Genomic DNA, 57671 nt, shown 5'->3' on the forward strand with positions numbered 1-57671 from the left:
TGATGACTCAGCGGACTCAGCGTGAGCAGCACGGTATCGCTGGTTTGCTTCCAGTCAGACACCAGTGCACGGCCATTCGCGAGCAGCGTATTGTCGCTGTGCATCACGCCTTTCGGGGTGCCGGTCGTACCGCTCGTGAATGCCAGATAGACGACCTGATCGGGATTCTGGCTGGGCGGCGGAAGCGGAATCTGCGGCACGCGTCCGGGAATCGGTAACGGGTGCGATCCGGGCGGCGTGCCCGGATCGGTCGCATTCAACGAAGGCAACGCATAGACCCGCTTCATGTGATTCAGTGCGCTGGCGCCCGAGAACACATCGGCCCGGTCGGCATCCGCGCCCCAGCCGGGCTGGGCAAACAACGCCCGGCATTCGATGCGACCGAGCATCGCCAGAATCTCGGCAACGGTGTAGTTCTGATGCAACGAAGGGTTGCAGACGTATCCGTTGCGCGAGCACGCGAGCAGAATGACCGCCATTTCGACGCGGTTCGGAAGCCACACGGACACCCGATCACCGCTGCGCAGCCCTCTGTCGTGGAGATCGGCGGCGACGGCGTCAGCCCATGCGACGAGCGCGCTCCAGGTCAGGCGTCTCGTGCTGTCGCGCACAGCGAAGGCGGCGCCCCGCTCGGTGGCGTGACGGCTCGCGAGCGAGTACAGCGTGTCGGTTTGCCAGATCCCGGTCAGATAGTGTTTCCGGGCCGTTGCCGGATCATGCAAGGTAAGGAGATGCGACATGGTCGGGAACTCCAGGAGTCGTGCGCTTTAGTGGCCGAATTGCGTTGCGTCCGGCGCCCGGCGATTGGCGAATGCGTCGGCCAGCTCCGCGTGTTCGTCGGAGTCGAGGTATCCGCGCAGCAGCAGGTCGTGCGCCATGCGCGACAGACCCGACACGCCACCGTGGCGCGCATTGAATGCGGCCTTGATTGACGCGAGCGCGAACGCGCCGCGGTCGGCAATTTCGAGTGCCAACTTGCGCGTCGCCTCCTGGAGTTCTGCGTCGGGAACCACGTGATTGATGAGCCCCCATTCGAGCGCTTCTCGTGCGGTCAACTTGGGATTGCGATACCACATTTCTTTTGCCCGCTTTTTCCCGACGAGATCCTCGAGATACCAGGTGCCGTAACCGCCATCGAAGCTGCCGACCATGGGGCCGACTTGCCGAAACACCGCGCTTTCCTTTGCGATGGTGATATCGCACACGACCTGCAGCACGTTGCCCCCGCCTACGGCGAAGCCGTTGACCGACGCGATTACCGGTTTCTGCAGTCGGTCGATGCTCTCGTACATTTCCAGCGTCGGCAGAACACCTGCATACAGCAGCGAGTCTTCCATGCCTTCCTTGCGGCCTCCGGTACAGAAGAATTTGTCGCCGGCACCGGTAATCACGATGACGCGAGTGCGCGTCTCCCGACGGATTTCGTTGATGCAATCGCGGATCTCGTGGCACATGCGCGGCGTGAACATGTTGCCGTCTTGCGGGCGATTGAGCGTGATGGTGCCGATCGGGCCGTCTTCCTGATAAATGATTTCTTCGAATTGCATGAACTGTCCTTTCAGATGGATGCGCTGTGCGCGAAGTTGAAGAATTCCGGACGATTGCGATCGACCGGAACAACACAACCGGAACCTGGTGGTCGGCCCGTCGGCAGCCGGCGCACCATTGCGAATGTCGTCACAGTGCTTGTTCTGCAAGCTTCGTGCCAAATTGAGGAGTGGCGGTCGATCATGCTGCAGCCGCAGGACGCGGCATCCGGACACGACGGGAACGCCGGCGTATGTGCGCGGCGACGACAGTGATTGACCGCACCCAGATGATTTCCGTGCAGACACCGCGTGCCACGATCTGTCGCAAAGTGCCGATTCCGGGTGTGCTGACGTACCGGGACGAGTTGGCGTCGTGGCGGTATCGAGCGGCGACCGCGGACAAAAAAAGAGCCCGCCTGGAGGGCGGGCGAAAATCGCGGCAACAGCGTCGGCGCGCAAGCGCCGACATCGGAGCCGCGCGTCGGCCGGATGGCCGCATCGGGAGCGACTTGCAGCGACTTATTGGTCCGATGCGGCCCGGCTGAAGTCGGCGCGCCGGCCGTCCAGGGCGGCGCCGAGTCCTTCGTGAAACTCAGGATTCGTCATGGCGAGGATCTGCCCGAATCCTTCGAACGCGAGCATGTCCTGAAGGTTTGTTTCGAAACTGCGCGCCATCAAAGTCTTGGCCAGCCCCATGACTTCGGCGGGACCGTCTGCGAGGCGCGTGGCTTCCGCCAGCCCGACTTCATCGACCTGCTCGTCGGGCACCACCTGGGCAACCAGTCCGAGTTCGAGCGCGTCTTGGGCCGACAGTGTGGCGCCGCTGTACAGCAGCCGCTTCGCAGCCGCCATGCCGACGAGCCGCGGCAGGTGGTACATCGTGGCAATGTCGGGCACCACGCCGATGCGGAAAAATCCGGGGATGAACTTCGCCCCCTGGCCGGCGATCAGCAGGTCGCCTGTCAGAGCCAGCCCGAATCCTCCTCCCACGGCCTGGCCTCGCACGCCGATGACGACCGGTTTGTCGAGTGTGATCAGCGGGGTAAGCCATGTGCTCAGGCCACGAAAGCGCCGATGGACGGTCCATGGGGCGGACGCGTTCTTCAGCATGTTCAGGTTCCCGCCGGAGCAGAACGTCGGACCTTCGCCGGTGAGATAGACCGTGCGCACTGCGCGACTGTTTTGTGCGAGTTCGATTGCGTCGCCGAGCTGTTCGCGCAGTTCGGTCGTCAGTGCATTGCGGTCGCCTGGGCTACTGAGTCTGATGACGAGTACCGAACCTTCGACTGAGGTGTTCACCAGCTGTTGGGTCATGCGATGTCTCCTGGGTGCGGCTTCAACGAGTGATTGCACATACATGCAATCACCATGCCAATCAACGTTATTCGACTTGGTCGGCGCGCGGTACCGAGCTCGTGCGTTTTTGCAGAACATGGATGTGCCCGTGCGGGAGACACGCGACGCACGCGCGAGCGTCGGCGTATCGAGCACAGAACGTCGGCATGGAGCTTGCGTTATCGAGCGGGTACGAGTTGAAGCGACTCAAACGCGCGAGAGAAAACGGCGCGATTCAATGGAGATACCTCGATGTTCACGAACGATACGCTGGAAGGCCGTGTGGCCCTGATCACCGGTGGAGGCACCGGTATCGGCCTCGAAATCGCCATGACGTATGCCCGTCTGGGCGCATCGGTGATGCTCGTAGGCCGCAACGAGGAGCGCGTTCAGGCGGCGGCCCAGGCGATCAACGAAAGCGGAGGCTGTGCTGCTGCACGGCGGGCCGACGTACGCGATTACGATGACGTGAAAACGGCGGTCGACGCCGCCGTCGAACGCTTCGGCAGCCTCGACGTACTCGTGAACAATGCTGCCGGAAACTTCATATGTCCGACAGCGGAACTCTCGCCTCGCGGTTGGCGGACGGTGATCGACATCGACCTGAACGGCACGTTTCATGGCTGCCATGCAGCATATCCATATTTGAAGAGGTCGGTGCACGGTGGCTCGATCATCAGCATCATCACGATGCTTGGTGTGACCGGGTGGCCGGGTGCCGCGCACGCGTCGGCGGCGAAGGGCGGTATCCTGTCCTTGTCGCGGACATTGGCCGTGGAGTGGGGCGGCGACAACATCCGGGTCAACACGATTTCCCCCGGACCGATCGGTGATACCGAAGGCGTGCGCCGCATGTACGAGGAGGCCGGACGTGGCGAACTGGAGGCGAAGAAGACCGCGCTCGGCCGATTCGGCAGGAAGGTGGATATCGCGAATGCGGCCGTCTTTCTGGCGTCCGATCTCGGATGCTACGTCACTGGCGAAAACCTGATCGTCGATGGCGGTCGATGGCTCAAGTACGTCGCAGCGTAATCGTGCAAGCCGGGCGGGCGTACCGCCCTCCCGATCCGTTCGCAGTATCCGCCATTCAACCCATTGTCAGTACAATGCGCCCCGTCGCGCGACGCGTTTCGATCAGCCGGAGGGCTTCGGAGAAGCCGCTCAATGGAATGGTCTGCATGATGTTGGCACGCAACGTCCGTTTGGCCCACATGGACGCCATGATCGTGTGCGCCTGCGCGACCTTCCACGGTTGGCGATCGCGGTAATCGGTCCATTGCAGCCCGCTTACCGTCGCGTTCTTCACCAGCAGGTAGCCGGCCTTGACATCGGGAATGCGTCCGGCGGCGAAGCCGACCGTGACAATGCGGCCATCCCAGGCGAGCGCGCGGAGCGACGCGTCGAAGATGTCGCCACCGAGCATGTCGATCACGATGTCCGCGCCGCAGCCTCGTGTCGCCGTATGAACCTGGTCGCGCAGGCTGTTGCGCAGATCAGGCGCACCCAGGTCGACGATACTGCATGACACGTCGTTCAGCATCGAGCTTGCACGCTCCGGCGAGTTCACGCCTGCGAGGACCGTCGCGCCCATCGCGCTCGCAATCTGCACGGCCGCATGGCCGACTGCGCCAGTGGCGCCGTTGACGAGTACCGTGTCGCCGGGCCAGCGGCCGCGTTCCATCAGCGCAAACCATGCCGTTTGCGCCGGAAGTCCGAGAACCGCTGCCTCGACGAATGTCATGTCGTCGGGGAGCGGCAGGCATCGATCTTCGTGCGCGAGCGCTTGCGTCGCGAAGGCGCCCCATTCCACATGGATCAGCACGCGATCTCCGGGTTTGACGCGCGTGACGCCCGGTCCGACGATGCGCACGATGCCCGCAGCTTCCTTCCCCGGGGTGAACGGCAATGGCGGGCGCGTTTGATATTGGCCGGAAACCACGAGCAGGTCCGGATAATTAACCGCAGCGCTTTTGACGTCGATAACGACCTCGTGATTTCCCGGTTCGAGGTCGGGAAGGTCCTCGACCGTGTGAGTTTCAGCCAGGCCGAGCGTCTTGATCTGAATCGCGCGCATTCCTTTTCCTCCGTCTGTTCGATGCGACCGCACACGACACCCGAAGTACCGGGTGAGTCCGTAGGGCGGCGCGTATTGCTCGCAATGCGCGTGCCATCTTGTTCGTAGGCCGAATCGACGCACCGGCTCCCGTGGCATGCCGTTGCATCGTGCTCGACATTCGACTCGTGTCCGTATCACGGACACTTTGCAGCGGGCCGTCCATCCGATGTACACCTCCGAGAATGAACGTGTGACCGATCGCGATCGACAGTGCGTGGTCCGGACGGGCTACAACGGGTGCGAGACGACTCAGGTTCCTCGATGGCACGCATGTTGCTGAGACGAGGTGCGGAAACGCACACGTGGTGGGCGGATGAGGATGCGAGTCGACGCGCACCGACGGAGAGACCCGTGAAGGAGAAGACGAGTGGATAAGGCGACGTCAGAGGAGATCGAGGCGGTACGCGACCTCGTGCAGCGGTTCATGCAGAACGAGGTCGTGCCGGTGATGGACGGGTTCGAGAAGCGCGCGGAGTTTCCGCGAGACCTCGTGCGGAAGGCCGGTGAGGCCGGGCTGTACGGGGCTGTGTTTCCCGAGTCGGTGGGCGGCAGCAACATGGGTTACCTCGCGGCGGCGGTGATCCAGGAGGAGATGTGCCGGATCGACGTGCGCTTCGCCTCGTGCAACAACCAGCAGGGATCGACTTGTCCGAGCTGCATCTACTTCGGCGGGACGCCGCAGCAGATCCGGAAGTACGTGCCGAACCTGCTCGCCGGAAAGACGATCGGGATGATGTCGTTGACGGAATCTGGCGGCGGGTCCGACGCGGCGGGGAACATGCGGACGTTCGCGCGGCGGGATGGGGACGTGTACCGGATTACTGGGCAGAAGATGTTCGCGTCGATCGCGAACGAGACGGATGTTGGGGTGTTGTTCGCGAAGACCGATCGCGAGGCGGGAACGAAGGGCGTGACGGCGTTCATCGTGCAGCCGAAGAAATATCCGGGATGGACGGCTCAACCGATCGACATGATGGGATTGTCGAGCGCGTTCCGGACGAACGTGGTGTATCTGGACGATTTCGTGGTGCCGGTCGAGGACCGTCTCGGCGACGAAGGCGACGGCTTCAAGATCATCATGCGCACGCTGCAGCCCGGGCGTGTCGGGGTGGCGGCAAAGGCGTTGGGTGTCGCCCGGGCATGCTACGAGGATGCGCTCCGCTACGCGAGCGAGCGGACCTTGCGTGGCCAGCCGATCGGTCGATTCCAGATGATCCAGTCGGATCTCGCCGAGATGGCGGTGGCGATCGAGGCGAGCCGGGCGCTGGTGTACAAGGCGGCGCAGATGATGGATGAGAGTCTGCCGTCGAACCGGATTGCAGCGATCGCGAAATACCACGCATCGCAGACGGCGAAGCTGTGTGCGGATAAGGCAGTTCAGATCTTTGGCGGGTATGGGCTGGCGAAGGAATACCGGGTGTCGTGGTACCGCGCCTACGCAGACATGTTCTTCACGGGGGAGGGATCGGCGAACGTGCAGAAGATCCTGATCGCCGAGGACGCGCTGGGATACAAGCTGGCGGATCGCCATCACGGAAAGACGGGACTGCGCGACATCCGCAAGGACGACGTGCTGAAGAATTCAGAGCAGGCGGATAAGTAAGGATGACGAGATGTCGGAAGAATTGAAATTCGAAGTCGACCATGGCATTGCGACGGTCACGCTCAATCGTCCGGACAAGCTGAACGCATTTACCGAGGTGATGCAGGAGACGTGGCTCGAGGCGCTCGAGGAATGCCGCGCGAATCCGGAGATTCGGGTCGTCGTGATGACTGGCACCGGCCGCGCATTCACGACGGGCGGTGACGTCGAGACATTTTCTGCGTCCGCGGCGCAGACACCGGCGAACATCAAGGCGCGAGTATCCGAGGGTGTGCAGCGTCTGCCACGCAAGATCACGGAGCTCGACAAGCCGGTGATCGCGGCGTTGAACGGGCTGGCGACGGGCGGCGGACTGGATATCGCTCTCGCATGCGACATCCGCTTCGCCGCGCAGAGCGCGCGCTTTGCCGAGACCTACGTGCGCATGGGACTGATTCCGGGGGTCGGCGGAGCGTATCTGCTGCCCCGCATCGTCGGGATGTCGAAGGCGTTGGAGATGTTCTGGACGGCGGATTGGGTGGATGCATGCGATGCCGAGCGTATCGGTCTGGTGAACAAGGTATTTCCCGATGCGGAATTGATGGACGGAACCTACGCGTTTGCGCGCCGCATTGCAGACGGCCCGCCGCTCGCCGTGCAGTTGATCAAGCGCGTGATGCGTTTCGGTCTGGACAAAGATCTTCAGACGGCCCACGAACTGGTGGCTGCAAATCTGCCGATCGTACGCGCCAGTGAGGATCATCAGGAAGCGGTGAGCGCGTTCAAGGAGAAGCGCACACCGAAATTCAACGGGCGTTGACAGCGCTGCCGACTCGAGAAGAAACGGATTATGGACAGACAGGCATTCGAAAAATTCATTGAACCGCGCAGCGTCGCGATTATCGGCGCATCGCCGCAACAAGGGAGTCCGCGCAATGCGCTGGTGCGTGTGCTGCTGAAGCACGGATTCGACGGCGCCGTATATCCGGTGAGCCAGAATCACGCGGAGGTGGAAGGGCTGAAGGCGTACCCGTCGGTGGCGGCGTTGCCTGAAGTGCCGGACGTCGCGCTGGTGATCACGCCGGCCCACACGGTGCCGGGCGTGATTGCGGAGTGCGGCGAGAAGGGTATACGCAGCGCGATCGTCTTCAGTTCCGGATTCGAAGAGACGGAAGCAGGGAAGGAGCATGCGCGGCGCTTGGCCGATGCGGCGCGAGCGCACCGGGTAGCGGTGATTGGCGCCAACTGTCAGGGCGTGTGGTCGGTCCGTCGACGCGTCATGATGACGTTCGGGTCAGCGGCAATGAGTCTTCAGACGCTCAAGCACGCGCCGATCGCGGTCGTCAGCCAGAGCGGTGCGCTCGCGGGGGCAATCGGCAATTTCCTGCAGAGCAACGGAATCGGGTGTTCGTATATCGTCAGCGTCGGCAATGAGACTTGCGCCGATGCGCTCGACGTGCTCGAACACATCGTCGAGCAGGACGACGTGCGCGTGGTGGCGCTCTACATCGAAGGACTGGACGAAGCCAGCCGGATCGTCAGGATCGCCGAGCGCGCGCGCGAACGCGGCGTGCAAATCGTCGCTTTGAAGGCTGGCCGGTCGGAGATCGGCCAGCAGGCGACGGCGTCACATACCGGGAAGATTGCTTCGGCGCACGCGGTATATGCGGACGTGCTGGAGCAGGCGGGGGTGATCACGGTCGACAGCTTGATCGATGCGATGTCGGCGGTGGAGGTGCTGGCGTACCTGCCGCAACCTCGCGTGAGTGGCGACCCGCGGGGCGGGCTGGCTGTGTTGAGTTCGTCGGGTGGGGCAGGCGCGCTGCTGGCGGATCACAGCAGCGAATATGCGATCCCGATGGCCGAATTCGGTCAGCGGACGGCGGAAGAGCTGGAGCGGGTTCTGCCGGCGTTTGCACGCACAGCCAATCCGGTGGATTTGACGGGGCAGATTCAGAGCGTGCCGACGCTGTTCCGCGACACGTGCTTCGCGATCGAGGCGGAGCCGAGGGCAGAGGCGCTGATTGTGCAGTTTGCCAGCAGCGGTCGCCGGTATCTCGAGCCGAACGCCGAGGTGTTCAAGAGAGTGGGGCAGTCCATGCCGGTGCTGGTGAGCTTTATCGGGGAGCTGCCGGATCACGAGACGCGCCGGTCGTTCCGGGAGGCTGGCGTGCTGCTGGTCGCTGATCCTTCGCATGCGATGAAAGCGCTGTCGCTGCTGTACAAGCGTCAGCGGATGTTGTCGTTGCCGAAATCCGAGGCTCGGGCGCCGTTGGCGAGCCGGGCAGCGCCGCAGGACTGGGCGGAGACGATGCGGTTCTGTGCGGAGAGCGGGATGACGCCGGCGAAGTGGGTGGTGCTCGGCCCGGAGGACCGCGCATCGGAAGCATGTGTCGGAATGGCGTACCCGCTGGTCGTGAAAGTGCTGCCGTCGGAGTGCGAGCACAAGACCGAACTTGGCCTGGTGAAGTTGCGCGTTCAGACGGCCGAGGATGTCGATGCCTGTGCACGCGAGTTTCGCGAGCGGGTGGGCAGACCGGATATGGGCGTGCTGGTGCAGGAAATGATCAGCGACGGCGTCGAGATTGTGGTGTCGTGCATGAGGCAGACGGACTTCGGGCCGATCATCTCGATCGGAACCGGGGGCGTCGCGGTGGAACTGTACCGTGACATGTCGCACCTTGCACTGCCGGTGACCGCGGATCAGGTACGTGGCGCGCTTCGGAAGCTGAAGCTGTGGACCCTTCTGGAGGGTTTCCGCGGAAAACCTGCGGCGGATGTGGACGCGCTGGTGGAGGCCGCGGTGCGGTTTGGGGATATGTTCCTCGCGAGCCCGGCGGTTCGGGAGTTCGAGATCAATCCGGTGATCGTGAAGTCTCGGGGGCGGGGGCTCGGTGCGGTCGATGCGCTGGTTACCGTGCAGTGAAAGAACGCCGGACGCGCTGCGGATTCCGCGTCCGGTTGTTTCGGTTCGTGACGTTTGGGTTAGAGAATGAAAATCCTGGTGCCAGTGAAAAGAGTGGTCGATTACAACGTGAAGGTCCGCGTGAAGTCGGACGGCACGGGCGTCGACATTGCGAACGTGAAGATGTCGATGAACCCGTTCGACGAGATTGCGGTGGAAGAGGCGGTGCGTCTGAAGGAAGCGGGCGTAGCGACGGAAGTGGTGGCGGTGTCGGTCGGCGTTGCGCAGGCGCAGGAAACGCTGCGCACGGCGCTTGCAATCGGCGCGGATCGCGCGATCCTGGTCGAGGCCGGCGACGGCGTCGAGCCGCTCGCGGTCGCGAAGATCCTGAAGGCGCTGGTCGACAAGGAGCAGCCGCAGTTGGTGATCCTCGGCAAGCAGGCGATCGACGACGATTCGAATCAGACCGGCCAGATGCTGGCTGCGCTCGCGGGTCTGCCGCAAGCGACGTTCGCGTCGAAGGTCACGGTGGCGGACGGCCGCGCGACGGTCGCGCGTGAAGTGGACGGCGGTGCGGAAGCGCTGTCGCTGACGCTGCCGGCGGTCGTGACGACCGACCTGCGTCTGAACGAGCCGCGCTACGTGACGCTGCCGAACATCATGAAGGCGAAGAAGAAGCCGTTCGAGACGGTGAAGCCGGAAGACCTGGGTGTCGACGTCGCGCCGCGGCTGAAGACGCTGAAGGCGGCGGAGCCGCCGAAGCGCGCGGCGGGCGTGAAGGTGCCGGACGTGAAGACGCTGGTCGAGAAGCTGAAGACCGAAGCCAAGGTGCTGTAAGGGGAGCGGAAAGACATGACGATTCTGGTAATTGCCGAACACGACAACGCGTCGATCAAGGCGGCGACGCTGAACACGGTGGCGGCGGCGGCATTGATCGCCACTTTCAGCAATGACGACATTCACGTGCTGGTTGCGGGCCACAACGCGCAGGGCGCGGCGGACGCGGCGGCGAAGATCGCCGGTGTGTCGAAGGTGCTGCTGGCCGACGCGCTGCAACTGGCGGACGGTCTCGCGGAAAACGTCGAGGCGACCGCGCTGAACATCGCGAAGGACTACTCTCACATCCTGGCGCCGGCGACCGCGTACGGCAAGAACATCGCGCCGCGCATCGCAGCGAAGCTGGACGTCGCGCAGATCAGCGACATCACGGCGGTCGATAGCGCGGACACGTTCGAGCGCCCGATCTACGCGGGCAACGCGATCGCGACGGTGCAATCGACGGATCCGATCAAGGTGATCACGGTGCGTTCGACGGGCTTCGATCCGGTGGCGGCGGCAGGCGGCAACGCGTCGATCGACAAGATCGAAGCGGCAGCGGACGCAGGCATCTCGCAATTCGTGAGCCGTGAAGTGACGAAGCTGGACCGTCCGGAACTGACGAGCGCGAAGATCATCGTATCGGGCGGCCGTGGCCTGGGCAACGGCGAGAACTACACGAAAGTGCTGGAGCCGCTGGCGGACAAGCTCGGCGCGGCGCTGGGCGCGTCGCGGGCGGCGGTCGACGCGGGCTTCGTGCCGAACGACTATCAGGTCGGCCAGACCGGCAAGATCGTCGCGCCGCAGCTGTACATCGCGGTCGGCATCTCGGGCGCGATCCAGCACCTGGCCGGCATGAAGGATTCGAAGGTGATCGTCGCGATCAACAAGGATCCCGAAGCGCCGATCTTCAGCGTGGCCGATTACGGCCTCGTCGGCGATCTGTTCACGGTCGTGCCGGAAATCGTCGGCGAGCTGGGCTAAAGCGCGCCATATCGTGGCAACGGTGGGGTGACGCAACGGGCGGGGGAGCTGCGATGACTTTACCGAAACGTTCTCTGCGGGCGGCAATCGGGAAATGGTTGGGTACCGACACTTCCGCGCATTTTCGTCTCGCCCGCGTCGGACGATCGGAGGAGGGCAGGTGGCGTTGCGTGCGCATCGATGTCGATTCCCCGTCTGGACTGCTGTCGATAATGTTCTTTCGCCACGACGATGGGTCGTGGCATGTTTTCCCTCCGAGCGGAAGACGGCCGGCGATCGGCGGATCGCGATACGTCGGTCAGTTTCCTTTTGACGGGCGTGAACAGATCAGGAATCTCGCGCGCCCATAGCGAACAGATTGCGCACGCAACTAAATTCCATCTGACTTGACGGCACGGAGCGCGCCCATAACGGTGTCCAACACGAAGACAGGCGCCGTCCGTCAGATTCGGGGTTGGCGTTCGTGGCGACACGGCCGGCGCCACCCGCGACGAACGCCCGGATCGATTGCTCACTCGCAGCATTGATCGCATTGGCACGGGCATTGCTGATAACGACGTAACGTTTCTCGACGAAGTGAAGCGCAAATTGAATGGGAGATCGAGATTGGGACAATCCTTGAAATGCGTCGGCGTGGTAGGTGCGGGCGCGATGGGGCGCGGTATCGCACAGGTTTGTGCAGTGGCCGGTTGCCACGTGAAATTGTTCGACGTGGTCGATGGCGCAGTGATGCGTGCCATTTCGGTCGTGCGTGATGATCTGATGCAGTCGGTGGCTAAAGGCCGGATCGAGCAGGGCGACGCCGACGCGGCGCTGCAGCGGATTGCCGCGGCCCACAGTTTGGCTCAAATGGACGAATGCGATCTGGTCGTGGAGGCGATCGTCGAGAATCTCGAGATCAAGCAGCGGCTGTTGCGAGATATCGAGTCGGTCGTGTCGCAGTCGTGCATTCTGGCCACCAATACGTCGTCGCTGAGCGTGACGTCGATCGCATCTGGTTGCGCACAGCCGTCCCGTGTGGCCGGATGGCATTTCTTCAATCCCGTCACCCGGATGCGACTGGTCGAGGTCGTGCAGGCGCCTCGAACGGCATCGGAAACGACCGACGCCCTGGTCGACCTGTCGCGGCGCATCGGACATCGTCCGATCGTCGTGCCGGATTCGCCGGGGTTCGTGGTCAACCATGCAGGCCGCGCGTTCGTCACGGAAGGGCTGAAACTGCTGGCGGAAAAAACCGCCGAGCACTCGGTGCTCGATGCGATCCTGCGCCAGTGCGCAGGCTTTCGCATGGGGCCGTTCGAACTGCTGGATCTGACCGGACTCGACGTGTCGGTTCCGGTGATGGAATCGATCCATGCGCAGTACTACGGCGACGATCGTTACCGGCCGGTGATGCTTGCACGCACGCGCCTGCATGCCGGCCTGCTGGGCCGCAAGACGGGGCAGGGTTTTTACAGCTACGACGGCAAGCAGAGCGCGGCGCAGTCACCGTCGGCGCAGGCCGCACCGGCGGCCGACGTTGCGGCGTGGTGGCCGACGGAAGGGGCGGCGGCGTTGCCGGAGCCCGTCGTGCGGCTGCTGTCGCAGGTCGTGCGTGTGACCGATATAGGCGACGCCGACGTGGTGTTCGTTGCACCGATCGACTCGGACCTGTCGAGCGCGGCTGCGAATCTGCAACTCGATCCGCGCAAGGTCGTCGGGATCGATCCCGTCTTTTGTGGGCTGTCGGGCGTCACGTTGATGACGTGCCCGGGCACGGCAAAGTCAACCGTTGACAGGGCACAGGCGATATTCGCCGCTCAGTCGATTCCCGCGTTCGTCATTTCGGACTCCCCCGGATTCGTCGCGCCACGTGTGGTCGCGTGCATCGTCAATCTCGCGTGTGAAATGGCCCAGCAGGGCATCGCGTCACCGGAGGACATCGACGTATCGGTGCGTCTCGGCCTCGGGTATCCGGTCGGTCCGTTCGAATGGGGCGATGCGCTCGGCGCGACACAGGTGCTCGACATCCTGCGAGGGCTTTACGAGACCTTCGGGGATCAGCGGTATCGACCGTCGCCGTGGCTCGTTCGACGTGCACGTCTTGGTTTGCCATTGACGTCGCCGGAGCGGGCCGCAGCCTGAGGAAGGTCGACCGACATAAAGCGGGGGCTGTTCCGCGAACGATGCGCCGGACAACCGGGAATACAACAAGAGGAGACGATATCGATTCGGCACATGTCCGTCGAAAAGACATCGCATGTAGAGACCGCAGACATCGATACATCGGTCGCGCGAACATGGCCATGTGGCACAGCGAGACGAACGGGTGTCGAGCGCGGTTAGAGGCCCGTCGCCGTGCCCCCAACGAACATGTCGGACCGCTAATGCCGAGTCCTTGCGTGATTGGCATGCTCATTGCAATAAGAGTGCGATTTCAACTTCTCGATACGACGTCACGTCATGAGTACACAAGCCTTTATCTGCGATGCAATCCGTACGCCGTTCGGCCGCTATGGCGGCGCGCTTTCTTCCGTGCGAGCCGATGATTTGGCCGCGATTCCGATCAAGGCGCTGATGGCGCGCAATCCGCACGTCGACTGGGAGGGGGTCAGCGACGTACTGTACGGCTGCGCGAATCAGGCCGGTGAGGACAACCGCAACGTCGCTCGAATGGCGAGCCTGCTCGCCGGACTGCCGCTCGGTGTGCCCGGTGCCACGATCAATCGCCTTTGCGGCTCCGGTCTGGATGCTGTGGGCAGTGCGGCCCGCGCGATCAAGTCGGGCGAAACCGGGCTGATGATCGCGGGTGGCGTGGAAAGCATGAGTCGCGCACCATTCGTCATGCCGAAGGCGGAGTCTGCCTTCGGCCGTGCGAACGCGGTTTACGACACGACGATCGGCTGGCGGTTCGTCAACAAGTTGATGAAGGAGCAGTACGGCGTCGACGCGATGCCCGAAACGGCGGAGAACGTCGCGGTCGACTACAGGATCGAGCGCGACGCGCAGGATCGGATGGCGCTGGCTTCACAGACGAAGGCGCTGGCCGCACAAAAGCGCGGATTCTTCGACAGCGAGATCACCCCCGTCCACATCCCGCAGAAAAAGGGCGATCCGCTGATCGTGAAGCAGGACGAGCATCCGCGCGAGACGTCGCTTGAAGCACTCGCCAGGCTGAAAGGCGTCGTACGGCCCGACGGCAGCGTGACGGCGGGCAATGCGAGCGGCGTCAACGACGGCGCATGTGCGCTGCTGCTGGCCGACGAGCAGGCAATTGTGCGCAACCACCTCACGCCGCGTGCGCGGGTGGTGGCGATGGCGACCGCGGGCGTGCCGCCGCGCGTGATGGGTATCGGTCCGGCACCGGCGACGGAGAAAGTGCTGGCGCTGGCCGGATTGCGGCTCGATCAAATCGACGTGATCGAACTCAACGAGGCGTTCGCCGCACAGGGGCTGGCAGTGTTGCGCCTGCTCGGCCTGAAGGACGCCGATCCCCGAGTCAATCCCAACGGCGGGGCAATTGCGCTCGGTCATCCGCTCGGTGCGTCGGGTGCGCGTCTCGTGACGACGGCAATCAATCAATTGCACGCCACGCATGGCCGCTACGCGCTGTGCACGATGTGTATCGGGGTCGGTCAAGGCATCGCCTTGATTCTGGAACGCATCTGAGCGCAATCGGACGTGCGCAACGGGCTCGCCGGAAACAGGCGAGGCGATAACGCGCGCACGACTGCGCGGAGCGCGAGCGGTATGTGTGCCGCCACGAACCGTGGCCTGATTGCCAGTGCGACATCGGGCGCCAGTCTGCGCATCTGCCGCGCGGCAATGGACAATCATTTTCGTCAAGGAGCAGAAGTCATGCTGATAGGTGTGCCCGTTGAAACGATACCGGGCGAAGCCCGTGTCGCCGTTACTCCGGAGACGGCCAGGAAACTGAAGGATCAGGGGCACACGGTGCGCGTGGCTTCGGGCGCCGGGCTGGGGGCGAGCTATACCGACGACGCTTATCGGGCCGTCGGTGCGGAGGTCGTCGATCAGGCGACTGCGCTTGGCTGCGAGCTCGTGTTGAAAGTCAGGCCGCCGCTCGAGAGCGAATTCGCCGCTTTCGGCCAGGGTGCGATGCTGGTCGGGATGCTCAATCCGTTCGAGGCAGCCGGTCTCGAACGGCTCGCCAAAGCCGGCATCACCGCGTTCGCGCTCGAGGCCGCGCCGCGAACCACGCGCGCGCAGAGCATGGATGTGCTGTCGAGCCAGGCGAACATCGCGGGCTACAAGGCCGTCATGATCGCCGCGGACCGATATCAGCGCATCTTCCCAATGCTGATGACGGCGGCGGGGACCGTGAAGGCGGCGCGCGTCGTGATTCTCGGCGTCGGGGTGGCCGGGTTGCAGGCCATCGCGACGGCCAAGCGTCTGGGAGCCGTCATCGAAGCGAGCGACGTGCGACCCAGTGTCAAGGAGCAGGTGGAGTCGCTGGGGGCGAAGTTCATCGACGTGCCCTACGAAACGGCGGAAGAAAAAGACGCAGCGGAGGGCGTCGGCGGATACGCGAGGCCGATGCCGGCTTCGTGGCTGCAACGTCAGCAGGTCGAGGTGGCCAAGCGTGTCGCGGCCGCCGATATCGTGATTACCACGGCGCTGATTCCGGGGCGGCCCGCACCGGTGCTGGTGACCGAGGCGATGGTGCAATCGATGAAGCCGGGCTCCGTGATCGTGGATCTCGCCGCGGCCCAGGGCGGCAACTGCCCGTTGACCGAGCCGGGCAGCACTGTGCTCCGACACGGAGTGACGATCGTCGGCGAAACGAACCTGCCCGCGCTGGTCGCCACCGATTCCAGCAACTTTTATGCGCGCAACGTACTCGATTTCCTGAAACTGATTCTGCCGAAGGAAGGCGGCGTGACGATCGATCTCGAGGATGACATCGTCGCCGGCTGCCTGGTCGCCCGGGACGGAATGGTGCTACGCGATCAACCTGCTCCCGTCCGGCCAACGGCGGAAGCTTCGACCACGAACTGAGAATCGCCATGGAAGCTGTCAGCCACATCATCACCAACCTGATCATCTTTGCACTTGCCATATACGTTGGCTATCACGTCGTCTGGAATGTGACGCCCGCACTGCATACGCCGTTGATGGCCGTGACCAACGCGATCTCGGCGATCGTCATCGTCGGCGCGATGCTCGCGGCAGGACTGACATCGAGTGGTCTTGGCAGAACCGCGGGCGTGCTCGCGGTCGCGCTCGCAGCGGTCAACGTGTTTGGGGGCTTCCTCGTCACGCGGCGGATGCTGGAGATGTTCAGGAAAAAAGAAAGAAAGACGACCGAAAAGGCGGAGGCGTAACGATCATGAGCATGAATCTCGTTACCTTGTTGTATTTGCTGGCCAGCATCTGCTTCATTCAGGCGCTGAAGGGGCTGTCTCATCCGACGACGGCCATTCGCGGCAACGTCTTCGGTATGACCGGCATGGCAATCGCCGTACTGACGACCGCGGCGCTGATCGTGAAGCTCGCCGCCACGCCGTCCGGGCTCGGGCTCGTACTGCTCGGCCTGCTCGTGGGGGGAACGGTCGGCGCCCTGATGGCGCATCGCGTGGAAATGACCAAGATGCCGGAACTGGTGGCGTTCATGCACAGCATGATCGGATTGGCCGCCGTCTTCATCGCGGTGGCTGCGGTGACGGAACCCTGGGCATTCGGCATTACGCCTGCCCCTTTGGCCGGTGCCGCGGGCGCGGCGTTGGACGGTCTTTCGCACCCATCGATCCCGGTCGGCAACCGGCTGGAACTCTTCCTCGGTGCGGCGATCGGTGCGATCACGTTCAGCGGGTCCGTGATTGCGTTCGGCAAGCTCAGCGGTAAATACAAGCTGCGCGTGTTCCAGGGCGCGCCGGTCCAGTTCCAGGGGCAGCATTTGCTGAACCTCGTACTGGGACTGGCCACGGTCGCGCTTGGCCTGATGTTCATGGCGACCGGGAGCTGGCCCGTGTTTTTGCTGATGCTGGCGCTCGCGTTCGTGATGGGCGTATTGATCATCATCCCGATCGGCGGCGCAGACATGCCGGTCGTGGTATCGATGCTGAACAGCTACTCCGGCTGGGCGGCCGCGGGCATTGGCTTCTCGCTCAGCAACCCGATGCTGATCATTGCCGGCTCTCTGGTGGGCAGCTCGGGCGCAATTCTGTCCTACATCATGTGCAAGGCGATGAACCGGTCGTTCTTCAACGTGATTCTCGGCGGCTTCGGCGGCGACGCCAATACCGCCGCCGGAGGGACCAAAGAACAACGTCCCGTCAAGAGTGGCAGCGCGGACGATGCCGCGTACATGCTGTCGAACGCGGAATCCGTGATCATTGTTCCGGGGTATGGGCTGGCTGTCGCTCGCGCACAGCATGCGATCAACGAACTGTCTCAGAAGCTCACGGAGAGAGGCGTGACGGTGAAGTACGCGATTCATCCGGTCGCGGGGCGCATGCCGGGGCACATGAACGTGTTGCTCGCGGAGGCGGAAGTGCCGTATGACCAGGTGTTCGAGATGGAAGATATCAACGGCGAATTCTCGCAAGCTGATGTCGCGATCGTGCTCGGCGCCAACGACGTGGTGAACCCGGTCGCGTTGGAAAAGGGCAGTCCGATTTATGGCATGCCGATTCTCGACGCTTACAAGGCTCGTACGGTGATCGTCAACAAGCGCTCGATGGCTGCGGGATACGCGGGGCTCGACAACGAACTGTTCTATATGGACAAGACGATGATGGTCTTCGGCGATGCAAAGAAGGTGGTCGAGGACATGGTGAAAGCAATCGAGTGATGGACCGTCACGTGCAGGTCGTTTTCCGATCCACGTCGAGTCGATGGGGGAAGGATATGTTCGGATCAACGTTGGTGAAAAAGAGTATCGGCGACACATTGCTGACTGCCGAGTTTCGTGTGATTACCGGGCGACTTCGCATATCGTCGAACGGGGTCCTGTCGCACGAGTTTTTTCCGCCTGATTCATGGACGATCGTGGCGGCCAGTGCGGGAGCAAGTCACTGGGGAACGAGGCCGAGCACGATCGATCTTCTGCACGTTCTCGAGCAGTTCGTGACGTGACGCCAATCAGATCGGGTAACTAGGGGCAGTGATGACAAATTCGTCCGACCGGCATAGTGCGGCACCGCAGCGGCGCGAATCCATGGAATACGACGTGGTGATCGTCGGCGGCGGCCCGGCCGGGCTGTCGGCCGCGATCCGGCTCAAGCAGCTCGCCGCGGAGAAAGGCGTCGAGCTCGGCGTGTGCGTGCTCGAGAAGGGTTCGGAGATCGGTGCGCACATTCTGTCCGGCGCGGTGATGGATCCGCGCGCGATCACCGAGCTGATCCCGGACTGGAAGGAGCGCGGCGCGCCGCTGTCCGTCGATGTGACGGAAGACCGCTTCCTGTTCCTGACCGAATCGAGCGCGAAGCAGGTGCCGAACTGGGCGCTGCCGGACAACTTCAAGAATCACGGCAACTACATCGTCAGCCTCGGCAACGTCACGCGCTGGCTCGGGACCATGGCCGAATCGCTCGGCGTCGAGATCTTCCCGGGCTTTCCGGCGGCGGAAATCCTCTACAACGACGACGGCTCGGTGAAAGGCGTCGCGACCGGCAACATGGGGATCGGCAAGGATGGCGAGCCTACCGAGAACTTCCAGCTCGGCATGGAGCTGCACGCGAAGTACACGCTGTTCTGCGAAGGCGCGCGCGGGCATCTGGGCCGTCAGCTGATCGGCAAATTCAAGCTCGACGCGAACGCGGATCCGCAGTCGTACGGGATCGGCATCAAGGAGCTGTGGGAAATCGACCCGGTCAAGCACAAGCCGGGCCTCGTGATCCACACGGCCGGCTGGCCGCTGAAGCCGGATACCTACGGCGGCTCGTTCCTGTATCACCTGGACAACAATCAGGTGGTGGTCGGCTTCGTGGTCGGGCTCGGGTATTCGAATCCGTATCTGTCGCCGTTCGAGGAGTTCCAGCGCTACAAGACCCATCCGGCGATCCGGCCGTTCCTCGAAGGCGGCAAGCGCGTGTCGTACGGCGCGCGCGCGATCACCGCAGGTGGGCTGCTGTCGCTGCCGAAGACGGTGTTCCCGGGCGGCGCGCTGGTCGGCGACGAGGCGGGCTTCTTGAACGCGTCGCGGATCAAGGGCAGCCACGCGGCGATCAAGACCGGGATGCTCGCGGCCGAAGCCGCGTTCGACGCGGTGCAGGCGGGCCGGCACGGCGACGAACTGACGGCATACCCGGACGCGTTCAAGACCTCGTGGCTGCATACCGAGCTGCACCGCGCGCGCAACTTCAAGCAATGGATGAGCAAGGGGCTGTATCTCGGCACGGCGATGGTCGGTCTCGAGCAGAAGCTCTTAGGCGGCAACGTGCCGTGGACGCTGCATCACCAGCATGCGGACCACGAGATGCTGAAGCCGGCGTCGCAGTACGAGCCGATCGAGTATCCGAAGCCGGACGGCAAGCTGACGTTCGACCGGCTGTCGTCGGTGTTCATCTCGAACACGAACCACGAGGAGAACCAGCCGGCGCACCTGACGCTGAAGGATCCGAACGTGCCGGTGAACGTCAACCTGCGCAAGTACGCGGGGCCGGAGGCGCGCTTCTGCCCGGCGGCGGTCTACGAGTTCGTGAAGAACGACGACGGCAGCGACCGTCTGCAAATCAACGCGCAGAACTGCGTGCACTGCAAGACCTGCGACATCAAGGATCCGACGCAGAACATCGTGTGGGTCACGCCGGAAGGCGGCGGGCCGAATTATCCAAACATGTAGCGCACGTTCGAGACTCGATTCCCCGCGAGGCGAGATTGGCTTTCGGCTTGGGGTAATCCCGCTATCCGAGGACATGCTTCGCCGTGCGCCGATGGAGTCGTCGGAATGGACATCTGTCTTTTTCAAGGACACATCGGCGTGACGCGCTAACTGCGCTTTCGCGCGCACTTCGACTCCGTTGATCATCGAAGGTCCTTTGTCACCGGCGTATGCCGGGAGACCTCGTGGATATGGGCCGACGCCGGTTCGTTTCGCGGTCTCATTCACCCGTTCGCGCGCCGTACCGGCCGCGCCGATCACCGGCCACATGCTGGCACGGGCATTGCATTATTGGTGCGTACTTGACGCGCCGCCGGAGGGTTGCGAATTCAAGCACAGGGCCGATGCCACGTGGCGTCGCGGATGATTCGTCGTTCGCGCAGATAGCTGGCGGCATTCGAGGCCGATCGATAGCGGTAGAAAGAAAACAGGAGACACACGATGCACCACCTTCCACTTTCCACAACAACACACTGCGACTCGGCTGACGAGCCGGGCGACGTTCGGTGCGTAAGGCCGTCAATGACTGGTCTTTCGATTGCCTGAACACCATCCCGAACGTTGACGGCCGATCGTTCGGCACGTCGTCTATCCCAACGCTCGAAAGAGAGGTATCAAGGTCATGGAAGGCTTGATTTCGGCTGGTGTCATCGGCCTGAGTCTGGGCACCCAGTATGCGCTGATCAGCATCGGGTTTACGCTCATTTTCGGCATCATGGGCGTCGTGAATTTCGCTCATGGTGGTTTTTATATCCTCGGCGGATACATCGCCTATTCTCTGTCCCAGTCCATGGGCGTGCCGTTTGCCGCGGCCGTGCTGATCGCGGCATTGGCTACGGGCGTGATCGGATATCTGGTGGAGGTCCTGGTGGTGGAGAGGAATGTCTCCGACCATTTGGCGACGATGCTGATGACGTTGGGCATCTATCAGATCATCACGACCGGCATGACGGTCACCTATGGGGCCGAGCCGATGAATTTTCCGTTCCCGGTGACGGGTTCGCTGAATGGGCCCGGCTTCTACATCCCCTACGCGAACCTGATCGTTTTCGGCGTATGCGCGCTGGCGATCGGCAGCGTTTACTACCTCGTCTTCAAGACTCGATACGGTATCGCCTTGCGCGCGATGGCGGATGACAGTGCGGTGGCACGCGCGCAGGGGATTCGTCCCGCACGCATGTTCCCTCTTGCATTCGCGATAGCAACGGCCCTTGCGGGACTCACCGGTGCACTGGTCACGCCGATTCTGGCGTTGGAACCCTCCAGTGGAGATTCCGTGCTCGGCCGAGCGTTCATCGTTGTCGTCATGGGCGGACTGGGAAGTGTCGGCGGCGCCACGATTGCCGCATTCGTCGTAGGACTCGTGGAGGCGTATGCCAGTGTCTACCTTGGCGGTTCCCAGGGCGCACTGGTGCTGTTCGTGATTGTGATGCTGATCCTCTTGGTGCGCCCGCAGGGGCTGTTTGGTACCGTTACGCGCAAGGCTTGAACTATGAAAATGACCAATCGTCGCCGCGATTTCATGCTCGACATATCGGGCGTGGCGGTGCTGCTACTGCTTCTCGTCGTACCGTTCTCGTCGACAGACCCGTTCATGTATTCGCTGGCCAGTCAGTCCGCGATTGGCGTCTGTGCCGCGCTCGGCATCTACATCATGTTGCGGCTGGGCCTCTTGTCGTTCGCGGCGCCGTCTTTCATGGCGCTCGGCGGATATGCCGCCGCAATTGCCGCGAATGCGGGGACGACGAACCTCGTTCTGCTGATGCTGATCAGTGCCATTGTGCCGGCGCTTGTGGCTCTGCCGCTGGGGGCACTGGTATTGCGACTCAAAGGCGTGTACTTCATTTTCATCACGTTCGTCTTCAATGAAATTCTGCAGATCGTCATATTCGAAACGCCGACATTGACCGGCGGTCCGAATGGGATCACGGGGGTGCCGCCCGCGTTGTTCTTCGGCATGGGTGCGACTTCGCCATCGACGATGGTCGTCGTCACTGTCGCGATCTGCATCGTTTCCGCGCTGTTCACGCTTGGCATCACGCACGTCCTCAGACCAGAGTTTTCGTCGATCGAGGAAAACGAAACGCTCGCAGAAAGCCTCGGTGTCGCGCCGTGGAAATATCGCACCATCGGTTTCATTTCGTCCGCCGCCGTCTCGGGGCTCGCAGGCTTCGCGCTGGTCAACATGCTGTCGACCGCACATCCGAGCTCGTTCACCACATGGTCGGTGAACAACTACATCGCCTACGTTTTTATCGGCGGACGCGGGACGCTGCTTGGTGTGGTGGTCGGCAGTCTCCTTCTCATCACGATGAACGACGTATTCAGTAGCTATGCTCAATTGTCGTCAGGACTGTTCGGGCTGCTGCTCGTCATTGTGATGATGGTCGCTCCGGGCGGTATCGTTGGAACGATAACGAAGGTCTTTGACAGACTGAAGGAGCGCCATCGCGGGGTACTTCAACCACGTATCGAGGATCGCCGAGCATGAGTTCGCCTATTGATATTTCCAAGCGCGGCACCGAAGCGTCCGCGTCGATGACGTTGCGAGTCGACGCGATCACGAAGCGATTCGGCGGACTACGCGTATTCGAAGGCATTTCGTTCGAAGTGGCTGCGGGCGAAGTGCTTGGCGTGATCGGCCCGAACGGTGCGGGCAAGACCACGCTGATCAATGTCATGAGCGGCATGCTGCCGCCGACGTCGGGACGCATTCTGCTCGGTGAGCAGGCCATCTCCGGCATGCGTTTCTACAACGTCGCTCGCCTCGGTGTCGCGCGCAGTTTCCAGCAGACCAACACGTTCAAGAGTGGGACCGTCGAGGAGAATTTGTTTCGCGCGCAGCGTTTCGCCACCTCCGACGTTCGGGCGGATCTCGGTATCGAGGGCCTGCTGGAGGAGTTCGGTCTTGCGCAACACCTGCGCGAGCCCAGCGACAAGCTGCCGTATGGGCTTCAAAAGATGCTTGGCCTCGTGATGGTGCTGGCTTCGCGGCCGCGCTTTTTGCTCCTGGATGAGCCGGCCGCGGGTCTCGAGGCGCGCGAGCGCCCTCAGGTGGACCGCTTCATCGAACATGCCCGAAACGTGCTGGGCTGCGGGGTTCTGATCGTGGAGCACGATATGGACATGGTCAAGCGACTGTGCCCGCGCATCGTCGTGCTCGAGGCGGGGCGGTTGCTTGCGGAGGGTACGCCGAGCGACGTGCTCTCTCGCCGTGATGTCATCGAGGCCTATCTGGGCGTGAGTGAGGATTGAAAATGCTGAGTATCGAGAAGCTGGTCGTTCGTTATGGCGGCATTGTTGCCCTTCGGGAAGTGTCGATCGAGGTGAATGAGGGCGAAACCGTGCTGTTGGTCGGTGCGAACGGGGCCGGAAAGTCGAGCCTGATCAATGCTGTCGCCGGTCTCGTTCCGGCGGTATCAGGTCAGATTCGTTTGGCTGGTAAGGACCTCACGGGCGTATCGTGCCCGGCTCGGGCACGTCTCGGAATTGGATATTCGCCCGAAGGGCGCCGGATATTCCGTTCTCTGACCGTGAGGGAAAACATCCTCGCGGGCACGCTTGGTATTTCGAAGGCTCAGGCGCAGGCGAACCTCGAGTGGATGGAGCGAACGTTTCCGTTGCTCGCCGAACGCGCCGATCAACCGGCCAACCAGCTTAGCGGCGGGCAGCAGCAGGTCGTTGCCCTGGCTCGCGCGGCCAGTACGCTGCCCAAATTGCTGCTTCTCGATGAACCGTTTCTGGGTTTGGCACCGGTGTGGATCGAGCGCATCAGCGAGTCGATTCGGGAACTGCAGCGTCGCGGCACGACGATTTTGATGGCTGAACAGATGGCGCGTCCGGCGCTGAAACTGGTAGACCGCGCATACGTCATGCGTGGTGGCGAGGTTCGGCGCAGCGGCACGGTCGACGAGATTCGCGATGCCGCGCTAGCCGAGGAATATCTTTGAATTCAATTTCGTATAAAGAGAAGGTGATGCAATGACGAACATGTTTCCGTATCCTCAACTCAAGGCCGGGCGCGATGAGCCGATCATCGATCCTGACCTGCCGATCATCGACTCTGCTCATCATCTGTTTGACCGACCGGCATTGCGCTACATGTTCGAGGACTACCTCGAGGACGTGAAGGCCGGCCATCGGATCGTCGCCTCCGTGTATGTGGAGACGCTGGCCTTCGCGCGAAAGGATGGCCCTGAAGTGCTGCGGCCGCTCGGCGAGGTCGAGTTCGCGAATGGTGTTGCGGCGATGAGCGCGAGCGGCGCTTATGGCGATTGTCGCGTATGCGCTGCGATCGTGGGTAATGCAGACCTGCGATTCGGTGCGTCGGTGGCCGAATTGCTCGACCGGTCGCTCGAGGTCGCGCCCGAGCGATTCAGGGGCGTTCGGCAGATAACGATCGAGGATCCGAGCGATGCGCCGTTCCGCTATGTCACGAACCGGCCGGCGCCCGGAATCATGAAATCCGCTGGATTTCGTGCAGGCTTTCAAGAGGTGGCGGCTCGTGGCCTGACGTTTGATGCCGCGGTGTTTCATCATCAGATGGCCGATGTTTGCGAGCTTGCCGACGCGTTTCCCGACACCCTGATCATACTCAATCATCTGGGGCAGGCGATGGGCATGGATATGGACGCCGACGGCCGCGCTCGCGTGTTCGCGCACTGGCGAGATTCGGTTCGCGAGGTCGCGCGCCGTCAAAACGTGCTGTGCAAGATCGGCGGCTTGGGATTGCCGTTCTGGGGATTCGGTTTTGAGAAACGGGTGGACACGGTCGGCTATCTGGAACTCGCCAATGCGTGGGGACCCTATGTCGAGACCGTCATCGATGTCTTCGGTGTGGACCGCTGCATGATGGAAAGCAACTATCCGCCCGATGGCCGCTCGTGCGGATTCGTGCCGATGTGGAACGCGCTGAAGCACATCGTCCGGGGCGCATCGGCGCAGGAAAAGACGGCACTTTTCCACGACACTGCGGCTCGGGTTTATCGCATCGACCTGTCATGAAAGAGGCGTAGCGCCGAGGACGTGAGCGGGGGGGAAACCTCTCGTTGCCTGCAGACCGGCGAGAAGACCGTGAACTCGGCCTTCCGCCGGTCGCCGGTACATCCGGCTGTCGGAGGGGAGACGTTCTTAGTGAGATGGAATACCGGCGGTGGATCCACCGTCCACGGGCATGACGATACCGGTGACAAAACTGGCGTCTTCCGACAGCAGAAATGCAATTGCGGCTGCAACCTCTTCGGGCTCGCCCTCTCGACCGATTGGATGAGCGTCGCGGATGCGTTTTTCGTTTTCCGGATCCTCGAACATAACGGCGGTCATCGGCGTACGAATCATCCCAGGCGCCACGGCATTCACGCGGATGCCGTACGGCGCGAGTTCCAGTGCCATCGTATGCGTGATGCCCGAGACCCCGAATTTCGACGCCGCGTAGGCGAGGCGGTTAGGCACGCCGCGGATGCCGGCACCCGACGACACGTTGACGATTGCCGCAGGTGTTTTCGCTTCCGTCGCGACGCGGGCGAATGCCTGGCAAACGTTGAACGTGCCGTCCAGATTCACCGACAGCACCCGACGCCACGCGTCCGGATCAAAATCCAGCACGTTGCCCACACCGCGAATGCCGGCGGAGTTCACGAGACCGTGAAGCGCGCCGAAACGCCGAGCGGCGTCCGTCACGAAAGCGATCACCTGGTCGCGATTCGACACGTCGACCGCGACGCCGTAGACTCGCTCGCTCGATCCGAACTCCGACACGACTTTGTCGACGTCGTCCTTGCGTACGTCGGCCGCGACGATCGATGCGCCCTCCTCGAACAGACGTCGGACACACGCTGCGCCAATCCCGCTTCCGGCGCCTGTCACGAGGATCGTTTTTCCTTCAAAACGCTTCATGTCACTATTCCCTTTTCATATCCAGGCCATCACGTGCGGTCGTGCAAGGCAGCCGAGACGCACGGATTGACCATTCGCTCCTGTTGACCCGCCTTGCCGTGATGAGTAAAAGATTGGTCGAAGATCGAGCGATACCGTGCAGGTACCGCGCGACCTTCGACGGTCAACCGCGAAATCCAAGGTTTACGGCGTCGCCGGTTCCGACGCAATTGCGACTCGGCGATCCTTCTGTCTCTTGCCGTTCGCGATCATGCCCATCCCGATCGGGAACGCGAGTTGTTGATTGACGCTGTACTGAGCCTTGCCACGCCAGCCCCCTTTGCCGAGGTAGCGGGATTCCGGTGCCATCTCGCGCAACGCCGCCGCGATTTTTTCGCCATCCTGATCGGTTCCGGCACGTGAGATCGCACGCAGAAGCTGCTCGGCGGCGAGCGCGGACGGATAGAACAGCGTGTTTTCCGGTGCCTTCGACTTCATCACGCGCTCGTAATCGGCATTCAGGCGCTGAATGCCGGGGTCGTCCATCGGCGCAAGTTCGAGCCAGTAGAACGCCTTCTGTGCGGATGTATCGCCGACGGTGTTGAGCACGACCTCGGCACCGCTGCCGAGATCCCCGAACGCACCGGTGTAGCCGGCGCCAAGCATTTGCTTGACGAGAATCCCGGCTTCGCCCGGCGGCATTGGCCCCAATTCGACCGATTCGGGCGACATGCTCATCAGGCGGGCGACGATGGGGGCGAAGTTCGTGGTGCCGCGTTGATAAAATTCGAGCGACGCCTTGGCGCCGGCTTTTTCGTATTCCTGGGCCAGCGCTTTGCCTGCATCGGTGCCGCCTTGATCGTTCGGTGCAAGAACGATCACCTTGTTGAACTTGAACTCGTCCCGCGCGGTTTTGACGACAGATGCGCCCCAGACCGGCGGTGTGAGAGAAACGGCGAAGGCCAACGGATACTGCGGATTGATCACATCCTTAGCGTAGGAATGCGCGAAATTCACGATGCCATATCGCTTGGCAATGGGCTTGAACCCGGCCAGCTCGACTGACGGAACCGGGCCGACTGCCGCGTGAACGCCCTGGCTGGCGAAATAGTTTGCGGCGGCAGCGCCGCCCGCAGCGGTCGATTGAGAGTCGTAGCTCGTCGACACGACCTTGCACTTGCGGTTGCCTACCTGCAAGCCGCCATTGGCGTTGGTATATGCGGCCTCGAACTCGACGGCCGCTTTCTCGGCCAATCCCCACGACGACCCGCCGCCGCTCATCGGGCCGAGCGCACCGATTTTGACTTCGCAGGATTGCGCTGCTGCGGGCGAGCAGATCGACCAGGATGCAGCGAGCGTCGCCACACACGCCGCTGCTTTGGCAGTTTTCCAATGTTTCACCGTCAACGTCTCCTTCCGATAGTTATCAATGGGCGCAAATTCGGGAATGGCGCCACTTCACCCGAGCGCCCGGATTGCCCGTATAAAACGTAGCGCCGGGTGCGGCAAAAAAGATGAGTCCTTCGATCGGGACGAAAACGGATATCGGCTTGTCAGTCCCGCGCAGAACGGATCTGAGGATAGTTAAGCAATTGGGATGCCAACAACACTGCGATGCGTTGCAGGTCGACATGGAGGCGGTGCGTGTGTCCAAGCCTCATTCAACCGTCGCCGATACGGACAACTGTGTTTCCTGAAGACATGCGTGTGTGGGTTGCCGAACTCGATCCCCGGAATGTCGCCGTGGCCGAGTATGTGGACGGCCAACGCAAACACCGCTAATCGCCATGTCGAGATACGGCCGGAATGGTTCCGACACGTCGTGTGATCTGCGGATGAAGCTGGTACGGAATCTGCAGGTAGTCCGCTGCTTATGGAATGAAACGGCAGGACGGCATTTTTTGGAAAAGGGGCTGTACATGAAAGTCGGGTATATCGGTTTAGGGGCGATGGGCGCACCGCTCGCGCAGAGGCTCATCGGCGCGTACGAGCTCTGCGTGTGGGATATCAATACTGCGGCCGTCGCCGAGTTCGAGAAGCTCGGTGCCAGCGTCGCGCCGTCTGCAGCTGAACTGGCACGTCGCTGCGACGTCGTGATGCTGTGTCTGCCGCGCACGGAGAATGTGCGTCAGGTGATCTTCGGGCCGGAAGGACTTGCGCAAGGGCTGACGCCGGGAAAGATCGTCATCGATCAGACGAGCGGTGTGCCGGAGCAAACCCGGGACATCGCCCGCGAGCTCGATGCGCGCGGCGTTGCCATGATCGACGCGCCGGTGGCGGGCGGCGTTGCTGCCGCGCATGCGGGCAAGGTAACGATCATGGTCTCTGGTCCGGAAAGCGCGTATGAGACGGTGTCGCCGATCCTTGATGCAATCAGTTCGAACGTCTTCCGATGCGGGGAGCGGGTGGGCGACGGGCAGGCAATCAAGCTGGTCAACAACGTGATGAACGCGGCATGCCGCCTTGCCACGCTGGAAATCGTCGCGATGGGCAGAAAGTCGGGGCTGGCGCTCACGACCTTGACCGACTTGCTCAACAAAAGCACGGCTCGGAACCGCATCACTCAGACCATGCTGCCGGCGATCGTCGAAGGCAGGGCTGCAACGAATTTCGCGCTTCCGCTGATGGTGAAGGATGTCCGTCAGGCCATCGAGCTCGGAATGGATGCCGGTGCGCCGATGCCTGTCTCGAGCATTACGCTCGGCTTGCTGCAGACGGGCGTCAATACGTTGGGCCAGGATGCCCGGCTCGAAGATGTCATCAAGGTCGTCGAATCGATGGCGGGCACGCGGCTCCGTGATGATGCGATGCCAGCGTCTGTGCCGGCGTCGACTGCGAATGCCGCAACTTCGGACGAACCGACCGTCGGCTACGTCGGGCTAGGGGCGATGGGCGCGGCGTTGGCGCGGCGTCTGATGAAGACCCGAAAGGTGCAGGTATTCGATGTGCGGCCCGAGATCGTACGCGAGCTCGAAGCCGATGGCGCCGTTGCGGCGCCGGATTTGCGTTCGCTGGCGCGCGACTGCGACATCATCATGCTTTGCGTGCCCGACTCGACAGTGGTCAGCCAGGTTCTTTTCGGAAAGGGTGGGTTGGCGGAAGGTCTTACCGCCGGCAAGGTCGTCGTCGACCAAACGACCGGCGATCCGTCCGCTACGCGCCGCATGGCGGAGGAACTCAGGGCGCTGGGCGTCGAGCTGGTGGATGCGCCCGTTTCAGGCGGTCCCAGCGGGGCGGAGGCAGGCACCGTGGCGATCATGTGCAGCGGGGCGCAGGACGCGTGCGCCCGGGTGCGGCCGCTTCTCGAATCCATCAGTCCGAACGTGGTGTATTGCGGCGACACCGGCTATGGCCATATCGCGAAGCTGGTCAAGAACGCGATCGGTGCCTGCAATCGGCTGATTGCGTATGAAGCTTTGGCGATGGGTATCAAAAGCGGCCTGAAACTGCGGGACATGGAAAAGGTGATCAACAGCGGTTCAGGATGGAGCGCGACGTTCGAGCGCGTCGTTCCGGTACTCGCGGCGGGTGGCCGGTCGGCGACCTTGCGACTCGAGCTCATGGTGAAGGACCTTCGGCTTGCATGCGAGGTCGCAATGAATTGCGGCGCGCCGATGTTGATCGCAAATGCGGTACGAAACGCGGTCGAGGCGGGAGCGAACGAGCTGGGGGGAGATGCGAATATCGATGCGCTCGCAAGGTTGTTCGAAGCGCGGGCCGGGATCACATTTGCCGCTTCATGACCGGAACGCGTATCGGAGTCGGGCCTAACACGAAGCGGCTGGTCCGGCTTCGGCCGCAGCGATATGCCACGTCGGGCATGCACGCCGCGTTGGAACTGCCCGACCCGCACGTGTCGAACGGCGGCGGACACATCGATGATCACTGACTGCCAGTCGCAACGGTTTCTCCTGTTCCGGCGATCACGCTGCGATGGTCGGAACCGGCGACATCGTCATCGGTACCGGCGAGACCGATTTCAAGCTGAGCGTGCAATTCCGCACTGGACGGTGCTGTAGCGGCGATCAAAGCACGACGGACGCCGCGTGTAGTCGCCGGGGACACGAATCGGGCGGGCCGTCGCTGGTGTGGACATATTGCCGGGCTCATAAGCGGCAACGTTCCTGCGACAGGCATGGCACGTCAATTGCAAGTCGATGGACGACATCGTTCCAGGCTTTCGAGCATACAGACAATGAATCAGACCTCTCCATCCACCTCCTTTCAACACATTGCCCCGGAATTGCGACTTTACTGCGGTGACGAAAGCCTCGCTGCATTGGCCAAGGAGATCAAGCGCAGTGGTTGTCAGCGTGCAGTGGTCGTCAGCGGTCGGTCGGTGGGCTCTTCCAATGCAATGCAGCAGCTGCGCGATACGCTCGGGGCCGTGCTGGTCGGCGAGTCGCAGACGGTTCGGCCGAATAGTCCGGTGCGCGCCGTAGAAGAAGCGGCTCGCGCGCTGAGCGCCCTCGACGCAGATGCCGTGATTGCCGTGGGCGGAGGGTCGGCCGCCGTCACGGCGCGTGCAGCAAGCATCCTGCTCGCGGAGAAGCGACCTGCGCACGAGCTTTGCACTCGGAGGCTCTCGAACGGAGAGTTCGACAGCCCGCGGCTTGCGGCTCCAAAGCTTGCGCAATTCGTCGTGCCGACCACGCCCAGTACAGCGTTCGTCAAGGCGGGAAGCGCCGTGCACGACGACGAGACGGGACAGCGGCTTGCGTTGTTCGATCCGAAGACGCGGGCAAAGGCAATTTTTCTTCATCCGGGATTTCTTGGCACCGCCCCGGCGACGCTCGTCGAAGGCGCAACGCTCAACACGCTCTCCACTGCAATCGAGGCACTGGAGTCGCCGCGCTGCGACCTCGTATCCGAGGCGATGCTCACCCAAGCGCTGCGGCTCGTCGCGCGCCACATCGACCGCATGTCGCCTGAAGACGTCACCGCTCGTGAACGTCTGGCGGTTGCCGCCGTCCTTTGCGGGCGGGGTACCGAGCAGTCGGGCGGTGGGCTTTCGTCGGTACTGGCGCACGCGATCGGCCATCGAAGCAACGTGTCGAATGGGATCATCAATGCGATCGTGCTGCCGCAAACGATGCGTTTCAACAGCCCGGCAACGCAATATACGACCGGGCGCATTGCCGACAGCCTATGGCTTCCGCTGGCTGCCGACTCGGCACAACGGTATGCGATGCCGGCGGTCGAGCTCCTGGAGCGTCTGCTGGCGAAGCTGGACATTCCCCGACGGCTTCGCGACGTCGGCGTGACCGGAGACGATCTGGATCCGATCGCGGAAGCGGCGATGCAGGACTGGTTCATCAAGCGCAGCCCCCGTCGGGTGACGAACGTCGCCGATTTGCGGGGCATCCTCGACGCAGCGTGGTAGCAAATAAAAATCTCGGAGAGGGGGGGCTTCTCGTGAAGCACGCATTTTTTTGCCGTCGATTTGTGGCGGGCGCATTCGTCTTTTTCAGCGCAGCGTCCGCTTCGGCATCCGACCAGTTTCCGAGCAGGCCGGTGCATATCGTGGTCGCGATGGCGCCTGGCGGCATGGTGGACACTGTCACGCGTTTGCTGGCTGCAAAGCTGGGTCAGAGCCTGGGGCAGCCGGTGATTATCGAAAATCGTGGCGGCGGAGGTGGATTGGTCGGCATCCGCTATGTGAAGGACGCACGACCGGACGGATACACGCTGCTGGCAACTTCTGCGGATACGATCGGCCTCCAGTCGGCAGTCAGGCGTGATCCGGGCTTCGTTCTCCGCAAGGACTTCACGGGAGTTGGGCCGATGGTCGAATCACCGCTTCTGCTCGACGTCGGAGCCAGCCAGCCATTCAAGACCTTCGGCGAATTGACCGCGTACGCGAAGGCGAATCCGGACAAGCTGTCCTACGGATCGGGAGGCGTGGGGAGTGCGACTCACTTTGCTGCGGCCGCATTCCTGCAGCGGACCGCGTTGAAGATGATGCACGTTCCATTCAAGGGCAATGGGGAAGCGCTGCCTGAAGTGATGAGTGGACGGATCTCCGTCATCTTCGACGCGCCAGTCAGCAGTTCTCCCTATCTAAAGGCAGGGAAGATGAGAGCGTTGGCCGTGACGTCCCCGAAGCGCCTCGCCGCGCTTCCAGACGTGCCGACGGTCGCCGAGACCGGTTATCCCAACTACAGCTACGTTCTATATCAAGGCCTGATGGCGCCGGCCGGTACGCCGCCCGCCGTCATTCAACGCCTGTCGGCAGCGTTGCAGGCGGCGGTTTCGGATAAGGCGCTGGCGGAGCGCCTTTGGAGCTACGGGCTCGAACCGGTGACGATGTCACCAACGGAGTTCACGGATCTCCTGTTGAAAAACGAAGCCGAGAAAGCAAAGCTTGCCGCATATGTGGGAATGCCAAAGCAGTAACTGACGTGGCCTGCAAGCAGGTCAAGAACGTCGCCGATGTGCGCGGCGTCCTCGACTCAGCGTGGTAGGAAATCAAAGTCCTGGAGAAAGGATCTTCTCATGAAGCATGCATTTTTTTGCCGTCGATGGGTGGCGGGCGCATTCGTCCTTTTCAGCGCAGCGTCCGCTTCGGCGTCCGACCAGTTTCCGACCAAGCCATTGCATATCGTGGTCGCGACGGCGCCTGGCGGCTTGGCGGACACGGTCACGCGTTTGCTGGCTCCAAAGCTGGGTCAGAGTCTGGGGCAGCCGGTGATTATCGAAAATCGCGGTGGCGGAGGTGGATTGGTCGGCATCCGCTATGTGAAGGACGCCCAGCCGGACGGATACACGCTACTGGCCACTTCCGCAGATACGATCGGCCTCCAGTCTGCCGTCAAGCGTGATCCCGGTTTCGTTCTCCGCAAGGATTTCACGGGAGTGGGGCCGTCGGTCGCATCACCGCTTCTGATCGAAGTCGGAGCCAGCCAGCCATTCAAGACCTTCGGCGAACTGACCGCGTACGCGAAGGCGAATCCGGACAAGCTGTCCTACGGATCCGCAGGCGTGGGGAGTACGACTCACCTTGCTACGGCCGCGTTCCTGCAGCAGAGCGCGTTGAAGATGATGCACGTTCCGTTCAAGGGCAATGGGGAAGCGCTACCTGAAGTGATGAGTGGACGCATTTCCGTCATCTTCGACGCGCTGATCAGTAGTTCTCCCTATCTGCAGGCAGGGAAGATGAGAGCGTTGGCCGTGACGTCCCCGAAGCGTCTCGCCGCATTGCCGGACGTGCCGACGGTCGCCGAGGCCGGTTATCCGAACTACAGCTACGTTCTTTATCAAGGTCTGATGGCGCCGGCCGGTACGCCGCCCGCCGTCGTTCAACGCCTGTCGGCAGCGTTGCAAGCGGCGCTTTCGGATAAGGCACTGGCGGAGCGCCTTCGGAGTTATGGGCTCGAGCCGGTGACGATGTCACCAAGGGAATTCACGGATCTCCTGTTGAAAAACGAAGCCGAGAAAACAAAGCTTGCCGCATACGTGGGCATGCCAAAGCAGTAACTTGCACAATGAAATTTTGAGGAGTTGATTCATGGCGTCATATACGCGTCAATTGGCCGAATTTGCAGCAGGATTCAAACTGGCTGACGTTCCAGAGGACGTACGCAATCGAGCAAAGCTGATCATTCTCGATGGTCTCGGATGCGGGTTGTTTGGCGCAAGTCTCGAGTGGACCCGAATCCTGGCCGGCGTGGTCCGCAAGCTCGAGCCCGACGGCGGGCGGGCATCGGTGTGGGGTCGTGGCGAAACGGCGTCTGCTGTGAACGCGGCGTTGCTCAACGGCACGATGATTCAAGGCTACGAACTGGACGATGCGAATCCGGCGTCCATCCACAGCTGTGCTGCCGTCTTGCCGGCGGCCCTCGCGGCGGCCGAATTTGTCGGCACTGACAAAGTCGATGGCGAAACCCTCCTGACCGCGATCATTGCCGGCTTCGAAGTCGGTCCTCGCGTGGGTCTCTGCATGAACGGCAATAAGATGCTGGTCCGGGGCTGGCATACTCCCGGCATCTTCGGACCGTTTCCGGCCGCAGTGGCGGCCGGCATCGTCCTCGGTCTCGATGGCGAGCAGACGTACCACGCACTGGGCATCGCCGGCGCCCAGGCATCGGGCATCATGGCTGCCCAGTTCGGCTCGATGGTCAAGCGCATGCTGTCCGCGAAGGCAGCGCAAAGCGGGCTTTATTCGGCCTTGTTGGCCGCGGACGGATTTACCGGCATCGAGGACGTGTTCGAGGAAACCTATGGCGGGTATTGCACCACGTTCACACAGACTGCCGACCAGTTCGACTTGTCGGCGCTGACCAGCGAGCTCGGCACGCGGTGGGAGACGATGCGGATTTCGATCAAGCGTCACGCGGCAGTCGGCACGAATCTGTCCGCATTGGACGCGATCGAGGAGCTCATGGACGAAACGGGCCTTACCGCGACGGACGTCGAGCGAATCACCGTGCGCATGACCGAAGATGCGGTCCGCCATTCCTTCTGGACGCCATACGTTCCCAACGGTCTTACCGCCGCGCAGATGCACCTCGGTTTCTGTATCGGTATGAAGCTCATCGACGGTGAGGTATTCGTCGATCAGATGATCGAGGAGAACGTCGGCCGGCCGGATCTCGTCGAATTCGCGAAGCGTGTCGATGTGGTTCGAAGCGAAGAGCGCGAGCGAAAGGGCCGACCGTTTGCACGGGGTGCCGATGTCGAGATCGTGCTGACGAACGGAAAGACGTTGAGCAAGACTGTCGACAACTTTCTGGGAAGTTATCAGCGTCCGATGAGCGACGAGCAGATGGCGACGAAGTTTCGACGGCTCGCGTCGAAAGCGCTGCCCGCCGAGCAGGTGGCACAGCTCGAGACCGCCGTGCGCGGGCTGGAACGTGCTGGCAAGGCGACCGATCTGCTTCGGCTTCTGCAGACGCCGCTATGACGAATCAAGAGCCGCTCGTTCGATGATGCGCACGAGCAGCGGTGGGTCGAACAATACGTAAGACGATTAAGTGATTTTCCTCATGCGTCCCGCGCCGGCGGCGAGGAGCGACGGTACGGGCGGGTGCCACTGTGACGCGTAAAGGTTGATGAGCCGAATCGACAGGTGCTGTCGATTCGACCCACTAATCATTGTGTTTCGTGGTGGTAGGCTGTGTCCGCGGTGAAGACAGACCGATAAAAAAACAGTTCAACGATCGCCACGGAGACATAGGGATATCACCATGGAGACACTCGATTTGGCCAGACCTGGTGTGGCGGCGGCATCACTACGTGGTGTATTGATTCTTGCTGCCGACGGAAAGGAGCTGATGGCGACTGGCATCGCGGAACAGCGAGAAATGGCGACGAGAATCGTCGCGGGGTGGCATGAGGCAAGGCGTCGACAGCAACGCCTGTTTTCGGTTGAAGGTCCCGATTCTTCGCCGGTCGTGATCGTCGTTCTGCCGGCCACGGATGCGACGATACTGGTCGCTCTGCTTAGAGAGGGGCGCGACGCGCTTTTCGAATTCGTCGGCTCCGTCGATTTCGCGAGCGACATCCTGAGCCACTTTCTCACGAATCCATTCGAGGCGCTGACGGTCGTCGACCGCGAGGGGGTACTGCGGTATATCAGCCCAGTCCATGAGCGCTTCTTCGGAATGAAGCCCGGTAGCGGCGTTGGCCGTCACGTGTCGGAAGTCATCGAAAATACCCGGCTTGACAAGGTGGCATCGACCGGCAAAGCGGAGATCGGCGCAATTCAGGAAATGCGGGGTGTAGCGCGGGTCGTGACGCGGCACCCGATCAAGAATATCCGCGGAGAGACGGTTGGCGCGATTGGGCAGGTGATGTTCAAAGGTCCCGAGCAATTGCAGTCGTTCTCGACCGAGCTGACAAAATTGAAGTCCGAGGTCGCGTACTACAGGCGAGAGCTGAAGGATATGAAAAATCGCAGCTACGGCCTCGACCAGATCGTCGGGGAGAGCCAGGCGATGCAACGCCTGAAGCAGCAAATTGTGAAGGTCGCGCCGCTCGACGTGCCGGTCCTGCTGACGGGAGAAAGCGGAACCGGCAAGGAGCTGGCGGCTCATGCGATTCACAAGTTGAGCGATAGGCGTGAGGGTAATCTCATCATGGTCAATGCCGCGGCTTTGCCGTCGACGCTGGTCGAGAGTGAGCTGTTCGGGTACGAGGGCGGGTCGTTCACGGGCGCCGAGCGCAAGGGCCGGCGCGGCAAGGTCGAACAGGCCGACGCCGGGAGCCTGTTCTTCGACGAGGTGGGCGACATGCCTGCCGACGTGCAGGTCAAGTTGTTGCGCGTGTTGCAGGACGGGTCGTTTCAGCGCGTCGGCGGAACTGAAGCACGACATTCCAACTTCCGTCTGATCAGCGCAAGTAACCGGAACTTCGAAGCGATGATCGCTGATGGTACCTTTCGGCTCGATCTGTTCTATCGAATCGGTGCCGTGGTCATTCGGCTACCGGCGCTGCGCGAGCGCCTCGACGATATCCCGCCGCTCGCGGATCTGGCGCTGAGCCAGTTTGCGGAGCGGCATGGACAGCGACCGAAGCGACTGTCGGATCAGGCGCTGACCTACCTCCAAGCCCAATCGTGGCCGGGTAACGTGCGGCAGCTGATGCATACGGTCGAACGGGCGGCCATTTTTAGCGATACCGACATCATCGACGTGACTGACTTCGGCGTCATCGATTTGGCAGATGCGAGTCCCTCAGTGACGGTGGCTGCGCGGGAATTGTCGAGTCAGTCATCGCAATTGCCGTCGCTTGGGCATTCGGAAACCATGCGCGTGAGCAGTGCAGTGGAGCAGGTCGAGGAGCAACTCATCCGGAAGGCTATGACGCAATACGGTGGAAACAAGAAGCGGGTGGCTTCCAGCTTGGGGATCTCGCGATCGTACCTCTACAAGCGGCTTGCGCAGATGGGGCTGGGCACTTCTTGACGGAGGGTGCTCGACGAGCCGGGCAACGGAGGCGTCCGGTCGTTGATGGTAAGCGGTCCTCTCGCGTTTTCTCGATGGCATGTTCTTTGCGTGATTGCTGACGGAACGGCTTTAATAGCCTGGGTAATCACGGAAATATCAGGAGATGACATGCATATCCAATCGAGAGAAAGAACAGTTGGCTTTGTTGGGCTCGGAATGATGGGCGGCCCGATGGCCGACAATATTCTGAAGAACGGGCACTCACTGGTGGTGTATGACATCGATCCTCGGAAGGTCGATCGCCTCGCCGCTATGGGCGCCGAGCGTGGCGAAGGCCCGGCGGACCTTGCACGGCGCGCCGGAATCTTGATTTCGATGGTTGATACGACGGCTCAGGCCGAAGAGGTGATCATCGGGCCAGGCGGTTTCATCGAAACGGCGCAACCGGGCGATGTCGTGATCAGCATGAGCACGATCGACCCGCTGGCGCTGCGAAAGATGCAGGAAACACTCGCCAGAAAAGGCATCGACATCATCGATTCACCGGTAACCGGGATGGAAAAAGGCGCGAAGGAGGGGACGCTCAGGGCTTACGTCGGCGGCAAGCCAGAGGCGCTCGAAAAAGTACGTTCGGTCCTCGAGTCCATGACGTCGCAGATTCTTCATCTTGGTGACGTTGGCAACGGCATGGCGATGAAGCTCGTGAACAACATGCTGTTCCAGGTCAATCGTATTCTCATTATCGAGGCACTCGCGCTGGGTGCGAAGGTCGGTCTCGATCCGAAGCAGATGGTCGAGGTGATTGGCAATACGACCGGCAATAGCGTCGCGTTTCAGTATTCGGCTCCGCGTATCGTCGCGCGCGAATTCGAAGGCATTCGCATGGATATCACATACAAGGACATCGAGCTCCAGACGGCGCTGGCCAAGTCCGTCAAGATGCCCATGTTCATGGCGAATGCCGCCCTGCAGGTATATCAGATGGCGCGCGCCGCCGGGCTTGGAAACGAGGATGGCGTCGCTGTCGTGAAAATCTACGAGCAGTTTACCGGCGTGCCGGTCTGCTCGCGAACCTGATATGCCTGTGCAACCGGTCAAGCGATGCGAACGCCGGCTGCGATCATCGATCTTCGTGCTTGCGTCGAAGACAGTCATGCTTACCGTGCAGACAATCGAAAACGTTGCTTTATCGACCTATCTGTATGCCGACAGGCACCAATGGGATGACACGTCCGCAATGTGAACAGCGGCGTAGCGAGCGTACACGTCGATGGCGCTCTCGGCCGATGCACCACAAACATTGCCTTCTCGTCGAGTTGCGCAGGACGTGACCGGAACGCGCTCTGGCGCCCGATGTCACGCGATATTCAACCGACAGGTGGGCGGAGAGCCCATCCATCGATCTGATGGCACGTGTTTTGCAAAGTTGTTTGCATACCTTAACCATTAAAGCCGAGACAATGCGAAAATTCGAACAGTTCTATATCGATGGCAAGTGGGTCGATCCTATCGAGTCGCGTCCATTCGACCTCATCAACCCAGCCACGGAAGCGACCTTCGGAACCGTCGCGTTGGGAAGTGCAGCAGACGTGGACCGGGCGGTACAGGCGGCAAAGCGCGCACTCCCTGCCTTTAGCGCCGCGACGAAGCAGGAGCGGATCGAACTCCTCGAGAACATCATCGCGGTCTACCTGCGTCGCGAAGACGAGATCATGGCGGCTCTGACAGAGGAAATGGGTACGCCGTGTTCGTTGAAGCAGCATACGGCATCCGGCCTCGCAGCGCTTCGGCAAGCGATCGAGACGCTCAAGGGGTACGAATTCGAGAGTTGGATGGGTGTCAGCATAATTCGTCGCGAAGCGATTGGCGTGGCTGGGCTCATTACACCTTGGAACTGGCCAAACCAGCTGATCTGCAACAAGCTCTCGTCGGCCTTCGCGGCAGGCTGTCCGGTTGTGCTGAAGCCGTCCGAATTCACGCCCGTGAGCGCGTTGGTCCTGGCCGAGATTCTTCATGAGGCGGGCGTGCCCGGGGGGGTATTCAATCTTGTGAACGGTGACGGTCCAACCGTCGGCAATGCGATTAGCGCGCACGAGGATATTGGCATCGTGTCGTTCACCGGCTCGACCCGCGCCGGAATTCTTGTTGCCGAGGCAGCTGCGCCGTCGGTAAAGCGTGTCGCGCAAGAGCTGGGCGGCAAGTCGGCCAACATTGTGCTGCCGGACGCTGATTTACGGGCGGCGGCGGTATATAACGTGACGCGCGGCTTTTCGAACAGCGGACAGTCTTGCCATTCCCCGACGCGCCTTCTCGTGCATGAGAATCAGCTCGAAGAGATTCTCGGCTATCTTCGCGAAGCGGTGGCGGAGATGCGTATCGGGGACCCGACGGATCCCGCAACGACACATGGTCCGGTCGTCAATCGCGCGCAGTTCGATCGGATTCAGCACTACATCAATGTGGGGCTGGACGAAGGCGCGCGTCTGGTTTGCGGTGGCCCTGGCCGTCCGGATAGGCTGGATCGTGGCTTCTTCGTCCGTCCTACGATCTTTGCCGATGTCACCCCCAACATGAGCATTGCGCGAGAGGAAATTTTCGGTATGGTCACGTCGGTCCTGACCTACAGTACGACGGAAGAGGCGATCGAAATTGCAAACGACACCGAGTATGGGCTCGGCGCCTACATCTTCACGGGAGATCGCGAAAAGGGACTGGACGTTTGCAGAAAACTAAACGCCGGACGCGTCTTCTTCAACGGTGCTCCCGCGAACACCGTGGCGCCGATGGGCGGATATCGCAAGTCCGGTAACGGTCGCGAAATGGGGGTGTTCGGGATGGAGGAGTATCTCGAGACAAAGGCCATCATAGGGTTTGCTTGACAGCTAGGTGAGGTTTCCGACCTTAGTAAAACAGATTTCCGAGAATCCGAAAGGATGATGCGGCCGCTACTGCGTATGTTGGGTATATAAAAAGTTGGGATCAACAAATGGTGGGGCGATCTGTTGATGTGCGGCCATCGGAAATCTGCCATATGAAACCGGCGGATTTCCGGGGCATGCAAAGGAACTGTCGAGTGAGGCCGTGATGTTGGATGATCAACAGATGGAGGCAGTTGTCGTCATTGTGGTTTATCGGCACTTTCGACATGCAGCAGATTAGATGAATTTTGATCGCCAGCAGCTTGAAACGTTTTCCGTACTCGTCGAAACCCGTCACTACGGCAGGGCGGCAAAGGTACTGAACGTTACCAAAAGCGCCGTTTCCCTACGGATCATTTCGTTGGAAGAAGCATTCGGGACTCCACTGTTGGTACGCGATGGCGTGTCGCCGACTCCCGCGGGGGAAATCCTTCTTCACCACATTCAGGTGCTCAAGCTGCTGGAGGCGGACACGCTCCATCGCATAAAACCTGATGCCAACGGCCGGACCAAGGTTAGTATTGCCGTCAACGCGGATTCGCTGGCGACGTGGTTCGGGCCAGTTGCTTGCGACATCGCGAAAGAGAATATAGCGCTTGATCTCATTGTCGACGATCAGGACCACACGCTGGCGGTACTGGCGCGCGGTGAGGCGATGGGGGGCATTTCGACGGCGCAGACTGCACCGACCGGATTTGTTGCCGAGTCAATCGGGGCGATGGAATATGAATGTGTGGCCACGCAATCATTTACTGAGGTGCATTTCCCTAAAGGACTCAACCTGAGGGATATCCTCGCGGCACCTGCTGTATTGTTTAACCGGAAAGATGGCTTACACGCGGTATTTCTTGAGCAGTTGCTCAGCTTTTCCGTGAATGGCTATGCCGCCCATTACTTTCCCTCTCCGGATGCGCTGTTGTCAGCCATCCGCGCGGGAATCGGATACGGTCTTGTACCGTCTATGCAGGCGCAGTCACTCATTGCTTCTGGCGATCTTATTGCACTGGCGCCCCACAACCGAATTTCGGTGGAGCTGTATTGGCATCATTGGGTGACGGCACCATTGAGTGCACAGGCGATCAGCGATTTGGTCATACGTCAAGCGCGCGTGACGTTAATTCAACCACCCTCCGCCTCACTAGAGCAGCCAGGCGAATCCTCCGTCGAGGGCTGAGCACGGGAACGGGCATCAATCCTAGCGGTGCGGCGTAGATGGCCATCCAATTATGCAAAAGCATGTCGCGTACCATACGCGAATCTCACCGGAGCTCTCCAAGATAAAAGTCCGGAAACAGTTCATAGTGTTCGCGACGAACACGGAGTGTATTTTGCTCGAACACATATCACACGAGGTATGCAAAACAAGCGCGATCGCGCGGCGACCGCGGCACGCACCGCATCGACGTGCCGGAATGCCGCGCGGCTTTACGCCCCTTGATTTATTCGAATCTGATGTCACCACGCGCGACGTAGCGCGGTTATGATTCAAAAGCCTCGATTTGCATGCCGACGCGTTGGGTGTAAAAAGAGGCGGTATTCCCAAATCCGTTACATCGTGATCAATCAAAATAGCGAGTTAAACGATGAAGATCCATATCAGAAAATTCACGCCTGTCGCTGCCACCATAGCGTTCCTGATTGCCGGAACGGCACCCGTGCTCGCTCAAACTCCCGCAAGCGAACCTGTCGCACAGGATGCCAAGGCAACCGCCATGGAAGCGAAGAAGCAGGCACGCAAGGACGCACGGGCCAAGCGCAAGGCCGAGCATAAGGCCGCTCGGGCGAAGAATACCGCCGAGATCAAGAAACTGGAAGGCGCGGGATACAACCCCACGGCAGGCGATTCGACCTCCTATCCGCAGAATTTGCAAAACGCGGAAAAGAAAGCAACCGCTCCATCCGGCGCTAGCCAGTAAGCGCCTTTTGAGCAGTGCGCCATGCTGTTCAAGGATGGCGCACCGCATCGTTGGATGCAGATACTGCTCAACCAGCCTGTTTCCGATGAATCTATTTAGTTAGGCTGACTATTTATAGACGGTTGTCTTCCATCCGAGTCAGCTGCTCAAGCCGATCTGCGCCAGTCGATTGTAGAGATAAGAACGGGAAATCCCCAGGCTGGTGGCGACACGTGACACGTTTCTTGTTACCGTTGTACTGCGCCATCGCTTTCCGGATGAGTTGCTCTTCCACCTGCTCGACCGCGCTGCTGAGACACATAGATTCGTCCCCCCCAAGCTGCCGAAGTTGCACCGGCTGATCCGTGAATTCGCGTACCGTACGCGAAACCAATGTATCGAGAATGGCGGGTTCGACAACACCAAAATCGGTCGCATAGATGACTTCCGAATCGCTAAAGATCGCCGCACGTTCGACAGTATGCGTAAGTTGGCGCACGTTGCCCGGCCAGGACTGACTCTGAAGGTATCCCAGTGCCTGATCCGAGAGCTTCTTCAGACGCTGGCCGCGTCTCTCGGCGAACTGACTGAGTGCCAGGTCCGCGAGCAACGGAATATCGTCAAGACGTTCGCGAAGCAATCAGTGACGTCATCACGCGTGAGGCGCGCAAGACGCTAATTCAACCGCTCTCCGCCTCACAGGAGCAGTCAGGCGAACCCTCCGTCGAGGACTGAGCACGGGAACTGGCATCAATCCTTGCTACGCGGCGTAGATGGCCAGCCGATGAAGTGATGACGTGCGGTCGGTACGAAACTGCAACGGCAAGCGCGGCTGCGATTGAGACGATTAGCGGAGCTGCTTCCGGGAGCGAAGCAGAGATAGTCCAGCGAACAAGGTAACCACCCAGTGAGATTGCGCAGGCGATCGCCATTACGGCATTCGCGGCGCTATCAGATACGCGGATGCGCGACACACGGAGCGCCATGAGCGGCCCCACCGCCGCGATATAGACGACATTGAGATCGACCATCATATCGACCAGGCTCTGAGGACGTGACGCTACCAGCGTGCCGAGCAGCACCGGTAGCGCCCGCGACCAGACCGGTCGCATGATGGAAGGTGAGCCGAGCGTTGCGGTTGCATCGGACATCGCTCGCAGGATCGAACTTGCCGATCCCAAAGCCGTTGTGACGAGCACGATAATGACAAGATTTTCCGCTGCGCTTGCCCAATGTTCTGGAAGGCTGTGCATGAGCAATACTGGCACGATCTGTACGGGATCGGCCACGTCCTGCCAATGTACGTTTGTTCCGTTCGCAATTACCGCAGAGGCCGGCAGGAACCCCATCGCGAACACGAATGCGGCTGCAAGCAGGCAGCCCACCCGAGCCGTAGACGGTTTACGGGCTGTGATCGTGAACTGTTGGTAGTCGGCGCCGCATACGACCATCACGGCGACCGACAATAAAATGAATCCCGTGTGGGCCGGGGCACTATGTTGAACGGCCTTGGCAAAACTCACGGGGGCATGTAGCCAAACATCGATTCGTCCCGTGCTGATCAGCGAGTGCACGAGAACGACGTTGCAGGCGAGCAGGCAGATTGCGAAGCCCGCCGAGAGCCATGACAGGCTGATGAGAGACAGCATGACGAGCAAGGCAACGATCAGCAGGACCGCGGTAGTTCGTGGCAACCCCATCAGCGCCAGCACCGCAGCCCCGCCGCGAATCTGTGCGGCGAGCACACCCGTCATCCATACGAGCGACAGGAGCGCAACGTTGCGACCGACGGAAGGGCCATGGAGCTTGTCGAGTTGATTCCAGACGGATTGTCCACCGGTCCAGAGAGCCGGAGCGCAGACGGCGAGCAGCATCAGACCGAGCGCTGTCGCGATGGCATAGAGACAGCCAGCCATTCCCTGATGCAGCGCCAACTCGCCAGTCCCGAGAAGAAAGCCAATGCCGCAACTCGTCGAAACGAGCATGGTCCCGACCTGCATCGTGTTCAGCGTACGATCAGCCATGTTGTGCTTCCCAGCCGTCCACGGCGGCGTGTGGCCCACTCAGATAGTTGGCGCAAGTGATCGCGTGCCGGACGAAGAGAGGAATTTTTTTCAGGCGCGCATGCACGTCGGGAAGGTGAAAGTAAGGAATGTGCGGGAACAGGTGGTGCGTGAGATGGTAGCCATTGTGATGCGGGTGGAGGAGCATCGAAACGATTCCATGATCGGGAATATCGCGGGTGTATCGGAAGATTCCCCTCGGTTCCAGCCCGTAGTGGTCAGTCATCTCGCGGAACGTCGTGATCGCGTGAAACACCGTGCCTCGTGCGATCATCCAGAGCGAGACGAACAGAAGTGCGAAATGTACGCCGATCGTAATGGCCAGAAGGGTCACGTATATTCCCCACCACAATAGGATGCCGAGCCGCTGGCGTGGGGGAAGACGTTTGACTGCGATGTGCCCAAAGAGGGAACCGGCCCATGTCTTCGGATCGGTCAGCACGCGGGCATACGCGTGAAACCATCGATCGCCTTGGCGGGTTAAACGTGGAAGGAAATCAGGATCTTGGGGGCGATCACCTAACCAGGCGTGATGCCGTGCATGCTGCTGACGATAGAACGCGAGACTATTGAAGAGTGGAGGGGCAAGGAGGATATGGGCTATCCTGTCGTTGACGCTGCGTTGGGCGCTCAGATTCTGGTGTCCAGCCTCGTGCAACAGATTGCCGAGTGCTCGCTGTCGGTTGCCGATCACGAAGACTGCGAGCGGAATGATCCATTTACCCATCCAGTCTGCTCCGCAGACGGCAACGCATATGATGGCCCAGTCTGCGGCGATGTCCAGTAACGATCGCCAGACGTTGGGCTGTGGGGTGGGCCAGGCTGCTCCTGAGATGGCAATCGAGGATTGGATTGCTGCCTGATCGGCAGCGACTGGGGATGAAGCAGTCGAACGCATCGCAGACTCCTTTAGGTGACGAGAGCACCCCCGACTGTCCGGACTCTGCGATCCGTTCATGAATCTATCGAGACAATGCTCCGATCATAGGTGGCCGGCCGATCCAAAGAAGGAGCGATTAAAACGGCTATACGGCGACGAGTATTTTTAAATGCATGCGCGTGAGCGCCGCCGTTGATACATTACGGGGCAGTTTTCCAAGGAGACGTGACGTTGAGCGAAAAAGGCCTGGTCAAACTATGCGCGACGCTCAGTCCGGTGATGGCGGAGCCCATCTATGTCTATTGTTCTTTTCCCGACTTCATCGTGCCGGCAGGGTTGTCGACGCTCTGTACCATGCGAGAGCATGAAGGACTCACTGCGATCGTGGAGCACGCAGACGCTGAACGTCTCGGCTTGCCCTATACGTTCGATGCTCGCCTCATTACCCTGTCGGTTCACTCGAGCCTCGAAGCGGTCGGATTCCTCGCCGTCATCAGTCGCAAGCTTGCGGACGCCGGCATTTCGTGCAATGTGATTGCCGGGTACTTCCATGATCACATCCTCGTTCCAGTTCAGCGGGCTGACCATGCGATGGCATTGCTGCGAGAAATCGCGGCCTCGGCCAACGCGTAAATTTTTGCGAGTGTGGCCGACGCTTGAGCCATGCTTCCCGGATCGCTTGGATTGGTGAGTTTTCCTTGACTGCAAACAGATTGTGTTGAGCCAGTACGTTAAGTCTTGCAGGTAGGATACCTATTCAATAGATTGAAGAACGAAAATGGCATACGACGAATCATCAAGGAGCGAGAGCATAGGAAACTGATCCAGTCGCGTCGAACTCGCAACATCGATGTCGATATCCAGTGGCCTCGCCCGGAGCTGGAGGGCCGCAAGAATGTCCGAATCGACCGATGATCGTCCGGATCCAAGCTCAAATGAAGCGGATGCGCAACTGAGCTTCGACTATTGGCGTCGACGAAGCGAAGAATCGAAGGCACTTATTTCGCGCCTGACTGATCGCCTTCGTAAGCGTGATCGCCGCATTGAATTGCTCGAACTCGCCATTGCCAGAACGGTCTTCATGCATCACGTCTGGGCGACGCATCTGGAGCGAAAGCTCGAGCGATCGTCTGTATCCGGTGTCGAGCGCCAACCCAATGTCGAAGGGCCGTCGCGCAATTCCGCGTACACGTCCATTGCGGACGAGTCAGCCGGCGGCGTGACCGTCCAGCTTCCTCATCTGACGCGCACACTCGAGGCGCTCTTCGACGTGATGGGGGAGTACTGGTCGGAGTGGGATCCCGACCGACCGCCGAAGTCTTCCACCGTCGCGCGAGCCATCGACGAGAAGCTTGGCCTCAAGGGGCAGGCTAATGGCGAAGCATCGCGCAGCGCGCAGACCTTCGCCGCCGCATTGCGGCCGGACTCGGTTAACGAAATGGACGGTCGCCATCGCTGAACGTATTTCTCGACGGGACATTCCGACGATATGACGGAATTGCCCGTCAGGCACCTCCGCTGCTTGAATGGGACGTATGCAGCAACTCATTCGGGCAGGACAAAGGGAGGTGGGCGATGTCGGTTCAACTGCGGGCAACGGGCGCGATATTACGGCGCAGCCAGGTCGAACAGGAAGTCGGTCTGAAACGTTCGACCATCTACCAGCGGATACAGGACGGAACATTCCCCCGTCCGATTCGTCTGGGAGAACGGGCTGTCGGCTGGCGCGCATCGGATATCGAGCATTTTCTTGAAGATCCCGCTGGATATCGCGCTCCCGCGTCTGATGACGAGGTTCGCGATGCCTGAGCAAATGGCTCTGCGCTCGATCGATGCCCGTCTCGACAACTGGGCGAGTGCAAGCCGCGGCTCCCGCGATCCGACTGATGCGGCTCAAATCGAGCAGGCATGGCGGCGGCTCGCCGTGCGTCAGCGCGATCTGCTCCGCATGGCGTATTTGTGGCGTGCTGGTCGCGAGGTGATCTGCCGACGACTCGGCATTCCACGATATCCGTGGTGCCGGTATGAGCTTGAGTTGGCATCCGCCAAGCAGGCGCTGTTGAGCCTGCTGACGAAGAAGTTGTGAAGTAGAACAGTCCGGCGTTGTGCCGGAAGCAGTGCAGATGACCGGCGCGCCCAAGTCTCGCCCGGCGACTGTCACTGCCCACTGGTAGTTCGACAACCTGGTCCGGTCAACGTGCCAATGTGCGATTGGTGCGACCGAGTACGCGTGAGCGGCCCCGACGTATTGACGGATGCGTGCGTACGGCGACCTTGTCATGGCATGTGCCTGCAGCTGCAAGCTGCACCTTCCATTTCTCGATCCCCCTTGAGCCCACGGTCAGCCTCCCCGGCGCCGCGGGTTCTTTTTTTCGCGTCCGTCTGCATGCGTCGGTGCTGCATGGATGGAGGGAAGTGAGTCATGGAACGGATTCAATTGGCAGAGGCTGGGCGGCGAGTGCGCGCGAGGTGCACAACTCTACGCCGATGGGCGTTTGCGCTGGCGTTATTTGCCGGTATGTCGGTCTTTGTTCCTGGTCTGGCACGTGCAGACGACTGGGGCTGCCAGGTTCTTCTGTGTTTGTCCAATCCGGGCGGCCCCGAGCAGTACAGCGCATGCGTGCCGCCGATAGAGAAGCTGTGGGCCGCATTGCGTCATGGCGATCCCTTTCCGACTTGCGATTTCGGATCGGGCGGCTCGCAGGGGGCGTCTGCGACCAACACGTTCGCGAGCGGTGGCTACTGCCGGGAGGACCTGCTTTATTGGGGTGGCCCGGAGCAGAGCGAACTGCTGTGCCGCGCGACCGGGGCAATCAACGTCGATATCGATAACCAACTCTATACCCGCGTCTGGTGGGACGTGAGTGGTCAGGATCGCACGATCACCGAGTTCTACGGCGCGGGCGGCCCGCAGGTGCCGTATGACCCGTCACGATCGGCCGCCCTGTTCCTGCAGCAGACCGAACAGCCTGACGGCGTCGCCGGTGGGGGGCGGTAATGGCACCGCTCGATTTCATCACGCTCGCGCAACAGTGTGCGCCCCAGGTCTCTCTGTCGACGATGGAAGCCATCGTGCGGACCGAATCTGGCTTCAACCCGTTTGCGATCGGGGTCGTCCACGGTGCGCTGTTGCGTCAGCCGGCGAGCGAGGCCGAGGCAGTCGCGACCGCACAGGCGCTTGCCGCCGGCGGCTGGAATTTCAGTGTGGGGCTGGCGCAGGTGAATCGCGCGAACTGGCATGCACACGGACTGAACGAGCGCAGTGCCTTTGATCCGTGCCGCAACTTGGCAGCAGGGGCCACGATCCTGCAGGGCTGTTTCGAACTGGCACGGCGCGCGCGAGCGAATGCCCGGCCCGACTCACAGTCGACACTGCGCGCGAGCCTCTCCTGCTACGCCAGCGGCAACTTTTCGACGGGCTATCGCACGGGGTATGTGCAGCGGGTGGTCAACAACGCCGGCGTTCCGGCGGCATCACCGGCACCCGTTGTCGTGCCGGCCATTGTGCCGATTCCTGTTGTTCCGGTCGATTCGGGTATTCCGGTTCGGCCGAAGCGATCTCGATCGGTTAGGGAGCCGGTATCCGAGCCGGCCAAACCCTCACCGGCGGCGGTCGGCGGTGATTCAGACCATAGCGCCGTCGTGTTCTAGCCCGGCGACCAGACGACATTACGGACATTTCGAGCGGATAGGAATCCATCATGAATTTTGGAATACGAATTAAATGGAAGCGTCGCCAGCAAAGCCTGATTGCGGCTCAGTCGAATGGTTGCGTGGCGCGCCGGCTCGCCGTGACGGTTGCGGGGCTGCAGATGATGTCGCCGGCATGGGCGCAACTCTCCCAGGTCAATACGCTGCTGAACACGATCCAGACAACCTTGCTCGGTGTGGGGGGCGTGATTTGTTCGATTTCCATCATCTGGGCGGGCTTCCGGATGATGTTCCAGCACGCCCGGTTCGGCGATATTGCGAACGTGTTCATCGGCGGGCTCTTCGTCGGCTGCGCGACCGTGATCGCCGGCATGCTGATTCCGACGAGCTGATCCGGGAGCGCCGAACCATGCACTCGCTCAAGGATCCCGTCTTCAAGGGCTGCACGCGTCCCGCGATGCTCTGGGGCGTCCCGCTCGTGCCATTCCTGATGGTCGGTGGCGGCATGCTGATCCCGTCCATCTGGGCACTGCTCGCGAGCCCGCCGCTGGGCGTCGCGGTCCTCTTCCTGATGATTCCCGTGTTCGTCGCGATGCGGGTGATCACGCGCCATGACGACCAGCGCCTTGCGCAGTACGCGCTGCGCATTCGCATGGTGCTGCGCCAGGGCAATCGCCGCTTCTGGGGCATGCATACCTATGTGCCGGTGCGCTTGAAGAGGAGGGCGTGACATGCCGGCCGAACCACAACTCGTTTCCGTGGCGAACCGGGAAGTGCCGCTTGCGGCCTATATCCCGTACTCGACGCATGTGAGCGATCACGTCATCAAGACGCGCGAAGGCGACTACCTGCAGATCTGGAAGATCGCTGGCATTGCGTTCGAGGCAGCCGATCCGGCCGATATCCTCGCGCGGCACGATGGGTTCAACCAGTTCGTGCGTGGGCTCGCGGGCGGGCATGTGGCCCTGTGGTCGCATCGCCTGCGCCGGCGCGTGTCGGATCAGTTCTCGACGCAGTATCGCAACCGTTTCTGCGAGGAGCTGGCCACGCGCTACTACGCGAGTTTTGCCGGCTACCGGATGATGGCCAACGAGCTGTATCTGACGGTGGTCTACCGGCCGAACCGCACCCGGCTCGGCCGTGTCTTCAGCCGTGCGGCACGCCGCACGCGTGCCGATATCCGGCGTGACCAGCTCGACGCGCTGAAGGTGATGGCGGAGCTCGCCGCCCAGGTTGAGTCGAGCCTCAAACCCTACGATCCGGTCGCGCTCGGTGTCTATACCCGGCCCAGTCCCTTTACGCCGGCTCCGCGCCGTTATTCGTCGGCACTGGAACTGCTCGGCTATCTGGTCAATGCGGTCTGGGAGCGCGACCCGGTGCCCTCTGGGCCGATTCGTGAGGCGCTGCCGATCTCGCGCCTCTTCGTCGGGGCCGAGAAAATCGAAATCCGCATGCCGGCGGCGACCCGCTTCGCCGCGATGCTCGACCTCAAGGATTATCCGGAAGACACCGAGCCGGGCATGCTCAATGGCCTGCTGTACGGCGACTTCGAGTATATCGAGACGCAGAGCTTCACGATCCTCGACAAGCCTACGGCGAAGGAAGCACTGGAGCGGCAGCGCAATCAGCTCATCGCGGGCGAGGATGTCGCTCTGTCCCAGGTCGAAGCGATCGATCGGGCGCTCGATCACCTGATTAACGGCGATTTCGTCCTCGGTGAATATCACTATTCGCTGGCCGTGCTCGGCGACACGCTGGACGAAGTATCGAGAAGCGTGGCGAAGGCCCGCACGCAACTGGCCGATGCAGGTTTCCAGACGGCGCTGATCGATCTCGTGGCTGACGCGGCCTGGTTTGCGCAGCTACCGGCTAACTGGCGCTACCGGCCGCGCGAGGCGAAGCTCACGTCGCGCAACTTCTGCGGCCTGTCGAGCCTGCACAACTTCGCGACAGGCAAGCGCGATGGCAATCCGTGGGGCGAGGCGATCACGATCGTCAAGACGCCCAGCGGCCAGCCGCTCTATCTGAACTTCCACGCGACACCGGACAAGCAGGACTCGCTCGACGAGAAGGCGCTCGCCAACACTCAGATCATCGGCCGGGCCGGTGCGGGCAAGACGGTGCTCGAACTGTTCCTGCTGGCGATGGCGACCAAGTACGACATCACGGCGGTGCTGTTCGACAAGGACCGCGGCACGGAGATCGCAATTCGCGCGATGGGGGGCACCTATACCGTGTTCCGCCGCGGCGAGCCGACCGAGCTGAACCCATTCCAGATGGCACCGGATGAGCCCGTGATCGACTTCTGGGAGCGCCTTGTGCGCAAACTGGTCGACATCGGCGAGCCGCTGTCCGCGAAGGATGAACTCGACATCTCGCGCGCCGTGCGCGAGGTCGCTCGCATGGACAAGCGTTTGCGCCGCCTGTCGATGGTACGGCAGCTCCTACCGAACGTAGGCGAAAACAGCCTGTATGCGCGGCTTGCCAAATGGTGTGCGGGCGGACGTCTGGGTTGGGTGCTCGACAACCCGACCGACCGTATTGATCTGGCGCACGCGAACCTCTTCGGTTTCGACGATACCGAACTGCTCGACGACGCGGAGGTGTCGACACCCGTCACGATGTACCTGCTGCATCGGACCGAGAACCTGATCGACGGGCGGCGCTTCATCTACGTGATGACCGAATTCTGGAAGCGCCTGGGTGACCCGGTCTTCACGGATTTTGCGAAGAACAAGCAGAAGACGATCCGCAAACAGAACGGGCTCGGAATTTTCGATACCCAGTCACCGGCCGATGTGCTGCGCAGCGACATCGCGAGTGCGCTGACTGAGCAGAGCGCGACGTTCTTCTTCCTGCCGAATCCGCGTGCCGACTACGACGATTACGTGCACGGCTTCAAGCTGACCGAGGCCGAATTCAATATTGTGCGCAATCTGGGTGAGAACAGCCGCCTGTTTCTCGTCAAGCAGGGCCATCGCTCGGCCATCGGCCGGCTCGATCTCGCGGGGCTCGGTGACGTGCTCGACGTGCTGTCCGGCACGACCGACAACGTGGAACTGCTCGACACGATCCGCGCTCAGGTCGGCGACGCGCCACGAGACTGGTTACCCGTCTTCCATGAGCAGCTTGCGCAGCGCCGGGCGGCCCAGGTCAGCGCACGCTCGTCTCGATTGCCGGGGCCGGGAGGTGCGCGATGAGCGGCCTCTTTACCGCCATGGGCGGTACCCTCGAAAACGGGATGTCGACCTACGTCACGAACGTATCGTCAGCGCTTTCGGGGGCACTCGTGCCTGCCGTGACCACAGCCGTCACGATCTGGATACTCGCCTATGGCCTCGCGGTGGTGCGTGGCGAAGCTCACGAGGCGGTGCCGGCCTTTGCCTGGCGAGGGTTGACGGTTGCGATCACGCTCGCGTTCGCGCTGAGCGCCGGGATATACCAACAGCAGGTCGTGACCGCCGTCGACGGGGTGACGTCGGGGCTCGCCCAGACGATCCAGAACGCGGCGAATACATCAGGTGGTGGCAATCCGGGATGCGGCTCGGCCAACGGCAGCAGCGTGACAGGGCAGGGTGCCGCGACCAGCATTTACCAGACGCTCGACTGCTACGACCAGCAGATTGATCTCGTGATGGACGCCTACTTCGACAAGGCGACGCACGAAGGAATCAGCCCGAGCGGCTTGGCCGCGGCGATCGGCGATTTCTTGTGCGGACTGGTGGCCGCGCTCGGCGGCTCGATCTTCCTGATCGTCCTGGCCTTCGAGGTCGTCATGGCGCGCATGCTGCTCGATCTTGTGCTCGGGCTCGGGCCGATCTTCATCGCTTGCGCAGCGTTCGCGCCGACCGCACGCTTTTTCGAGGCGTGGACCGCCAAGGTCGCCAATTACGCGTTGTTGCAGGTTCTCGTCGCCGCCTTCCTTGGTATGGCGCTCACGGCGTTCTCGGCCGATCTCACTTCGCTCCATGCGACGGGCAGTTCACCCGGCGCCGATGCGTCGGCCCTGGTGCAAGCCATTTCCGCCTCCCTTGACGACGCCGCGGCGGCGGCCGCCGCGATTGGTCTGTTTGCGACCGGCGTGTTCCTCGCGATGGTCGGCTGGCAGTTGCCATCCGTGGCGGCGGGCCTGTCTGGCGGCGCAACCCTGTCGGGCTTCGGTGCATTCATGGCGGGTGTGGCGTCGCGAAGCCTCGTGACGGCGATCGGACGGGCGTTCAACCGTAACGGTCGAGGACCGCGCTCCGGTGGCGAGATTCGCGACCGGACGGGCTCGGGTGGTGGATCGGGCGGTGGCACGACGCCGGCATATCAGCGCGCCGCGCGCGCGAATCTGGGTCAGCAGGGCAGTTGAAGAGGAAGTGATGACCATGAATGGACGAAACAGATGGATGCGCGCCGCATTCGTGTGGGCAGCGTGGTGCGTGGGTGCTCAGGCGCAGGGTATCCCGGTCTATGACGCGCAGAACGTCGTGCAGGCCATTGCCACCGTGGGCCAACTCAAGCAGCAAGTGCAGCAGGAAATCCAGATCTACCAGTCGACGGTCGGCACGCGGGGCTTCGGCGCGCTCCTGAGCAATCCGGTCGTCGCCAACTCGTTGCCGTCGAACTGGCAGAGCGTCTATACGGCGATCCAGAACGGCGGCTATGCGGGCCTGACCGGCAACGCGCAGGCGTTGCGTTCGGCCAGCCAGATCTACAACTGCGAGGACCAAAGCGGGATCGACCAGCAGGTGTGCCAGCGCGCGCTCAACAAGCCCTATCAGGACAAGGCGTTCGGCCTGCAGGCGTACCAGACCGAGATGCAGGAACTGAACCAGATCCAGAGCCTTGCGCAACAGATCGACGCGACGCAGGACCCGAAGGGCGTCGCGGAGTTGCAGGCGCGTATCCAGGCTGAATCCACGGCGGTCGGCAACGAGATGACCAAGCTGCAGCTCTTCCGGATGCTGGCCGAGACCGAGGACAAGCTCGTGGCCGAGCAGCAGAGCGAACTGGTGCTGAGCCGGGCGGGCAAGACCAACCGGCTGCAGGACCAGATGGTCCCAGCGTCGTTCGGAAACTGAGGGGCTTGTCATGTCCATTCTGACCTCCCTGACGTTAGCCGGGTGCCTCGCCTGGAGCTTGGCCGCCTGCACCAGCGGGCCGCCGAAGCCCGTGTTGCCGGACGGCCTGCATCGTGTACCGGTCAATCGCGTGCCGCCGGTGCCCGATGCGCCAACGACGATGCCGGCTGCGCCGGACCAGCCCGTCTCCCCGGACGTGGGAGACCGGTCATGAGCGCGTCGCACGACTATGGCCGGGTGCTCGACATCGAGGCGTCGCTGACCCACCTGCAGGAGCGTTCCGAGCGGCGCGCCTGGCATGTCGCCTATGCGGCGATTGGCGTCGCGGTGCTCAGCGCCACGGCGCTCGCGGTGATGGTGCCGTTCTATCGCGTGGTACCGCTGCCGATCGAGGTCGATCGTTTGACGGGCGAATCCCAGGTGATCGACGTGCTCGACGCGCGCCATGTGCATACGAAGGAGATCCAGGACAAGCACTGGGTCGAGACCTATGTGCGTGCGCGCGAGCGCTACGACTGGGGGCTGCTGCAGATGGACTACGACAGCGTGCTCGCGATGAGCGACGACGTGGTCGCCCGAGATTATCGCGGCATCTACAGCGGTCCCGATGCACTGGATCGGCAGTTGGGTCCTGGTGCCGAGCGGCGCATCCGGATTCTCTCGATCACGCTGCCGCCCGACGAGCCCGGTCATGCGGTCGTGCATGTCGAGCGCACGTCGTTCAAGAACGGCGAGGCCCATGCCGAACCCACGCAGCGTTTCGTGATCACGCTGGCCTATACCTACCGGCCGCCCGTATTCACGCGTGAGAGCGTGGCGATCGCCAATCCGTTCGGCTTCAAGGTCACGGCCTATAGCCGGGATGCGGAATATACGCCGCCGGCGTCCGCTGCGGCGGCGGGACGCACGCCATGAGAACCCTTCCCTTGGGTATCGCGCTGACGGGCTTGTTGTTCGCGGGGTTGGCTCACGCGTTCGATCTGCCCGGATGGAACGACGACTCGCGCGTTCGCCACGTGATCTATCACGGGGACGAGGTGGTACGCGTCGAAGCGCAGCGCGGCTTTGCCACGCACATCGCGCTCGATCCGCACGAGCGGATTCAGGTCGTTGCGCCCGGAGACCGGGACGGCTGGCAGGTCGTCGCGAACAGGGGCGATCACGACGTGTACCTGAAGCCGCAGCTCGCCGCGCACGACTCGAATCTCGAAATTCGCACCGACCGTCGCAGCTACAGCTTCGATCTGGTGGTGCTGCCGCTCAAGGCGAAGTTCGGCAACCACCGTGTGATGTACCGCGTGACCTTCGTCTATCCGGACGAGTTGGCGAAACAGGCGCAGGGGGATTCGGACGCGGCGCTGGTCGCGAAGCGCCTGGCGCAGCCGCCCGGCGTGCGTAACGCGCGGTACTCGATGCAGGTCATGCCGAACTCCGACGACATCACGCCGACTGCGGCATGGGACGACGGGCGCTTTACCTATCTACGCATTCCCAATAACCGACGCATGCCGGCGATCTTCCGGGTGGCCGATAACGGCACGGAAAGCGTGGTCGACAAGCACATCGAAGGCGACACGATCGTCGTACACGAGGTCGCGAAACGATTCGTGCTGCGGCTCAGCAATGAGGTCGTCGGAATCTGGAACGACGCTTACGACATGGACGGCGTGCCGCCCCGTGACGGCACGACGGTCAACGGGGTGAAGCGTGTTCTGCGGAGTCACGGCGATGAATGACGATACCCCGCGCAATATGATCGAGCCCGACGATGCCTCCGGCTCGCAGCCTGGACGCGACCAGAGCGCGGGAGCATCGGGCACTGCTGCGGATCGCGGTATGCCTGCGCTAGGGCAATACCGTGGTGCCCGTCCGCGCGCCTGGTGGCTGACGCCGGTCGTGATCGTGCTGGTGGTCGGCGCCGGTGCGGTCTGGACCGTGCACGGCTTTCTCGCCCGGCACGATGCCGAAGCGAAGGCGCGGCGCGATTCGGTGGCGGATACATCTTCTCAGGGCCGCGTGTTCAAGGATCTGCCTGCGTCGTCGGTCGGTAGCGCGGCCTCGGCTCCGGTACCCGTAAGCGCCGTTGCTGCTCGTCCCATGTCGGCGTCGGGTACGGAGGCGCCTGCTCGCACGATGCACGCCGTGGCGACCCACAGCTATTACGATGCGCCGCTGCTCGCAACTGGCGGTGGACAAGACTCGGCGGGCGGGTTGTCCGGCGTGCCGGAGCCCGGTGGAATGGCAGGCGTGGCGTCCTCGGTGGCAGCCACCGTCACCAGCGGCGCGGGGGCATTAGCTCAAGGTCCGGGGCAGGGGGGCGGCGCGCTCGCCCAGGCCTTGACGCCGACCGTCACGCCGCGCGTGCAGGCTGGGACGCTCGGCAACCGGAGTCTGGTGCTTGCGCAGGGCGCCAAGATCGACTGCGTGGGTGATACAGCGTTCAATTCGACCGAAGCCGGTCTCTCGACGTGCACGGTCACGAAGAACGTGTATTCCGACAATGGCAGCGTAGTGCTGATCGAACGTGGTTCGCAGATCAACAGCCAGTATCGCTCGAACCTATCGCCGGGTCAGAAGCGGGTGTTCGTGCTGTCGGCCCGTATCAAGACGCCCAACGGCGTGACCGTCGAGATCGATTCGCCCGCGGCTGACGCGCTCGGCCGCATGGGCATCGACGGCTACGTGAACAACCACTGGCGCCAACGTATCGGCGCGGCGATGTTGCTCGGCATCACCCAGGACGCGATTGGCTATCTGTCGACGCGCGGCGGCAACACCAACGGACCGCTGGTGTTCCAGAGCACGCAGCAGCAGGGCAACGACATGGCCACGCGCGTGCTCGACAGCACGATCAATATCCCGCCGACGCTGACGCAGAACCAGGGCGCGGAGTTCACGATCGTGATTGCACGCGATCTGGACTTCGGATCGGTATATGCCCTGCTGCCGGAGGGCCCGAGATGATGCCTCATACGTACCTGCCGGATGCGTCCCGCGACACGGTCCTCGCCCGACTGCCCGATGACGCGTCGGTACGCGAACTGATGCGACCATTCGCGCCGCTGCTCGACGATCCCGACGTGACGGAGTTGGTGATCAACCAGCCGCAGCGTGTTCTGACCGAGAATGCGCTCGGCTGGCACGGCCACGATTGCCGGGATCTCGATTTTGACCGTCTGATGTCGTTCGCTGTGGCGGTGGCCACGCTGACCAACCAGGAAATCTCGGCCCAGCATCCTGTCCTGTCGGCCCTGCTGCCGGGGGACGCGCGCATCCAGATAGTAGTGCCGCCGGTCGTGCCGCCGCGAACTGTGTCGGTCACGATCCGCCGTCCGTCCGCGCAAGAGAAGACGCTCGATGCCTATCGTGACGAGGGCCTGTTCGACGACACGATATGGCACCGCCCGGATGGGCTCGACGTTGCGTTGCCCGGACTGCGCGCCGATGATCGAAGGCTCGTTCAGTGCCTGGATGCGCGGGATTGGGGCGCATTCTTTGTCGGGGCGGTGATGGGCCGGCTCAACATTGCGGTGGTCGGCAATACGGGTTCCGGCAAGACCAGTTTCATGAAGACCCTGTGCCGCTCGATTCCGGCGACCGAGCGAATCGTGACGATCGAGGACGTCCGCGAGCTATTCATCCGGCACATCGAGAACTGCGTTCACCTGCTGTACAGCAAGGGCGGGCACGGCCAGGCGCGCGTGACGCCTGCGGATCTGATCGCGAGCACGATGCGCATGCGTCCGGATCGTGTGCTGTTGGCCGAGTTGCGCGGCGCCGAAGCCTATGACTTCCTGAAGCTCCTGACGACCGGGCACGCGGGTGCGATCACGAGCTACCACGCGCCCAATGCGACCGTCGCGATCGAACGCTTCGCGTTGATGGCCAAGGAACACCCGGAGGCGGCCGCCTGGGACGATGTCGCGCTCAAGCGCCTGCTGTTCCTGACCATCGATGTCGTTGCCCACATGGAGGTGCGCCCGGTCTTCAATGCGTTGGGTGAGCAGACCGGCAGGCGCTGGGGCATGACCGAAGTCTGGTTCGATCCGGTGCGCAAGGCGCGCACCGCGTTCGTGTAGGGGCGGCCATGAATTATCCGTCTTCCTCGTCGCTTCAGCATACCCGGACGGCCGCGATGACATTGGTCGTGCTGGCTTTCCTGGTGGGTGGGCTGGCCGCGTCGCTCTGGCTTGCGTCGTTCTTCCTGTATGCAAGCCTGCGGATCAATCCACTGCACGCGGGAATGTGGGGCTGGCTCGATGCCGCGCTGGCGTGGCGACACGGGATGATGCCGAACGTCGGTCGCAAGCTGGCGGGCGCCGCACTGTTTGGCGTGCTCCTGTCCTT

Annotated in this window: 52 protein-coding genes (2 of these 52 only partly in view); 43 read left to right on the top strand and 9 right to left on the bottom strand. The window is 61.9% G+C overall.

Annotation, left to right across the window (positions count from 1 at the left end; all coding sequences use genetic code 11):
- From HZI36_RS16565 to HZI36_RS16575, 3 genes are all read right to left on the bottom strand, one after another.
- A protein-coding gene (locus HZI36_RS16565) for a class I adenylate-forming enzyme family protein (RefSeq protein ID WP_179403728.1) crosses the window boundary here: on the bottom strand, positions 1–740 show its start. It extends 931 nt beyond the left edge of the window; 740 of the gene's 1671 nt are visible here — the first part of the coding sequence; the start codon lies at positions 738–740; its stop codon lies beyond the left edge, outside the window.
- Between the two features lie 27 nt (positions 741–767).
- Complete coding sequence (locus tag HZI36_RS16570; RefSeq protein WP_179403729.1) at positions 768–1547, bottom strand: enoyl-CoA hydratase-related protein; 780 nt, start codon at positions 1545–1547, stop codon at positions 768–770.
- 501 nt (positions 1548–2048) lie between these two features.
- A complete protein-coding gene (locus HZI36_RS16575; RefSeq protein ID WP_179403730.1) occupies positions 2049–2843 on the bottom strand; it encodes an enoyl-CoA hydratase/isomerase family protein in 795 nt (264 codons plus the stop codon).
- 273 nt (positions 2844–3116) lie between these two features.
- Between HZI36_RS16575 and HZI36_RS16580 the strand changes: the two genes are divergently transcribed.
- A complete protein-coding gene (locus tag HZI36_RS16580) occupies positions 3117–3896 on the top strand; it encodes an SDR family oxidoreductase (protein WP_179403731.1) in 780 nt (259 codons plus the stop codon).
- A 55-nt stretch (positions 3897–3951) separates the two neighbouring features.
- Here HZI36_RS16580 and HZI36_RS16585 read toward each other — a convergent pair whose 3' ends face one another.
- Positions 3952–4938: an NADPH:quinone oxidoreductase family protein gene (locus HZI36_RS16585; RefSeq protein WP_179403732.1), complete on the bottom strand. Its 987-nt coding sequence runs from the start codon at positions 4936–4938 to the stop codon at positions 3952–3954.
- A 409-nt stretch (positions 4939–5347) separates the two neighbouring features.
- Between HZI36_RS16585 and HZI36_RS27360 the strand changes: the two genes are divergently transcribed.
- The 16 genes from HZI36_RS27360 to HZI36_RS16665 all read left to right on the top strand — a co-directional run bounded on the left by HZI36_RS27360 (position 5348) and on the right by HZI36_RS16665 (position 25095).
- Entirely contained in the window at positions 5348–6583 is a 1236-nt protein-coding gene (locus tag HZI36_RS27360; protein WP_179403733.1) for an acyl-CoA dehydrogenase family protein, read from the top strand.
- Between the two features lie 10 nt (positions 6584–6593).
- Positions 6594–7382 (top strand): enoyl-CoA hydratase/isomerase family protein, encoded by a 789-nt coding sequence (locus tag HZI36_RS16595; protein WP_179403734.1) that lies wholly within the window; start codon positions 6594–6596, stop codon positions 7380–7382.
- A 30-nt stretch (positions 7383–7412) separates the two neighbouring features.
- The gene (locus tag HZI36_RS16600) at positions 7413–9488 is read left to right on the top strand and encodes an acetate--CoA ligase family protein (RefSeq protein WP_179403735.1); all 2076 of its coding nucleotides are present in this window, start codon (positions 7413–7415) and stop codon (positions 9486–9488) included.
- A 66-nt stretch (positions 9489–9554) separates the two neighbouring features.
- Positions 9555–10304 carry an electron transfer flavoprotein subunit beta/FixA family protein gene (locus HZI36_RS16605; protein ID WP_179403736.1) on the top strand — a complete coding sequence of 250 codons (750 nt, stop codon included), beginning with the start codon at positions 9555–9557 and terminating at the stop codon, positions 10302–10304.
- Positions 10305–10319: 15 nt separating this feature from the next.
- On the top strand, positions 10320–11267 hold the full coding sequence (locus HZI36_RS16610) for an electron transfer flavoprotein subunit alpha/FixB family protein (protein ID WP_179403737.1): 948 nt from the start codon (positions 10320–10322) through the stop codon (positions 11265–11267).
- Positions 11268–11774: 507 nt separating this feature from the next.
- Positions 11775–13391: a 3-hydroxyacyl-CoA dehydrogenase gene (locus HZI36_RS16615; RefSeq protein WP_343050228.1), complete on the top strand. Its 1617-nt coding sequence runs from the start codon at positions 11775–11777 to the stop codon at positions 13389–13391.
- 318 nt (positions 13392–13709) lie between these two features.
- On the top strand, positions 13710–14915 hold the full coding sequence (gene pcaF, locus HZI36_RS16620) for a 3-oxoadipyl-CoA thiolase (RefSeq protein WP_179403738.1): 1206 nt from the start codon (positions 13710–13712) through the stop codon (positions 14913–14915).
- A gap of 189 nt (positions 14916–15104) precedes the next feature.
- Positions 15105–16265, top strand: a complete 1161-nt coding sequence (locus HZI36_RS16625) for a Re/Si-specific NAD(P)(+) transhydrogenase subunit alpha (protein WP_179403809.1) — start codon at positions 15105–15107, stop codon at positions 16263–16265.
- An 8-nt stretch (positions 16266–16273) separates the two neighbouring features.
- Positions 16274–16591, top strand: coding sequence for an NAD(P) transhydrogenase subunit alpha part 2 (locus tag HZI36_RS16630; RefSeq protein WP_179403739.1), 318 nt, complete (start codon positions 16274–16276; stop codon positions 16589–16591).
- A 5-nt stretch (positions 16592–16596) separates the two neighbouring features.
- Complete coding sequence (locus HZI36_RS16635) at positions 16597–18060, top strand: NAD(P)(+) transhydrogenase (Re/Si-specific) subunit beta (RefSeq protein WP_179403740.1); 1464 nt, start codon at positions 16597–16599, stop codon at positions 18058–18060.
- A 315-nt stretch (positions 18061–18375) separates the two neighbouring features.
- The gene (locus HZI36_RS16640) at positions 18376–20052 is read left to right on the top strand and encodes an electron transfer flavoprotein-ubiquinone oxidoreductase (RefSeq protein WP_179403741.1); all 1677 of its coding nucleotides are present in this window, start codon (positions 18376–18378) and stop codon (positions 20050–20052) included.
- 661 nt (positions 20053–20713) lie between these two features.
- Positions 20714–21580 (top strand): branched-chain amino acid ABC transporter permease, encoded by an 867-nt coding sequence (locus tag HZI36_RS16645; RefSeq protein ID WP_179403742.1) that lies wholly within the window; start codon positions 20714–20716, stop codon positions 21578–21580.
- Between the two features lie 3 nt (positions 21581–21583).
- Positions 21584–22582, top strand: coding sequence for a branched-chain amino acid ABC transporter permease (locus tag HZI36_RS16650; RefSeq protein WP_179403743.1), 999 nt, complete (start codon positions 21584–21586; stop codon positions 22580–22582).
- Positions 22579–23346 (top strand): ABC transporter ATP-binding protein, encoded by a 768-nt coding sequence (locus HZI36_RS16655; RefSeq protein WP_179403744.1) that lies wholly within the window; start codon positions 22579–22581, stop codon positions 23344–23346. Before HZI36_RS16650 ends, HZI36_RS16655 begins: the two co-directional genes overlap by 4 nt.
- A gap of 2 nt (positions 23347–23348) precedes the next feature.
- A complete protein-coding gene (locus tag HZI36_RS16660; protein WP_179403745.1) occupies positions 23349–24041 on the top strand; it encodes an ABC transporter ATP-binding protein in 693 nt (230 codons plus the stop codon).
- A 31-nt stretch (positions 24042–24072) separates the two neighbouring features.
- Positions 24073–25095: an amidohydrolase family protein gene (locus HZI36_RS16665; protein WP_179403746.1), complete on the top strand. Its 1023-nt coding sequence runs from the start codon at positions 24073–24075 to the stop codon at positions 25093–25095.
- A 126-nt stretch (positions 25096–25221) separates the two neighbouring features.
- Here the strand turns inward: HZI36_RS16665 and HZI36_RS16670 are convergent, their stop codons facing one another.
- Positions 25222–25986 (bottom strand): SDR family NAD(P)-dependent oxidoreductase, encoded by a 765-nt coding sequence (locus HZI36_RS16670; protein ID WP_179403747.1) that lies wholly within the window; start codon positions 25984–25986, stop codon positions 25222–25224.
- Positions 25987–26169: 183 nt separating this feature from the next.
- Complete coding sequence (locus tag HZI36_RS16675) at positions 26170–27366, bottom strand: ABC transporter substrate-binding protein (protein WP_179403748.1); 1197 nt, start codon at positions 27364–27366, stop codon at positions 26170–26172.
- 434 nt (positions 27367–27800) lie between these two features.
- On the opposite strand from HZI36_RS16675, the gene HZI36_RS16680 reads away from it, so the two are divergent.
- The 10 genes from HZI36_RS16680 to HZI36_RS16725 all read left to right on the top strand — a co-directional run bounded on the left by HZI36_RS16680 (position 27801) and on the right by HZI36_RS16725 (position 41685).
- Positions 27801–29708, top strand: a complete 1908-nt coding sequence (locus HZI36_RS16680; RefSeq protein WP_179403749.1) for an NAD(P)-dependent oxidoreductase — start codon at positions 27801–27803, stop codon at positions 29706–29708.
- A 452-nt stretch (positions 29709–30160) separates the two neighbouring features.
- Complete coding sequence (locus HZI36_RS16685; RefSeq protein ID WP_179403750.1) at positions 30161–31348, top strand: iron-containing alcohol dehydrogenase family protein; 1188 nt, start codon at positions 30161–30163, stop codon at positions 31346–31348.
- Positions 31349–31380: 32 nt separating this feature from the next.
- Positions 31381–32361, top strand: a complete 981-nt coding sequence (locus HZI36_RS16690; protein WP_179403751.1) for a tripartite tricarboxylate transporter substrate-binding protein — start codon at positions 31381–31383, stop codon at positions 32359–32361.
- A gap of 99 nt (positions 32362–32460) precedes the next feature.
- Positions 32461–33441: a Bug family tripartite tricarboxylate transporter substrate binding protein gene (locus HZI36_RS16695; RefSeq protein ID WP_179403752.1), complete on the top strand. Its 981-nt coding sequence runs from the start codon at positions 32461–32463 to the stop codon at positions 33439–33441.
- A gap of 31 nt (positions 33442–33472) precedes the next feature.
- A complete protein-coding gene (locus HZI36_RS16700; protein ID WP_179403753.1) occupies positions 33473–34867 on the top strand; it encodes an MmgE/PrpD family protein in 1395 nt (464 codons plus the stop codon).
- Between the two features lie 283 nt (positions 34868–35150).
- Complete coding sequence (locus HZI36_RS16705) at positions 35151–36869, top strand: sigma-54 interaction domain-containing protein (RefSeq protein ID WP_179403754.1); 1719 nt, start codon at positions 35151–35153, stop codon at positions 36867–36869.
- Between the two features lie 150 nt (positions 36870–37019).
- Positions 37020–37928 carry an NAD(P)-dependent oxidoreductase gene (locus HZI36_RS16710; protein WP_179403755.1) on the top strand — a complete coding sequence of 303 codons (909 nt, stop codon included), beginning with the start codon at positions 37020–37022 and terminating at the stop codon, positions 37926–37928.
- 383 nt (positions 37929–38311) lie between these two features.
- Positions 38312–39730, top strand: coding sequence for an aldehyde dehydrogenase family protein (locus HZI36_RS16715; protein WP_179403756.1), 1419 nt, complete (start codon positions 38312–38314; stop codon positions 39728–39730).
- 280 nt (positions 39731–40010) lie between these two features.
- Positions 40011–40943, top strand: a complete 933-nt coding sequence (locus HZI36_RS16720; RefSeq protein ID WP_179403757.1) for an HTH-type transcriptional regulator ArgP — start codon at positions 40011–40013, stop codon at positions 40941–40943.
- Positions 40944–41352: 409 nt separating this feature from the next.
- A complete protein-coding gene (locus tag HZI36_RS16725) occupies positions 41353–41685 on the top strand; it encodes a DUF4148 domain-containing protein (RefSeq protein WP_179403758.1) in 333 nt (110 codons plus the stop codon).
- A gap of 112 nt (positions 41686–41797) precedes the next feature.
- Here the strand turns inward: HZI36_RS16725 and HZI36_RS16730 are convergent, their stop codons facing one another.
- The 3 genes from HZI36_RS16730 to HZI36_RS16740 form a co-directional block, all read right to left on the bottom strand.
- Positions 41798–42274: an AAA-type ATPase lid domain-containing protein gene (locus HZI36_RS16730; RefSeq protein WP_179403759.1), complete on the bottom strand. Its 477-nt coding sequence runs from the start codon at positions 42272–42274 to the stop codon at positions 41798–41800.
- A 70-nt stretch (positions 42275–42344) separates the two neighbouring features.
- On the bottom strand, positions 42345–43688 hold the full coding sequence (locus tag HZI36_RS16735; protein WP_179403760.1) for an SLC5/6 family protein: 1344 nt from the start codon (positions 43686–43688) through the stop codon (positions 42345–42347).
- A complete protein-coding gene (locus HZI36_RS16740; RefSeq protein ID WP_179403761.1) occupies positions 43681–44625 on the bottom strand; it encodes a fatty acid desaturase family protein in 945 nt (314 codons plus the stop codon). Before HZI36_RS16740 ends, HZI36_RS16735 begins: the two co-directional genes overlap by 8 nt.
- Positions 44626–44832: 207 nt before the next feature.
- Between HZI36_RS16740 and HZI36_RS16745 the strand changes: the two genes are divergently transcribed.
- From HZI36_RS16745 to HZI36_RS16820, 16 genes are all read left to right on the top strand, one after another.
- Positions 44833–45240, top strand: a complete 408-nt coding sequence (locus HZI36_RS16745) for an ACT domain-containing protein (RefSeq protein ID WP_343050236.1) — start codon at positions 44833–44835, stop codon at positions 45238–45240.
- Positions 45241–45502: 262 nt separating this feature from the next.
- A complete protein-coding gene (locus HZI36_RS16750) occupies positions 45503–46066 on the top strand; it encodes a hypothetical protein (protein WP_179403763.1) in 564 nt (187 codons plus the stop codon).
- A 116-nt stretch (positions 46067–46182) separates the two neighbouring features.
- Positions 46183–46416: a helix-turn-helix transcriptional regulator gene (locus HZI36_RS16755; protein WP_179403764.1), complete on the top strand. Its 234-nt coding sequence runs from the start codon at positions 46183–46185 to the stop codon at positions 46414–46416.
- Positions 46358–46693, top strand: a complete 336-nt coding sequence (locus tag HZI36_RS16760; protein ID WP_246327108.1) for a hypothetical protein — start codon at positions 46358–46360, stop codon at positions 46691–46693. Before HZI36_RS16755 ends, HZI36_RS16760 begins: the two co-directional genes overlap by 59 nt.
- A 336-nt stretch (positions 46694–47029) precedes the next feature.
- Entirely contained in the window at positions 47030–47605 is a 576-nt protein-coding gene (locus HZI36_RS16765; RefSeq protein WP_179403765.1) for a hypothetical protein, read from the top strand.
- Positions 47605–48258: a transglycosylase SLT domain-containing protein gene (locus HZI36_RS16770; RefSeq protein ID WP_179403766.1), complete on the top strand. Its 654-nt coding sequence runs from the start codon at positions 47605–47607 to the stop codon at positions 48256–48258. Before HZI36_RS16765 ends, HZI36_RS16770 begins: the two co-directional genes overlap by 1 nt.
- Positions 48259–48308: 50 nt before the next feature.
- The gene (locus HZI36_RS16775) at positions 48309–48650 is read left to right on the top strand and encodes a TrbC/VirB2 family protein (protein ID WP_179403767.1); all 342 of its coding nucleotides are present in this window, start codon (positions 48309–48311) and stop codon (positions 48648–48650) included.
- Positions 48651–48667: 17 nt separating this feature from the next.
- Positions 48668–48988, top strand: coding sequence for a VirB3 family type IV secretion system protein (locus HZI36_RS16780; protein ID WP_179403768.1), 321 nt, complete (start codon positions 48668–48670; stop codon positions 48986–48988).
- 1 nt (position 48989) lies between these two features.
- Positions 48990–51458, top strand: coding sequence for a VirB4 family type IV secretion/conjugal transfer ATPase (locus tag HZI36_RS16785; protein WP_179403769.1), 2469 nt, complete (start codon positions 48990–48992; stop codon positions 51456–51458).
- Complete coding sequence (locus HZI36_RS16790) at positions 51455–52612, top strand: TrbL/VirB6 family protein (protein ID WP_179403770.1); 1158 nt, start codon at positions 51455–51457, stop codon at positions 52610–52612. The genes HZI36_RS16785 and HZI36_RS16790 overlap by 4 nt, the downstream gene beginning before the upstream one ends.
- 16 nt (positions 52613–52628) lie before the next feature.
- Positions 52629–53324, top strand: coding sequence for a P-type DNA transfer protein VirB5 (gene virB5, locus HZI36_RS16795; protein WP_179403771.1), 696 nt, complete (start codon positions 52629–52631; stop codon positions 53322–53324).
- A 210-nt stretch (positions 53325–53534) separates the two neighbouring features.
- Positions 53535–54239 carry a VirB8 family type IV secretion system protein gene (locus HZI36_RS16800; RefSeq protein ID WP_179403772.1) on the top strand — a complete coding sequence of 235 codons (705 nt, stop codon included), beginning with the start codon at positions 53535–53537 and terminating at the stop codon, positions 54237–54239.
- Entirely contained in the window at positions 54236–55060 is an 825-nt protein-coding gene (locus HZI36_RS16805) for a TrbG/VirB9 family P-type conjugative transfer protein (protein ID WP_179403773.1), read from the top strand. The genes HZI36_RS16800 and HZI36_RS16805 overlap by 4 nt, the downstream gene beginning before the upstream one ends.
- Positions 55053–56288, top strand: coding sequence for a type IV secretion system protein VirB10 (virB10, locus tag HZI36_RS16810; RefSeq protein WP_179403774.1), 1236 nt, complete (start codon positions 55053–55055; stop codon positions 56286–56288). The genes HZI36_RS16805 and virB10 overlap by 8 nt, the downstream gene beginning before the upstream one ends.
- The gene (virB11, locus tag HZI36_RS16815) at positions 56285–57403 is read left to right on the top strand and encodes a P-type DNA transfer ATPase VirB11 (protein ID WP_179403775.1); all 1119 of its coding nucleotides are present in this window, start codon (positions 56285–56287) and stop codon (positions 57401–57403) included. Before virB10 ends, virB11 begins: the two co-directional genes overlap by 4 nt.
- 8 nt (positions 57404–57411) lie before the next feature.
- Positions 57412–57671 carry the 5' portion of a hypothetical protein gene (locus HZI36_RS16820; RefSeq protein WP_179403776.1) on the top strand. It continues 115 nt past the right edge of the window, so 260 of the gene's 375 nt are visible here — the first part of the coding sequence; its start codon is at positions 57412–57414; the stop codon falls past the right edge of the window.

The sequence above is a fragment of the Burkholderia guangdongensis genome, from assembly GCF_013403875.1.
Taxonomy (GTDB): Bacteria; Pseudomonadota; Gammaproteobacteria; order Burkholderiales; family Burkholderiaceae; genus Burkholderia; species Burkholderia guangdongensis.

Bases quoted from the DNA above. Each gene is read 5' to 3' on its own strand.
- HZI36_RS16645 (WP_179403742.1), top strand. From the start codon at position 20,714: ATGGAAGGCTTGATTTCGGCTGGTGTCATCGGCCTGAGTCTGGGCACC.
- HZI36_RS16740 (WP_179403761.1), bottom strand. From the start codon at position 44,625: ATGCGTTCGACTGCTTCATCCCCAGTCGCTGCCGATCAGGCAGCAATC.
- HZI36_RS16705 (WP_179403754.1), top strand. From the start codon at position 35,151: ATGGAGACACTCGATTTGGCCAGACCTGGTGTGGCGGCGGCATCACTA.
- HZI36_RS16640 (WP_179403741.1), top strand. From the start codon at position 18,376: ATGACAAATTCGTCCGACCGGCATAGTGCGGCACCGCAGCGGCGCGAA.
- HZI36_RS16660 (WP_179403745.1), top strand. From the start codon at position 23,349: ATGCTGAGTATCGAGAAGCTGGTCGTTCGTTATGGCGGCATTGTTGCC.
- HZI36_RS16800 (WP_179403772.1), top strand. From the start codon at position 53,535: ATGAGCGCGTCGCACGACTATGGCCGGGTGCTCGACATCGAGGCGTCG.
- HZI36_RS16785 (WP_179403769.1), top strand. From the start codon at position 48,990: ATGCCGGCCGAACCACAACTCGTTTCCGTGGCGAACCGGGAAGTGCCG.
- HZI36_RS16720 (WP_179403757.1), top strand. From the start codon at position 40,011: ATGAATTTTGATCGCCAGCAGCTTGAAACGTTTTCCGTACTCGTCGAA.
- HZI36_RS16685 (WP_179403750.1), top strand. From the start codon at position 30,161: ATGAATCAGACCTCTCCATCCACCTCCTTTCAACACATTGCCCCGGAA.
- HZI36_RS16625 (WP_179403809.1), top strand. From the start codon at position 15,105: ATGCTGATAGGTGTGCCCGTTGAAACGATACCGGGCGAAGCCCGTGTC.
- pcaF (WP_179403738.1), top strand. From the start codon at position 13,710: ATGAGTACACAAGCCTTTATCTGCGATGCAATCCGTACGCCGTTCGGC.
- HZI36_RS16775 (WP_179403767.1), top strand. From the start codon at position 48,309: ATGAATTTTGGAATACGAATTAAATGGAAGCGTCGCCAGCAAAGCCTG.
- virB11 (WP_179403775.1), top strand. From the start codon at position 56,285: ATGATGCCTCATACGTACCTGCCGGATGCGTCCCGCGACACGGTCCTC.
- HZI36_RS16630 (WP_179403739.1), top strand. From the start codon at position 16,274: ATGGAAGCTGTCAGCCACATCATCACCAACCTGATCATCTTTGCACTT.
- HZI36_RS16665 (WP_179403746.1), top strand. From the start codon at position 24,073: ATGACGAACATGTTTCCGTATCCTCAACTCAAGGCCGGGCGCGATGAG.
- HZI36_RS16585 (WP_179403732.1), bottom strand. From the start codon at position 4,938: ATGCGCGCGATTCAGATCAAGACGCTCGGCCTGGCTGAAACTCACACG.
- HZI36_RS16655 (WP_179403744.1), top strand. From the start codon at position 22,579: ATGAGTTCGCCTATTGATATTTCCAAGCGCGGCACCGAAGCGTCCGCG.
- HZI36_RS16570 (WP_179403729.1), bottom strand. From the start codon at position 1,547: ATGCAATTCGAAGAAATCATTTATCAGGAAGACGGCCCGATCGGCACC.
- HZI36_RS16700 (WP_179403753.1), top strand. From the start codon at position 33,473: ATGGCGTCATATACGCGTCAATTGGCCGAATTTGCAGCAGGATTCAAA.
- HZI36_RS16755 (WP_179403764.1), top strand. From the start codon at position 46,183: ATGTCGGTTCAACTGCGGGCAACGGGCGCGATATTACGGCGCAGCCAG.
- HZI36_RS16725 (WP_179403758.1), top strand. From the start codon at position 41,353: ATGAAGATCCATATCAGAAAATTCACGCCTGTCGCTGCCACCATAGCG.
- HZI36_RS16715 (WP_179403756.1), top strand. From the start codon at position 38,312: ATGCGAAAATTCGAACAGTTCTATATCGATGGCAAGTGGGTCGATCCT.
- HZI36_RS16610 (WP_179403737.1), top strand. From the start codon at position 10,320: ATGACGATTCTGGTAATTGCCGAACACGACAACGCGTCGATCAAGGCG.
- HZI36_RS16750 (WP_179403763.1), top strand. From the start codon at position 45,503: ATGTCCGAATCGACCGATGATCGTCCGGATCCAAGCTCAAATGAAGCG.
- HZI36_RS16805 (WP_179403773.1), top strand. From the start codon at position 54,236: ATGAGAACCCTTCCCTTGGGTATCGCGCTGACGGGCTTGTTGTTCGCG.
- HZI36_RS16670 (WP_179403747.1), bottom strand. From the start codon at position 25,986: ATGAAGCGTTTTGAAGGAAAAACGATCCTCGTGACAGGCGCCGGAAGC.
- HZI36_RS16695 (WP_179403752.1), top strand. From the start codon at position 32,461: ATGAAGCATGCATTTTTTTGCCGTCGATGGGTGGCGGGCGCATTCGTC.
- HZI36_RS16600 (WP_179403735.1), top strand. From the start codon at position 7,413: ATGGACAGACAGGCATTCGAAAAATTCATTGAACCGCGCAGCGTCGCG.
- HZI36_RS16575 (WP_179403730.1), bottom strand. From the start codon at position 2,843: ATGACCCAACAGCTGGTGAACACCTCAGTCGAAGGTTCGGTACTCGTC.
- HZI36_RS16580 (WP_179403731.1), top strand. From the start codon at position 3,117: ATGTTCACGAACGATACGCTGGAAGGCCGTGTGGCCCTGATCACCGGT.
- HZI36_RS16790 (WP_179403770.1), top strand. From the start codon at position 51,455: ATGAGCGGCCTCTTTACCGCCATGGGCGGTACCCTCGAAAACGGGATG.
- virB5 (WP_179403771.1), top strand. From the start codon at position 52,629: ATGAATGGACGAAACAGATGGATGCGCGCCGCATTCGTGTGGGCAGCG.
- HZI36_RS16595 (WP_179403734.1), top strand. From the start codon at position 6,594: ATGTCGGAAGAATTGAAATTCGAAGTCGACCATGGCATTGCGACGGTC.
- HZI36_RS16770 (WP_179403766.1), top strand. From the start codon at position 47,605: ATGGCACCGCTCGATTTCATCACGCTCGCGCAACAGTGTGCGCCCCAG.
- HZI36_RS16710 (WP_179403755.1), top strand. From the start codon at position 37,020: ATGCATATCCAATCGAGAGAAAGAACAGTTGGCTTTGTTGGGCTCGGA.
- HZI36_RS16680 (WP_179403749.1), top strand. From the start codon at position 27,801: ATGAAGCTGGTACGGAATCTGCAGGTAGTCCGCTGCTTATGGAATGAA.
- HZI36_RS16635 (WP_179403740.1), top strand. From the start codon at position 16,597: ATGAGCATGAATCTCGTTACCTTGTTGTATTTGCTGGCCAGCATCTGC.
- virB10 (WP_179403774.1), top strand. From the start codon at position 55,053: ATGAATGACGATACCCCGCGCAATATGATCGAGCCCGACGATGCCTCC.
- HZI36_RS16605 (WP_179403736.1), top strand. From the start codon at position 9,555: ATGAAAATCCTGGTGCCAGTGAAAAGAGTGGTCGATTACAACGTGAAG.
- HZI36_RS16650 (WP_179403743.1), top strand. From the start codon at position 21,584: ATGAAAATGACCAATCGTCGCCGCGATTTCATGCTCGACATATCGGGC.
- HZI36_RS16765 (WP_179403765.1), top strand. From the start codon at position 47,030: ATGGAACGGATTCAATTGGCAGAGGCTGGGCGGCGAGTGCGCGCGAGG.
- HZI36_RS16735 (WP_179403760.1), bottom strand. From the start codon at position 43,688: ATGGCTGATCGTACGCTGAACACGATGCAGGTCGGGACCATGCTCGTT.
- HZI36_RS16780 (WP_179403768.1), top strand. From the start codon at position 48,668: ATGCACTCGCTCAAGGATCCCGTCTTCAAGGGCTGCACGCGTCCCGCG.